This is a genomic window from Mesorhizobium sp. M0870, from assembly GCF_040319775.1.
GTDB lineage: Bacteria > Pseudomonadota > Alphaproteobacteria > Rhizobiales > Rhizobiaceae > Mesorhizobium.
In genome coordinates, this window is record NZ_JAMYOI010000015.1 from 57672 (window position 1) to 113726 (window position 56055).

At 64.9% G+C, this 56055-nt stretch carries 55 protein-coding genes (2 of these 55 running past the window's edge); 28 read left to right on the forward strand and 27 right to left on the reverse strand.

Annotation, left to right across the window (positions count from 1 at the left end; genetic code table 11):
* On the forward strand, window positions 1-643 hold the 3' portion of the coding sequence (locus tag NKH97_RS19140) for a sensor histidine kinase (protein ID WP_352674166.1). 440 nt of this gene lie to the left of the window's left edge; 643 of the gene's 1083 nt are visible here — the last part of the coding sequence; its start codon lies off the left edge, out of view; its stop codon occupies window positions 641-643.
* Window positions 644-856: 213 nt separating this feature from the next.
* The gene (locus NKH97_RS19145; RefSeq protein ID WP_031213978.1) at window positions 857-1738 is read left to right on the forward strand and encodes an EamA family transporter; all 882 of its coding nucleotides are present in this window, start codon (window positions 857-859) and stop codon (window positions 1736-1738) included.
* A 112-nt stretch (window positions 1739-1850) separates the two neighbouring features.
* On the opposite strand, the gene NKH97_RS19150 is transcribed toward NKH97_RS19145, so the two are convergent.
* Complete coding sequence (locus NKH97_RS19150; RefSeq protein WP_352798459.1) at window positions 1851-5417, reverse strand: autotransporter domain-containing protein; 3567 nt, start codon at window positions 5415-5417, stop codon at window positions 1851-1853.
* Window positions 5418-5816: 399 nt separating this feature from the next.
* Between NKH97_RS19150 and NKH97_RS19155 the strand changes: the two genes are divergently transcribed.
* Window positions 5817-6329 (forward strand): hypothetical protein, encoded by a 513-nt coding sequence (locus NKH97_RS19155; RefSeq protein WP_128305774.1) that lies wholly within the window; start codon window positions 5817-5819, stop codon window positions 6327-6329.
* 74 nt (window positions 6330-6403) lie between these two features.
* On the opposite strand, the gene NKH97_RS19160 is transcribed toward NKH97_RS19155, so the two are convergent.
* Window positions 6404-7351 (reverse strand): AraC family transcriptional regulator, encoded by a 948-nt coding sequence (locus tag NKH97_RS19160; protein WP_352798462.1) that lies wholly within the window; start codon window positions 7349-7351, stop codon window positions 6404-6406.
* A 251-nt stretch (window positions 7352-7602) separates the two neighbouring features.
* On the opposite strand from NKH97_RS19160, the gene NKH97_RS19165 reads away from it, so the two are divergent.
* Entirely contained in the window at window positions 7603-8640 is a 1038-nt protein-coding gene (locus NKH97_RS19165; RefSeq protein WP_352798464.1) for a PAS domain-containing protein, read from the forward strand.
* Window positions 8641-9043: 403 nt separating this feature from the next.
* Window positions 9044-9754: an outer membrane protein gene (locus tag NKH97_RS19170; RefSeq protein ID WP_128305772.1), complete on the forward strand. Its 711-nt coding sequence runs from the start codon at window positions 9044-9046 to the stop codon at window positions 9752-9754.
* Window positions 9755-9911: 157 nt separating this feature from the next.
* On the opposite strand, the gene NKH97_RS19175 is transcribed toward NKH97_RS19170, so the two are convergent.
* The 6 genes from NKH97_RS19175 to NKH97_RS19200 form a co-directional block, all read right to left on the reverse strand.
* Window positions 9912-12227, reverse strand: coding sequence for a xanthine dehydrogenase family protein molybdopterin-binding subunit (locus tag NKH97_RS19175; RefSeq protein WP_352798466.1), 2316 nt, complete (start codon window positions 12225-12227; stop codon window positions 9912-9914).
* Window positions 12224-13207 (reverse strand): FAD binding domain-containing protein, encoded by a 984-nt coding sequence (locus tag NKH97_RS19180; protein WP_023814335.1) that lies wholly within the window; start codon window positions 13205-13207, stop codon window positions 12224-12226. Before NKH97_RS19180 ends, NKH97_RS19175 begins: the two co-directional genes overlap by 4 nt.
* Window positions 13204-13683 (reverse strand): (2Fe-2S)-binding protein, encoded by a 480-nt coding sequence (locus tag NKH97_RS19185; protein ID WP_023814336.1) that lies wholly within the window; start codon window positions 13681-13683, stop codon window positions 13204-13206. The genes NKH97_RS19180 and NKH97_RS19185 overlap by 4 nt, the downstream gene beginning before the upstream one ends.
* Before the next feature lie 226 nt (window positions 13684-13909).
* Window positions 13910-16168: a xanthine dehydrogenase family protein molybdopterin-binding subunit gene (locus NKH97_RS19190; protein ID WP_352441800.1), complete on the reverse strand. Its 2259-nt coding sequence runs from the start codon at window positions 16166-16168 to the stop codon at window positions 13910-13912.
* Complete coding sequence (locus NKH97_RS19195) at window positions 16158-17216, reverse strand: FAD binding domain-containing protein (protein ID WP_352441799.1); 1059 nt, start codon at window positions 17214-17216, stop codon at window positions 16158-16160. The genes NKH97_RS19190 and NKH97_RS19195 overlap by 11 nt, the downstream gene beginning before the upstream one ends.
* Window positions 17213-17710 carry a (2Fe-2S)-binding protein gene (locus NKH97_RS19200; protein WP_352441798.1) on the reverse strand — a complete coding sequence of 166 codons (498 nt, stop codon included), beginning with the start codon at window positions 17708-17710 and terminating at the stop codon, window positions 17213-17215. Before NKH97_RS19200 ends, NKH97_RS19195 begins: the two co-directional genes overlap by 4 nt.
* Before the next feature lie 291 nt (window positions 17711-18001).
* On the opposite strand from NKH97_RS19200, the gene NKH97_RS19205 reads away from it, so the two are divergent.
* A complete protein-coding gene (locus NKH97_RS19205; RefSeq protein ID WP_127327753.1) occupies window positions 18002-18622 on the forward strand; it encodes a TetR/AcrR family transcriptional regulator in 621 nt (206 codons plus the stop codon).
* Between the two features lie 18 nt (window positions 18623-18640).
* A complete protein-coding gene (locus NKH97_RS19210; protein WP_352441797.1) occupies window positions 18641-18910 on the forward strand; it encodes a bestrophin family protein in 270 nt (89 codons plus the stop codon).
* Between the two features lie 63 nt (window positions 18911-18973).
* Here NKH97_RS19210 and NKH97_RS19215 read toward each other — a convergent pair whose 3' ends face one another.
* The 3 genes from NKH97_RS19215 to NKH97_RS19225 all read right to left on the reverse strand — a co-directional run bounded on the left by NKH97_RS19215 (window position 18974) and on the right by NKH97_RS19225 (window position 21124).
* Window positions 18974-19978, reverse strand: a complete 1005-nt coding sequence (locus NKH97_RS19215; RefSeq protein ID WP_352441796.1) for a zinc-dependent alcohol dehydrogenase family protein — start codon at window positions 19976-19978, stop codon at window positions 18974-18976.
* A 49-nt stretch (window positions 19979-20027) separates the two neighbouring features.
* On the reverse strand, window positions 20028-20288 hold the full coding sequence (locus NKH97_RS19220; RefSeq protein WP_128305764.1) for a hypothetical protein: 261 nt from the start codon (window positions 20286-20288) through the stop codon (window positions 20028-20030).
* An 83-nt stretch (window positions 20289-20371) separates the two neighbouring features.
* Complete coding sequence (locus NKH97_RS19225) at window positions 20372-21124, reverse strand: DUF899 domain-containing protein (RefSeq protein WP_352441795.1); 753 nt, start codon at window positions 21122-21124, stop codon at window positions 20372-20374.
* A 293-nt stretch (window positions 21125-21417) separates the two neighbouring features.
* Here NKH97_RS19225 and NKH97_RS19230 point away from each other — a divergent pair, with 293 nt between their 5' ends.
* From NKH97_RS19230 to NKH97_RS19240, 3 genes are all read left to right on the forward strand, one after another.
* On the forward strand, window positions 21418-22638 hold the full coding sequence (locus NKH97_RS19230) for a helix-turn-helix domain-containing protein (protein ID WP_352441794.1): 1221 nt from the start codon (window positions 21418-21420) through the stop codon (window positions 22636-22638).
* Between the two features lie 35 nt (window positions 22639-22673).
* Window positions 22674-23306, forward strand: a complete 633-nt coding sequence (locus tag NKH97_RS19235; protein ID WP_352441793.1) for a Vgb family protein — start codon at window positions 22674-22676, stop codon at window positions 23304-23306.
* Between the two features lie 144 nt (window positions 23307-23450).
* Window positions 23451-24281: an aldo/keto reductase gene (locus NKH97_RS19240; RefSeq protein WP_352798473.1), complete on the forward strand. Its 831-nt coding sequence runs from the start codon at window positions 23451-23453 to the stop codon at window positions 24279-24281.
* A gap of 58 nt (window positions 24282-24339) precedes the next feature.
* On the opposite strand, the gene NKH97_RS19245 is transcribed toward NKH97_RS19240, so the two are convergent.
* A complete protein-coding gene (locus NKH97_RS19245; protein WP_013530714.1) occupies window positions 24340-24645 on the reverse strand; it encodes a hypothetical protein in 306 nt (101 codons plus the stop codon).
* A 206-nt stretch (window positions 24646-24851) separates the two neighbouring features.
* On the opposite strand from NKH97_RS19245, the gene NKH97_RS19250 reads away from it, so the two are divergent.
* On the forward strand, window positions 24852-26354 hold the full coding sequence (locus NKH97_RS19250; protein ID WP_127297074.1) for a helicase HerA domain-containing protein: 1503 nt from the start codon (window positions 24852-24854) through the stop codon (window positions 26352-26354).
* A gap of 132 nt (window positions 26355-26486) precedes the next feature.
* Here the strand turns inward: NKH97_RS19250 and NKH97_RS19255 are convergent, their stop codons facing one another.
* Complete coding sequence (locus NKH97_RS19255; RefSeq protein ID WP_128305760.1) at window positions 26487-27269, reverse strand: SDR family oxidoreductase; 783 nt, start codon at window positions 27267-27269, stop codon at window positions 26487-26489.
* Between the two features lie 174 nt (window positions 27270-27443).
* Window positions 27444-27722 (reverse strand): usg protein, encoded by a 279-nt coding sequence (locus tag NKH97_RS19260; RefSeq protein WP_127809820.1) that lies wholly within the window; start codon window positions 27720-27722, stop codon window positions 27444-27446.
* Window positions 27723-28062: 340 nt separating this feature from the next.
* On the opposite strand from NKH97_RS19260, the gene groES reads away from it, so the two are divergent.
* From groES to NKH97_RS19315, 11 genes are all read left to right on the forward strand, one after another.
* Window positions 28063-28377 carry a co-chaperone GroES gene (gene groES, locus NKH97_RS19265; protein ID WP_352441792.1) on the forward strand — a complete coding sequence of 105 codons (315 nt, stop codon included), beginning with the start codon at window positions 28063-28065 and terminating at the stop codon, window positions 28375-28377.
* 57 nt (window positions 28378-28434) lie between these two features.
* Window positions 28435-30066 (forward strand): chaperonin GroEL, encoded by a 1632-nt coding sequence (gene groL / locus NKH97_RS19270; RefSeq protein ID WP_023814434.1) that lies wholly within the window; start codon window positions 28435-28437, stop codon window positions 30064-30066.
* 77 nt (window positions 30067-30143) lie between these two features.
* A complete protein-coding gene (locus NKH97_RS19275; protein ID WP_352798477.1) occupies window positions 30144-30362 on the forward strand; it encodes a hypothetical protein in 219 nt (72 codons plus the stop codon).
* A gap of 98 nt (window positions 30363-30460) precedes the next feature.
* On the forward strand, window positions 30461-30757 hold the full coding sequence (locus NKH97_RS19280; RefSeq protein ID WP_031214038.1) for a DUF982 domain-containing protein: 297 nt from the start codon (window positions 30461-30463) through the stop codon (window positions 30755-30757).
* Window positions 30758-31089: 332 nt separating this feature from the next.
* Window positions 31090-31974: an AraC family transcriptional regulator gene (locus NKH97_RS19285; protein ID WP_127320456.1), complete on the forward strand. Its 885-nt coding sequence runs from the start codon at window positions 31090-31092 to the stop codon at window positions 31972-31974.
* 247 nt (window positions 31975-32221) lie between these two features.
* A complete protein-coding gene (locus NKH97_RS19290) occupies window positions 32222-33310 on the forward strand; it encodes an ABC transporter substrate-binding protein (RefSeq protein WP_352441790.1) in 1089 nt (362 codons plus the stop codon).
* 185 nt (window positions 33311-33495) lie between these two features.
* The gene (locus tag NKH97_RS19295) at window positions 33496-34317 is read left to right on the forward strand and encodes an ATP-binding cassette domain-containing protein (RefSeq protein ID WP_352732303.1); all 822 of its coding nucleotides are present in this window, start codon (window positions 33496-33498) and stop codon (window positions 34315-34317) included.
* Entirely contained in the window at window positions 34314-35573 is a 1260-nt protein-coding gene (locus NKH97_RS19300; protein WP_352798481.1) for a sugar ABC transporter permease, read from the forward strand. Before NKH97_RS19295 ends, NKH97_RS19300 begins: the two co-directional genes overlap by 4 nt.
* Before the next feature lie 22 nt (window positions 35574-35595).
* Complete coding sequence (locus NKH97_RS19305; RefSeq protein WP_031214035.1) at window positions 35596-36324, forward strand: SDR family oxidoreductase; 729 nt, start codon at window positions 35596-35598, stop codon at window positions 36322-36324.
* 174 nt (window positions 36325-36498) lie between these two features.
* Window positions 36499-38100, forward strand: coding sequence for an FGGY-family carbohydrate kinase (locus NKH97_RS19310; protein WP_352798483.1), 1602 nt, complete (start codon window positions 36499-36501; stop codon window positions 38098-38100).
* 129 nt (window positions 38101-38229) lie between these two features.
* Window positions 38230-39258, forward strand: coding sequence for a cupin domain-containing protein (locus NKH97_RS19315; protein ID WP_352798485.1), 1029 nt, complete (start codon window positions 38230-38232; stop codon window positions 39256-39258).
* Window positions 39259-39276: 18 nt separating this feature from the next.
* On the opposite strand, the gene dinB is transcribed toward NKH97_RS19315, so the two are convergent.
* Window positions 39277-40524, reverse strand: coding sequence for a DNA polymerase IV (gene dinB / locus NKH97_RS19320; RefSeq protein ID WP_352798487.1), 1248 nt, complete (start codon window positions 40522-40524; stop codon window positions 39277-39279).
* 109 nt (window positions 40525-40633) lie between these two features.
* The gene (locus NKH97_RS19325) at window positions 40634-41050 is read right to left on the reverse strand and encodes a winged helix-turn-helix transcriptional regulator (RefSeq protein ID WP_352798489.1); all 417 of its coding nucleotides are present in this window, start codon (window positions 41048-41050) and stop codon (window positions 40634-40636) included.
* Window positions 41051-41196: 146 nt separating this feature from the next.
* Between NKH97_RS19325 and NKH97_RS19330 the strand changes: the two genes are divergently transcribed.
* The gene (locus NKH97_RS19330; RefSeq protein WP_352798491.1) at window positions 41197-41796 is read left to right on the forward strand and encodes a dihydrofolate reductase family protein; all 600 of its coding nucleotides are present in this window, start codon (window positions 41197-41199) and stop codon (window positions 41794-41796) included.
* Between the two features lie 24 nt (window positions 41797-41820).
* Here the strand turns inward: NKH97_RS19330 and NKH97_RS19335 are convergent, their stop codons facing one another.
* From NKH97_RS19335 to NKH97_RS19355, 5 genes are all read right to left on the reverse strand, one after another.
* Window positions 41821-42564, reverse strand: coding sequence for a 2OG-Fe(II) oxygenase (locus NKH97_RS19335; protein ID WP_352798493.1), 744 nt, complete (start codon window positions 42562-42564; stop codon window positions 41821-41823).
* Window positions 42561-43115: a methylated-DNA--[protein]-cysteine S-methyltransferase gene (locus NKH97_RS19340; protein ID WP_352798495.1), complete on the reverse strand. Its 555-nt coding sequence runs from the start codon at window positions 43113-43115 to the stop codon at window positions 42561-42563. Before NKH97_RS19340 ends, NKH97_RS19335 begins: the two co-directional genes overlap by 4 nt.
* A 283-nt stretch (window positions 43116-43398) precedes the next feature.
* Window positions 43399-43620 carry a hypothetical protein gene (locus NKH97_RS19345; RefSeq protein WP_352798497.1) on the reverse strand — a complete coding sequence of 74 codons (222 nt, stop codon included), beginning with the start codon at window positions 43618-43620 and terminating at the stop codon, window positions 43399-43401.
* A gap of 12 nt (window positions 43621-43632) precedes the next feature.
* Entirely contained in the window at window positions 43633-44763 is a 1131-nt protein-coding gene (ada, locus tag NKH97_RS19350) for a bifunctional DNA-binding transcriptional regulator/O6-methylguanine-DNA methyltransferase Ada (RefSeq protein ID WP_352798499.1), read from the reverse strand.
* A 65-nt stretch (window positions 44764-44828) separates the two neighbouring features.
* On the reverse strand, window positions 44829-45521 hold the full coding sequence (locus NKH97_RS19355) for a winged helix-turn-helix transcriptional regulator (protein WP_127297522.1): 693 nt from the start codon (window positions 45519-45521) through the stop codon (window positions 44829-44831).
* Window positions 45522-45695: 174 nt separating this feature from the next.
* On the opposite strand from NKH97_RS19355, the gene NKH97_RS19360 reads away from it, so the two are divergent.
* Both NKH97_RS19360 and NKH97_RS19365 read left to right on the forward strand, forming a co-directional pair.
* Window positions 45696-46022 (forward strand): DUF1330 domain-containing protein, encoded by a 327-nt coding sequence (locus NKH97_RS19360; RefSeq protein ID WP_352611171.1) that lies wholly within the window; start codon window positions 45696-45698, stop codon window positions 46020-46022.
* 121 nt (window positions 46023-46143) lie between these two features.
* Window positions 46144-46680 carry a hypothetical protein gene (locus tag NKH97_RS19365; protein ID WP_352798502.1) on the forward strand — a complete coding sequence of 179 codons (537 nt, stop codon included), beginning with the start codon at window positions 46144-46146 and terminating at the stop codon, window positions 46678-46680.
* A gap of 60 nt (window positions 46681-46740) precedes the next feature.
* On the opposite strand, the gene NKH97_RS19370 is transcribed toward NKH97_RS19365, so the two are convergent.
* Entirely contained in the window at window positions 46741-47190 is a 450-nt protein-coding gene (locus NKH97_RS19370; protein WP_352798504.1) for an ester cyclase, read from the reverse strand.
* A gap of 247 nt (window positions 47191-47437) precedes the next feature.
* Between NKH97_RS19370 and NKH97_RS19375 the strand changes: the two genes are divergently transcribed.
* Window positions 47438-49555, forward strand: coding sequence for an EAL domain-containing protein (locus NKH97_RS19375; RefSeq protein WP_023813861.1), 2118 nt, complete (start codon window positions 47438-47440; stop codon window positions 49553-49555).
* Window positions 49556-49609: 54 nt separating this feature from the next.
* Here the strand turns inward: NKH97_RS19375 and NKH97_RS19380 are convergent, their stop codons facing one another.
* Window positions 49610-49804, reverse strand: a complete 195-nt coding sequence (locus tag NKH97_RS19380) for a hypothetical protein (RefSeq protein WP_023813860.1) — start codon at window positions 49802-49804, stop codon at window positions 49610-49612.
* 197 nt (window positions 49805-50001) lie between these two features.
* Here NKH97_RS19380 and NKH97_RS19385 point away from each other — a divergent pair, with 197 nt between their 5' ends.
* Window positions 50002-50715 carry a 3-keto-5-aminohexanoate cleavage protein gene (locus NKH97_RS19385; RefSeq protein ID WP_352441261.1) on the forward strand — a complete coding sequence of 238 codons (714 nt, stop codon included), beginning with the start codon at window positions 50002-50004 and terminating at the stop codon, window positions 50713-50715.
* On the opposite strand, the gene NKH97_RS19390 is transcribed toward NKH97_RS19385, so the two are convergent.
* From NKH97_RS19390 to NKH97_RS19400, 3 genes are read right to left on the reverse strand one after another with little or no spacing between them, the layout of a single operon-like run.
* The gene (locus NKH97_RS19390; RefSeq protein ID WP_352441260.1) at window positions 50712-51896 is read right to left on the reverse strand and encodes a serine hydrolase domain-containing protein; all 1185 of its coding nucleotides are present in this window, start codon (window positions 51894-51896) and stop codon (window positions 50712-50714) included. The genes NKH97_RS19385 and NKH97_RS19390 overlap by 4 nt on opposite strands.
* A gap of 3 nt (window positions 51897-51899) precedes the next feature.
* Window positions 51900-53501 (reverse strand): ABC transporter substrate-binding protein, encoded by a 1602-nt coding sequence (locus NKH97_RS19395; RefSeq protein WP_352774082.1) that lies wholly within the window; start codon window positions 53499-53501, stop codon window positions 51900-51902.
* A 55-nt stretch (window positions 53502-53556) separates the two neighbouring features.
* Entirely contained in the window at window positions 53557-54690 is a 1134-nt protein-coding gene (locus NKH97_RS19400) for an NAD(P)/FAD-dependent oxidoreductase (RefSeq protein ID WP_128306019.1), read from the reverse strand.
* Between the two features lie 137 nt (window positions 54691-54827).
* On the opposite strand from NKH97_RS19400, the gene NKH97_RS19405 reads away from it, so the two are divergent.
* On the forward strand, window positions 54828-55445 hold the full coding sequence (locus NKH97_RS19405) for a helix-turn-helix domain-containing protein (RefSeq protein WP_128306018.1): 618 nt from the start codon (window positions 54828-54830) through the stop codon (window positions 55443-55445).
* Window positions 55446-55801: 356 nt separating this feature from the next.
* On the opposite strand, the gene NKH97_RS19410 is transcribed toward NKH97_RS19405, so the two are convergent.
* Window positions 55802-56055, reverse strand: the final stretch of a protein-coding gene (locus NKH97_RS19410) for an ornithine cyclodeaminase family protein (protein WP_023813854.1). The gene runs 742 nt beyond the window's last position; 254 of the gene's 996 nt are visible here — the last part of the coding sequence; the start codon falls outside the window, past its right edge — the gene reads right to left on this strand; it ends in the stop codon at window positions 55802-55804.

The window sequence follows — 56055 nt, forward strand, 5'->3', positions numbered from 1 at the left end:
AGATGCGCGATCGATCGATGAGCGCATCCGCGAGAAGGACACGCTGCTGCGCGAACTGCAGCACCGGGTGAAGAACAATCTGCAGATGATCACCGCACTGATCCGGATGGAGACGCGAAACGCGGCCGAGCCGGACCAGAAGCGTTTCGAGAGGCTGGCAGGGCGCGTCGACGCGCTGGCGATCCTCTACCAGACGCTGTCGGGGGACGATGGCAAGGATGAGGTCGATCTCGGCGTCTATCTCAGCCAGATCGCGTCGGCGGTGATGAACTCGCATGCGGTCGAGGGCATCCGCCTCGACATGAAGGTCGACACCTATCCGGTGTCGATCAATGTCGCCATGCCGACCGGACTGGTGGTGAACGAACTTTTGACCAATGCGCTCAAACATGCCTTCCAGGGGCGAGACGGCGGCACGATCACGCTGCACAGCATCGTCGACGGTGATGGCTGCCGCATCGTGATCGCCGATGACGGCATCGGCCTGCCGGACGGCGAGACCTGGCCCAAGAGCGGCAAGCTCGGCGCGCTGATCGCCCGCTCGCTAACCGAGAATGCCAGGGCGGAGTTCGACGTGAAGTCGAGCGCTGCCGAGGGTACGCGGGTCACCATCGTCTTCAAGCGCTCGGCTGCCACCGCCTAAAGCGTTGTCGTTGCGCTCTCACACCTACAGGATCATCTCCAGCTATTCCTTGTCCGCCGCGGCAATGAACGCTTCGCGGCCCAAGGCTCATAGCGTGCCTGCAGTCCTTGCCCCAGCAGCCAGTTGCGGCTGCCTCACGACAGGTCGGCCGGTTCGCCCTATCTCCATGCCGCCGGTCGGGTTTGGACCCGGCGGTATGGAGGATGGGATCACGTGACATCGACGCCGATTGCCAGTCGCGAAGCAGCGCCCTTGCCGGTCGCGGCACTGATGGGCGCCATGGTGTCGATCCAGATCGGCGCCACCTTCGCCAAGGGCCTGTTCCCGCAGATCGGCGCGCAAGGCACGACGACGCTCAGGCTGGTCATCGGTGCGCTGATGCTGATCGCGGTGCTGCGGCCCTGGCAGATGCGGCCCTCGCGTGCCACCATGCCGTGGCTGGTCGCCTATGGGGTGACGCTCGCCGCGCTCAATCTCCTGTTCTACGCAGCGCTGGCCAGGATTCCGCTCGGCATCGCGGTGGCGCTGGAGTTTACCGGCCCGCTTCTGGTGGCGACCTTGAGCTCGCGGCGCGCCAGCGACTTTGCCTGGATCGCGCTGGCGGTGGCCGGCATCCTGCTGTTGTCGCCCTTCGTTCATTCCCTCGCGCCGCTTGATCCGATCGGGGTGATGCTGGCGCTGGCGGCCGGCGGGTTTTGGGCGCTCTACATCGTGCTGGCCCAGAAGGCCGGCGCGGAGCTTGGCACTCGCACCACCGCCTACGGCATGGCGATCGCCGCCGTGCTGGTGCTGCCCTTCGGCGTGGCACAGGCGGGAACCGCGCTGCTGGCGCCGTCGATCCTGGTCAGCGCGCTGCTGGTCGGCCTGTTTTCCAGCGCGTTGCCATTCTTCCTTGAGATGGTGGCGCTGACCCGCATGCCGGCGCGCATCTACGGCACGCTGACCTGCCTGGAGCCGGGGCTGGGCGCACTGGCCGGCTTCCTGTTCCTGCATGAAAGCCTGACCGCAACGCAACTGGCCGGGATCGCAGCCGTCGTTGTCGCCGCCTTCGGCACGGCGCTGACATCACGGCCGCCGGTTCCATCGCCGGAGTAGGGTGGGGCGGAGTAGGGTGGGAGGGATATGCGGAATCGTGCCGTAAAGCCGGTCCCGTCGCCGACCGCCGTTCGGGCGTTGCCTTTGTCCGGCCGGCGCGCTTCGTTGCTGTTCAGAACTTGATGCCGAGATCGACCTTGGCGCCCTGATCGACCGTGCCGCCACCGAACTGGCCGGAATAGGACACACCGAGCGTCGCGTTGGCCGACATGTTGAAGTCGAGACCGGCCTCGATGACGGCCGCATCCCTGGCGATCGGCACGCCGGCGATGCTGAATTGATCGCCGCCGGCGAAGGCGAAGCTGGAGGTCGGCGTGACGTCGCCGAACGCGTGGCGCCAGCCGAGCATGCCGCGCGCCGTGGCGTTCATGCCGCCGAGCGCGAAATCGGTCGAACCGCGCAGGCCCAGCGTGGTGAAGGTCGCATCATCGTTCGAGCCGGCGCTGGTCAGTGCCGCATCGCCACCGTCTTCGGTGAAGCCGTCGGTATGGACGCTGACATAGGCCAGATTGGCGAAGGGCTCGAACTTGAATTGTCCGGCATCGGCCCGGTAGGCGAGTTCGCCGAACATTTGCGCGGTGCCGGCATCATAGTCGGCCGACAACCCATCCGTGAACCCGTTGAAAGCAACCGAGCGTTTGGTCGAAAGGCTGCTCCAGCTGTAGGCAGCACCGGTGCGGAAGGCGATGGCGCCCCAGTTGGTGCCACCATAGAGGCCGAGATGATAGCTGTCGCTCTTGCCCGAAGAGTTGCGATCGTCGGCGTCGAAGCTCGAATGGCTGTAGCCGCCGAGCAGGCCGACGCGCCAGCCGCCCACCAGCGTGTCGGCGCCGGCCAGCAGGCCGCCGGTCGAACGATCGAAGGCGGCGGCGTTGCCGTCGCTGTCGGTATTGCCCCACGACCCGAAAGCCTGGCCCCAGAGGGCAAAACGGTCGGTGTCGGCCGCGACCATTTCCGGGCCACCTTCGCCATAAGCCATGACCGGCAATGCGGCCGCGCCAACATCGCCGAAAGCGGCGCGGATGCGGCTGGTCGCTGCGTCGCGAACGAAGCGGCTGTCCTCGACCAGCATGCCCTTGGCCGAGGCGTGGATTTCGCCCGAAAGCTGGTCGAAGGCTGCGCGGGCAGCGGCTGCTGTCGGCAGCGCCAGAAGGGCGTCATGGATAGGATTGCCGGCCCCGAGGCTTTCAGCGCCGCCGCCGGTGGCGATTTGGTTGGGTGTCAGCCCGATATCGGTGAAGCCGTACACCAGCACATCGAGATAGGCATTGTTCAAGTCGTAGGCATCCGTCACCGACAGGAACGCGGTGCTGGTGATCCCCGTCACAGAGGCGAACTCGCCGGTGAGTCCCAGATCGGCGGTCAGCACGGTGTAGCGGCCGGCGGCGATGCCTTGCGCCGTCACCGCCAAGGTCGAGCCGGTGATGGTGGCAGTGCCGGTGGTGTGAAGGAGATCCGACTGAAGTGCGGCGTTGATGTCGACGGCGTAGGTCGAACCGGCCGCCAGCGCCACAGTGGCGGCAAGCTCCGTGCGGTCGCCGGCGCCGCCATCCTGCATGGTGAGACGTCCGGCATTGGACAGCAACTCGAGCCCGCTGAAGGTGGTGGTCTCCTGCGTTGCGCCATTGCTGGCGGTTCTGAGAGAGGCTGCGGCTGTATTCGTCACGGTGTCGATGCCGGCGCCGAACAGGCTGGTGCCGCCGGTTGTCCAGGTAGCGTGGTTGGTCAGGAGGTCGGCATAACCGCCAAGCTCCACCCGGCCGGTCAGTGCACCGCCATTGAGAATTATCGTGGCACCATCAGAGGTAGTGATGGCCAGCGCCGCGGCCGTCAGGGCGGTGTTGTGCGTCGCGCCGGAAAGGGTGATGCCGATCGCATTGCCGCTGTTCGATTGCGCCGAAATCGCGGCGATATCGCCTTCGACCGTGCCGTTGGTGATGATGCCGATCGCGCCCGTGCCGTTGTTGAGGGTGCGGATGCCGGTCGTCCCCGAGACATCGCCCACGGTCACGTTGACCGCACCCGAGCCTGCTGCCTTGGTCTGCCGGGCGATGATGGCCGTGTTGCCGGCGGAGGTCACGTCGCCCGCCGTTATGGTGACGGCGCCGCCGGCCGACTGCGCATAGATGCCGTTCCCGCTGGTCGCGGTGACCGGACCGACCGTGGTCACCGTGGTCGAGCCCGATCCGAAGTTCTCGGCGTCGATGCCGAACCGGGCGTCGATGGAGCCGTTGGCGGTCACGTCGATGTTGCCGGTCCCCGAAGCGTTGAGGATCGCGGCCACCATGCCGGCATTGCCCGCCTGGAGGTTGCCGTTGGCGACCTCCGTGATATCGGCGGTCGTCGACTGGGTCTGGACGTCGATGGCATCCTTGCCCGCGGTGAGTGCGGTGACAGCGCCCGTGGTGACGCTGATGTCGCCGCCGGCCGCCGTGTCGCGCACGACGGAGCCTTCGCCGCCGGTGGAGCTGCTCGCGCCGGAGATGTCGACCGTGACCGTGCCCGAGCCGTTGTTCTGGATGGTCGCAGCGTTGCCGGTCCCGCCGACGAACCCGCCGGCGCCGGTGACGCTGATGTCGCCCGCACCGCCGGTGCCGCCGGTCAGCGACAGGCCGATCGTGGCGCCGGTCACCGTGTCGACGACGCTCACGCTCACCGCGCCGTTGCCGGTCGCCTTGATGCCCTCGGCAAGTGTGCCGGTCACCGTGCCATTGGCGGTGATGCCGATCGCACCGGTGCCGTTGTTGGTCGCCTCGATCCCGGTCGTGCCCGAGACGTTGCCCGCGGTTACATTGACCGCACCCGCGGCACCTGCCTTGGTCTGCTGGGCGATGATGGCCGTGTTGCCGGTGGACGCCACGTCGCCCGCCGTTATGGTGACGGCGGCGCCGGCCGACTGGGCATAGATGCCGTTCCCGCTGGTCGCGGTGACCGGACCGACCGTGGTCACCGTGGTCGAGCCCGATCCGAAGTTCTCGGCGTCGATGCCGAACCGGGCGTCGATGGAGCCGTTGGCGGTCACGTCGATGTTGCCGGTCCCCGAAGCGTTGAGGATCGCGGCCACCATGCCGGCATTGCCCGCCTGGATGTCGCCGTTGGCGACCTCCGTGATATTGCCTGTCAACGACTGGGTCTGGACGTCGATGGCATCCTTGCCCGCGGTGAGTGCGGTCACCGCGTTTGTGGTCACCGAAATGCCGGTGCTGGTCGCGACGTCGCGGACAGTAATACCTTCGCCTGCCGCCGAAAAGATATTGCCGGAGACGTTAATGTCTATCGAGCCGACACCGCCGGTCTGCGTCACATCGAACGCGTTGCCGGCGCCATGGTTGATGATGTTTCCACCCGTGTAGGTGATGGCGCCGCCAGCCGCCGAGACCGACAGGGCCGCCGTGCCGCCCGCGGTCGGCGTGTTGCCGGCATCGACGCTGATCGTGCCATTGTTGGTAACGGTGACGCCGCCGGTGTCGGCGTTGGAAACCGCAAGGCCATAACCGCTCACCGTCGTTCCCGGATCGACGGTGACGATGACTGGTGTGGGCAACAAGTTCTGATAGTTGCGATCGTTGGGTGCGTCAGCGGGAAATGTCGTGTCGGTGGTGGAGGTCGTGTCGCATTGGACAGTGACGGCACCGACGAGACAATCCGCCCAGGCTTGGCCGGACGCCAGCAGACTCACGCCCGCGGCCGCAGCAATCCCGATGGCGGATCGCAGCGCAAGCTGGCTCGCCTGTGAACGCAGGTTGCTCTGTCGGGCTGAATTCGGGGGGGTCTGGCTTAGGTCCGAAGGCCTAAGACCGGCGGAATCTTGAACACGCCCCATGATTTGCCCCTCGCAGCCAATTCATGCGACCCCGGATCAGTCCGGGGCGGACTTGCCTGATAGAAATCTCTAATGTGATGCTTGGAGTTATGTCAACTGAGTACCTGAGAAAAATACCAAATACAAAACGTTCTATTCCAAACTCTTCTTCGAGGAATAACTAGCAACGCTATCGTGCAGACGTCACTGTGAGCTTCTCAAATTTCGATTTCGAATCGCTGAACGTCGTACGGGAGTGGTTCAGTTGCGAGGGCGGTGTTTTATTTCTGGAATCAACCGGCCAAATCTAAAAAACTTAAGTCAACCCTTGTCCAGGGTGGCACTGAAGTTGTCACCTGGCGCACAAGTATTTCCGGCCCTGGACAGATCGTGATCTGGTCCAATACGGTGCGTGTCGAAATGAAGACTGCGATTGTGGAAAAGGCCGGTCGTCCCTTGCAAAAGAACGTCTTCTCATCGGCGGATTTGCCGTCGCATCTGGATCATCGCGCGCGCTTCGCGCTTTGCAGGACATTCGCCGGCGATGGTGAAGAGATCGCCGCCGGCAAAAGCGAACGTCGAGGTCGGCGTGACATCACCGAAGGCATGGCGTCAGCCGAGCATGCCGCGCGCCGTCGCCTTGATTCGCCGAGGCCCAAATCGGTGGAAGCACGCAGGCTGAGCGTGATGAAGGTGGCGTCGGTGGTTGAATTCGCGCTGGTCAGCGCCGCAGATCCGCCCGTTTCGCTTAAGCCGTCGATCGGCCATTGCATTCGGAGGCGCCATTGATCGCCGCCGGATCTCGGCTTTTGACGGAGAGGTAATCGGAATCGAGTCGTGTGTAGGTTTCCGGGTATCCGGTTCTATCTGGCGCTCGTCGGCGTGTAGCCGAAGCGGCGGCGAAAGCAGCGATTGAAGTACGACACATCGCTGAAGCCACTGGTCATGGCAATTTCGCTGACGCGCATCTCGCCATTCTGTCTCTGCGAAAGCATTTTGTGGGCCGTCTGCAGGCGCAGTTCGAGAACGCGCTCGGAGAAGCTGATACCCGACTTCTGCAAAAGATTGTGAACATAGCGCGCCGACAGGCCGAGTTCCTGTGCGACGCCTTGCGCCGAGATGCCGGGCTTGGCGAAATTGTCCGCGATCTTCACCAGGACCGCTTGCAACCTGGCTGCCCGCAGACCGCGCAAGCCGGCCAGTTCGGCAACCTCACCCTTGGCGCCTGTCACCAGGCCGATCAGATCGACGATCGTTTCCGTTGCGTGCGCAATCAGATCGGGCGAGATGAGAGGGCGGCCGGTTTCAAGAAGTTGGCAATAACGCTTGAGAAGATCGAGAGCTTCGTTCTCGGCGCCGATCTTCAACGCCAGCCTGTCGTCGATCTGCGGGAAGGCCCGTGCGAGGACGCTGCGCGGGACCGCCACGTTTGTCCACACATTGCTGTCGGCGCCGGCCATTTTCAGCGCTTCCGATGCTGTGACCAGCACCGCTTCTCCCTGCCCGACATCATAGTCGCGGCCGGCCTGGACGCCGGTCAACAGTGTGTCGGATTTGTTGATCAGCAGGAGATAACCGCCGTTGCCGTCATCGGCGATATTGCTCGCGTTCCTCGTCGCATGCTTGATCGTTCCGGACATCTGGCCAAGAACCAGTGATCCGACAGCTGTGGCTTCGATCGCAGCTTCGAAAGGCAGGTTGTCCGACATGCCGTATTCGACCGAGCATATCTGCGCGACATGGATGTCTTGCCAGAGGGAAAATCGATCGCGATCATTGAGATGCGACGGCAGTTGAGCCGATGAAAACACCGTCTTTCGTGACAATGGAACACCCCGATACCCACAGCTTCAGAGAATATCGAAACGAAATGTTTCCTGATCCTGGAACATTGATCGTTTGGCGTTCAACTGATCGAATTAGATATATAATCCAGCATGATCCCGCATGGCGTCACCCGAAAGTATGACGCGGCAAATCCTCCGAGGTGAGATTGCCTCTTTTACAACGAACGGCGGCCCGCCATCCGGGGAGGTGGGCACGTCAGAAAACTGGGGGCGTGGTGGAGAGACTGAGCAGCGAAGTCCTTTCGTCGATCATCGGCGATATCTACGATTGCGTTTTGAATCCGGAAGGCTGGGCCGGGGTAATGATCCGGATCACGGAGGCTGTAGACGCAGCCTATACCACCGTCGCGCTTGCCAGCACTGCCGGCAATCATGGCCGCTTCGCGGCCCAATCGCCCTGGGATCCCGTGCAAATGCGCGTGCTCCAGGAGGACTATGACTTTGACGCAATTCCCGGACTGAAGGCCGCGGTTGTCGGCGACATCGACACACCCGTTGCGACGCTGTCGCATATGAGCGAAGCCGAACTCCAGCAGACGCCATTTTTCCAGAATTGGGCCAAACCGCAGGGATTGCGCGAAGCCTGCATCACCAAATTCGTCCATACGCCGGACCGGATCGGGCTCATGGGCTGCACTACGCGGGCCGACAGGGGAATCATATCAGCTGAAGAACAGCGCTTCCTGGCATTGCTCTCGCCGCACCTGCGCCGTGCGTCGCTGATTGGAGATCTGCTCGATCAGGCTCGCGTTACCGCCGACCTTTACCGCCAGGCGCTCGATCATCTCGCCGTGCCTGTCGTGCTTACCGGCGCCAACGGAGCAATCCTCCATGCGAATGGGGCTGCCGAACGGATGTTTTCGCTGCAAGGGCCCATTTTTTCCAGGAACGGTCTGCTCCAGGTGCAGAATTCGGCGGTGGCCCGCGCCCTGCTCGATGCAATCGCCAGTGCGGCGAGCGCGGCTACCTCGCTTGGCTCCCGCGGTATAGGCCTGCCCATTTCGGCCCCAGGTCAGCCGCCCGCCGTCGCCTATATATTGCCGTTGACCGAAGGAACCGCTCGCCCTGCTTTCCGGCCCGCATGTGCCGCCGTCTTCGTTTCGACCACGACGTCTTCTTCTCCACTCCCGGAAGCCGTTCTCGCCACTCTGTTCGACCTTACGCCCGCGGAGGCGCGGGTCCTGCTGCGCATCGGCAGCGGATTGTCCGCGTCGAAGAGCGCGCTGGCGCTCGGTGTCGGCGAAACACTTTGAAGACCCACCTCAACCGCATCTTCGCCAAAACCGGCACGAGACGCCAAGCCGATCTCGTCAAACTCGTTTCGGACATAGGCACGCCGCTGGCAGCTCAGTGAAGGGCGCCGATCGCCGGGGACCCAACATCCTCGTCGACGCGCACCTCGATGAACGCGCGCCAGCCGTAGCGGGAATGGTTGCCGTCAGGCTCCGCGCTGGGCAGTGCCAGCTGGTGTCATTCGACTGAGGCTGAATGGCCACACCGGCCGAAAAAGCGTGGCATTGCATTTCAGGACAATTCGCGTGCGGCCCAGCCCAAGACACGTCCGACGGACAATGCGACATCGGGGCGGCGACAACACCGGATCTCCGCGAGGCATTCGCGGCGGGGACCACAACATTCTTGGGGCGGTAGACAACAATGAAAACTCTTCTTCTCGCAACGGCCTTGATTCTCGCGCCGCTCGGTATGGCGTGTGCGGCTGATATCAATGAGGTTTCGCCTGTTGCCTCCACCTACGACTGGTCCGGACTCTATGCCGGCGTCGACATCGGCTACGCGGCCGGGAAATCCAATCTGTTCATCGCCGGCGGCGGACTGGGCGGGGCCACCGATCTCAATGTCTCCACCGATCCGAACGGATTTATCGGCGGTGTCCATATCGGCGCCAATTACCAGATGGAGAACAGCTTCGTGATCGGCGCCGAGGCCGACATTGTGTACAGCAATATAGATGGGCTGACGGCCCTCGACGCCGGCGGCGGCGGTGTCACCACCTTGCTCAAGAGCGAACTCAAATGGTCGGGGTCGGCGCGGCTGCGGGCCGGCTATGCTTTCGATCGGACCTTGCCCTACATCACTGCCGGCGTCGCCGCGGCCAAGTATGAGCTTATTGCGGTCAGCGCCGGTGGCCCTGCCGCCGAAGTAACGCTCCACAGCGACAGCCATGTCGGCTGGACCGTTGGCGCCGGCATCGAGCACGCCTTCACCGACAAGTGGATCGCTCGAGCCGAATATCGCTACTCGGATTTCGGCAGCCAGGACCTCTCGGTGGCCGCCGGCCTGCCCACGGAAACCCATGTCGACCTCCAGACGCAGGATATCCGGGTCGGGCTCAGCTACAAGTTCTGATTGCTGGTGCTACAAATCTCCCTCGGGAGATGGCCGGCAGGCCAGGGGGCGGCGGGGCTCGGCCTGCTGCCGCAGACGGGATCGGCGCTCTACACGCGGCGACCCCCTCTGTTGCCTCTGGCGACATCTCCCTCGAGTGGGAGATCAGCCACCGCCCTCAGATTAGCTTCTCCAGCGTGATCGGCAGATCCCTGATCCTCTTTCCCGTCGCATGGAACACCGCGTTGGCAATCGCCGGCGCCACGCCGACGATGGCCAGTTCACCGACGCCTTTGCCGCCGAGCACGGAGGAATGCGGGTCGGGGATACCGACCGAGATCACCTCGATGTCGGGAATGTCGGCGTTGGTTGGCACGAGATAGTCGGCGAGGTTGTTGTTGACGACGCGGCCGTGGCGGCGGTCGACGATGCCTTCTTCCAGCAGTGCCTGGCCGATGCCCATGATGATGCCACCCTTCCACTGGCTTTCGGCCAGCTTGGGATTGTAGAGCCGGCCCGAATCCAGCGCCGACACCACGCGTGACACGCGCACCGTGCCGAAGTCCTCGTCGACGCGCACCTCGATGAAATGCGCGCACCAGGAGTGGCGGGAATAGTCGCCCTCGGTGTGCGGCACCGACATGGCGATGGTGGTGTAGTTCTTGTAGCGATCCTCTGGCGTCGAATTGGCCGGCATGGTGTCGCCGGTGGCTTCGATGTGGTCGCGGCCGACGCTTTTGAGCAGTTCGGCGATCGAGACATCGGGACCGTCGCCGCGCGGCGAGGCGATGCGGCCGTTGGCGACGACCAAGGTGTTGGCCTGCAGCGCGTGGAAGGGCGAGCGCGGATCGCTGATGGCGAGGCCGATCAGCTGGTCGAGCGCCGAGGTCGCCGCCTTGTAGACCGCACCCGTCATGACGCCGGCAAGCCGCGAACCGCCGGTGACGCCGGCGCGGGGGAAACGGGAGTCGCCGAGCTTCACCACCACGTCGTCGGCTCGCACGCCGACCGTTTCGGCGGCGGTTTGCGCCAGGATTGTGTAGGTGCCCTGGCCCATGTCGATCGAGGAGCTCTCGACCTCGACCGAGCCGTCCGCCAGGATACGCACGATCGCCTCGCCATAGGCGCGCCGAACCGGATAGGTGCCGGCCGCTACTCCCCAGCCGATCAGCTGGTTGCCGTCGCGCATCGAGCGCGGTTCGGGCGAGCGCCTGGCCCAGCCGAAGCGCTCCGCGCCTGCGGCAAAAGCCTCGCGCAACTGTCTGGTCGACCAGGCTTTCTTGGCATGCGGATCCTGTTCGGCATAATTTCTCAGCCGGATCTCCAGGGGGTCGATGCCGACCTCGTAGGCGAGTTCGTCGATGGCGCTTTCGATGCCGAAGGCCGAAGGGTTTTCGCCCGGCGCGCGCATGGCGCCCGGCACCACCGAATTGACCCGCACGACATTCTGCCTGGAGGAGAAATTCGGCGTCGCGTACATGATCGAGATGACCGATCCGAGCGGCTCGACCCACATGCCGTCCATCGACGTCTCGTTGATGCCACGATGCACGATCGACTGGATTTTTCCTTGCGCGTCGGCGCCGATCGTCACCGTCTGGCGCGTCGCCGCGCGGCCACCATAGCCGGTAAAGGTCTGCGGCCGCGTCATCACCAGGCGCACCGGCCGGCCGAGCATTCTGGCGGCACATGCGGCCACCGCGCCATGGCTGAGCGCCAGCGCCTTGGAGCCGAAGCCACCGCCAATATAGGGCGAGACCAGCCGCACATTCTCGAACGGCACGCCGAACCATTCGGCATAGGTGCGCGCCATCCCGTCCAGCCACTGGCTCGGCTCCCATACGGTGAGCTTATCGCCTTCCCAGCGCGCGATCAGCCCATGCGGCTCTATCGGCGCCTGGTATTCGCGCGGCGTGTTGTAGGCGGCGCAGATGCGGACCGGTGCCGACGCGAACGCACCTTGCGCATCGCCCCATTCCTTGGTCATGGCGTCTATCGGGATGCCGTCGCCGGCCTTGGCATCGCTGAGGTCGACGATGGCAGGCGTCTCGTCATAGCTGACCTTGACCAGTGCTGCCGCCGCCACCGCCTGTTCGAAGGTCTCGGCGACGACAGCGGCGACATGCTGGCCCGAAAAAGTGATGTCGCGCGCAAGCGGGCAATAGGGCTTGTCGGGCGGCGGTGTGCCGAACCAGTCCGCCGCGGTCCTCAGGCTGATGATGGTGTCCGGCGTCAGCACCTGCAGCACGCCGGGCGCCGCCTCGGCGGCCTTGGTGTCGATCGCGCGCACCTTGCCGGATGCAATCGTGCTCTCGACCAGTACGGCGTAGGCGAGGCCTTCGAGCTGCTGCTCGACGGCGTATTTGGCCGCACCCGTGATCTTGGCCGGGCCGTCGACGCGCGACAGCCGGCCGCCGACGGCTTCGGCAAAAGCGCCGTCGGACGCATCGCCGTGTCTTCCGACGTGAACGGTGCTTGCGATGTGAACGGTCATGCCGTTTCTCCCAATTTGAGGATGGCGCGCGCGACGACGCGCGGCGCGAGCTCGATCTTGTAGTGGTTGGCGCCATGGTCGACGGCGCCTTCGACAGCGAGCAGGCTGGCGGACCGCACGGTTTCCGGCTCCAGCGCCTTGCCCTTCAGCGCGTCTTCCACGGTCCGCGCCCGCCATGGTTTCGTCGCGACACCGCCGAGTGCGACGCACAAATCGCGGATCGTTCGGCCGTCAGGTTCGAACTCGATACCGACCGCCGCGCTCGCGGCGGCAAACTCATAGGATTGCCGGTCGCGGATTTTCAGGTAGGTCGACCGCCGGGCAGCGGCCGAGCCGGGGATTTCAATGGCGGTGATCATCTCGCCCGGTTCAATCGCATGTTCCCTATCCGGCGTGGTGCCGGGCAGCAGGAAAAAGTCGTCGACCGGGATCTGGCGCTCGCCCAGATGCACGATCGCATCGAAGGCGACCAGCGCCACGGCCAGGTCACCCGGATACATGGCGATGCAGGCCTCGCTGGTGCCGAGTACGGCATGGCCACGGGTAACGCCGCCGATCGCCGAACAGCCAGAGCCGGGCTCACGCTTGTTGCAGGCAGGGAAATTCGCGGGATCGCGGAAATAGGGGCAGCGCGTGCGCTGCATCAGATTGCCGCCGATGGTCGCCATGTTGCGGATCTGCGCGGAAGCCGCCTGCCACAGGGCTTCCGACACCGCAGGAAAGCGGCTCTTGATGTCGGCATGGTCGGCGACATGGCTCATCCTGGCCAGCGCGCCGATGGTGGCGCCGCGTTCGTCCACCTCGATGCTGTCCAATCCCTTGAGATGAGCGATGTCGACCAGTGTCTCGGGCTCGGCGACGCCGCATTTGGCGAGATCGATCAGCGTGGTGCCGCCGGCCAAGAGCATGGCGCCGGGCAGGGCGGCCGCCTGGCGTGCCGCATCGACCGAGCTGGCGCGAAAATAGGAAAGGTCCCTCATGATGCGACCTCCAAGGCGGCTTGGCGAATGGCGGCGACGATGTGCGGATAGGCGCCGCAGCGGCAGAGATTGCCGGCCATGTATTCGCGGATCTCGTCGTCGGAGCCGGCATGGCCTTCCCGGATGCAAGCGACCGCCGACATGATCTGGCCCGGCGTGCAATAGCCGCACTGGAAAGCGTCGTGCTCAAGGAAGGCAGCCTGCACGGGATGCATTTCGCCCTCCCGTGCAAGCCCCTCTATGGTGGTGACGGTGCGGCCCTCGACCTGAGCGGCCAGCGTCAGGCAAGCCAGTACACGCTCGCCGTCGATATGCACCGTGCAGGCGCCGCACTGGCCGTGGTCGCAGCCCTTCTTGGTGCCGGTCAGGCCGAGCCGGTCGCGCAAGGCGTCGAGCAGCGTGACGCGCGGCTCGAGTTGCAGATCGTGATGATGACCGTTGATATCGAGATGAACTGGGATCGTTGTTTTGGTCATGGGCGTCTGGCTCCAGTGCTTGACGCGAAGTCGGTTGACTCATGTTGGCCGGCGGGACCTCGCGCCGGCTGTGCGGCCCTTCGCTGCCGCTCCCTGTCCTTCGGGCGTTCAGCCCCTTAAAAAGGTCCACTGGACCTTTTGATCCGCCCGAAGGCAGACCGGGCTTTCACCGTTCGTCGGACGGGAGCCAAGCAATTGGCTTCCCGTCCGCTACGCGGACCACTCCTCACCCCAGCAGGTCCTCGATGCGGATCGGAAAGCGCCGCGGCCGCACGCCGGTCGCATGCCAGACTGCATTGGCGACGGCGCCGGCCGTGCCGGTGATGCCGATTTCGCCAACGCCCTTGATGCCGAGCGCGTTGACATGAGGGTCGTCCTCGTGGACCAGCAGCGCCTCGACCGACGGAACGTCGGCATTCACCGGGACATGATATTCGGCGAGGTTGGCATTCTGGATCCGGCCCGAGCGCCGGTCGGTGATGGCTTCCTCATTCAGCGCGAACGAGACGCCCCAGATCATGCCGCCATAATACTGGCTGCGCACCAGCCTGGGATTGATGATCCGCCCGGCGGCGAACGCGCCGACCAGCCTTGTGACGCGGATCTGGCCGAAATCCGGATCGACCTTCACCTCGGCAAACACGGCGCCGTGCGCGTGCTTGGCATAGGTCTCCTGGGATGCCGGGTCGGGAGCGCCTTTGCCATGGCCCTCGATCTCGGTGAGGCCCGCGCGCTTGAGGATCTCGGCATAGCTTTCACCGCGGCTTTCATCGTCGCGCCGATAGAGGTGGCCGCCGCGCGCCAGCACGCCTTCATTGCCGGCGCCGAACAGCGGCGAGGCCTCGTTGCCGGTGGCGAGATCGGCAAGCCTGGCGATGACGGCGGCACCCGCATTGTGGATCGCCATGCCGGCCGTCGCCGTGTGGCCGGAGCCGCCGGCAATGCCTGCATTGGGCAGGTCGGAACTGCCGGCCCTGAAATCGACCTGGTCGATATCCAGTCCCAGTCCGTCGGCCGCGATCTGGGCGAAGGCGGTCCAGGCGCCTTGCCCCATGTCCTGCGCGCCGGTCTCCATCAGGCCGCTGCCATCGGCCCTCAGCACCGCACGCGCTTCGGCCTGGAACATGAGCGCTGGAAAGGTCGCCGTGCCCATGCCCCAGCCGGTGAGGAAACCGTCGGCGTCGCGCATCAGCCGAGGCTGAAGCGGGCGGCTCGCCCAGCCGAACGTCTCGGCCGCTTGCCTGTAGCACTCGCGCAGCGCCTTGGAGGAAAACGGCTTGCCGGTCATCGGCTCGACCTCGGCATAGTTCCGCAGCCGGAACTCCAGCGGGTCCATGCCGCAAGCGTGTGCCGCCTCATCGATGGCGCTTTCGAGTGCGATCGAGCCGGTGGCTTCGCCGGGCGCCCGCATGAACAGCGGCGTACCGGTGTCCAACCGCACCGCATCGTGCGAGGTGGCGATGGCCGGGCTGGCATAGAGCGTGTGCGAGGCATCCGCCGCCGGTTCGAAGAAATCGTCGAACGTGCTCGACGCAGTCTTGGCGTGATGGTCGAGTGCCGTCAGCCGCCCTTCGCCATCCATGCCCATGCGCAGCGTCTGGCGCGTCGGCGCACGGTGGCCGACCGGGCCGTACATCTGCTCACGCCGCAGCACCAGCTTGACCGGACGGCCGACGAGGCGCGCCGCCAGAATGCCGAGCACCTGCGGCCCGGAGATCATGCCTTTCGAGCCAAAGCCGCCACCCAGGAACGGGCTCCGGATGTGGACGTTTTCCGGCGCGATGCCGAACAGGCCGGCGATGCGGCCCTGCGCCATGGCAAGGCCCTGACTCGGCGTGTCGATCGACAGTGTGTCGCCATCCCAGGCGACGACGATCGCATGCGGCTCCATGGCGTTGTGGTACTGGGCCGGCGTCTCGTAGGTGGCCTCTATCCGCGTCTTTGCGGATTTGAGGCCGGCCTCGACATCGCCCTTGTGCTGCACCGCCGGACCGCCGACACCGACACCGCGCGGCACGAAGCTTTCAGCGCCGTCGAGGCCAACGCGCGCCGGCAGCACTTCATAGCGCGGCGACAGCAGCGCCGCCCCCTCGGTCGCCGCCTCCAGCGTCTCGGCGATCACCACGGCGATGCTCTGGTTGGGGTAGCGGACCTGATCGTTTTGCAGCAGGTCGAGCCGGAACATGAAGGGATGGTCCTTGGCATCCGGATCGGCGGCTAGCGCCGGCCGGTTCTTGGGCGTCATCACCTCGACCACGCCCTGGTGCGCCTTGGCCGCCTCGATATCCAGCGCGGCAACGCGGCCGCGCGCGATGCTAGAGACAGCGAGCACGGCGTAAAGCATGCCGGGCGGATGGTTGTCGGCGGCATAGCGCGCGGCTCCGGTGACTTTCAGAAAGCCGTCGCGACGGGTCAGCGGCTGGCCGATGCTGGAGCCCTGCCGGGCATGGGCGGGTTGCTGGTTGAGGCTGAGTTCAAGCGTCATGGCGCGCTCCGGGAATGTTTGAGAACGGGGAGGCAGGAAGGGCTGGCAGCCGCTCGGGCGTTCCCGCCTGGGCAGACATCAGCGCCCTGACCACGATGCGTCGGGCAAGCTCGATCTTGAACGCATTGTCGCCGGATGGGCTGGCATCGGCCAGGGCGGCCTCCGCGGCGCTGGCGAAGGTCACCTCGTTGGCGTCCGCGCCAAGCAGGACGGCTTCCGCCGTTCGTGCCCGCCACGGCTTGGCCGCGACGCCGCCCAGCGCCAGCCTTGCGGCGCGGATCTTGCCGCCATCCACGACGAGCGCTGCCGCGGCCGATACGACGGCAAAAGCATAAGAGGTGCGTTCGCGAACTTTCAGGTAACGGGCATTGGCGGAGAAGGAGGCCGCCTCCGCCGGTAGGCGCACCGCCACGATCAGGTCGCCGGGCTCCAGCGCATTCTCCCGCTGCGGCGTTTCGCCGGGAAGCCGGTGGAATTCCTCCAGCGTCACATGGCGCCGGCCCTTCTTGCCTTCGATCTCGACCACGGCGTCGAGCGCCACCAGCGGCACGCAGAAGTCCGACGGGTGGGTGGCGATGCAGGCATCGCTCCAGCCCAGCACGGCGTGCAGGCGGTTCTCGCCGCCCAGCGCATCGCAGCCGGCGCCTGGCTCGCGCCTGTTGCAAGCGCTGGCGGTGTCGTAGAAATAGCTGCAGCGCGTGCGCTGCAGCAGATTGCCGCCGACGGTCGCGGCGTTGCGAAGCTGAGCCGAAGCGCCCGACAGCAGCGCCTCGGCCACCGCCGGATAGGATTTGGCGAACGCCGGATCGTAGGCAAGGTCGGCATTACGGACCAGCGCACCGATGCGCAGGCCACCATCGTCCAGCCGTTCGATGCGGTTGAGCTCCGGCAACCGGGAAATGTCGACGATACGCTCGGGACTGGTGATGCCGCCTTTCATCAGGTCGAGCAGATTGGTGCCGCCGGCGAGATAGGCCGAACCCGGCTCGGCTGCCGCGGCGATGGCGTCGGGGATGGTGGCGGGCCTGATGTAATCGAAATCTCTCATGCCGCGGTCCTCCGGTCGGCTTTGGCAAGCTGTTGCTGGGCTTCCAGGACGGCCTCGACGATGCCGCCATAGGCCGCGCAGCGGCATATGTTGCCGCTCAGCCCCTCACGGATGCGTTCGGGATCGTCGCCGGCCTGTGCCTCGGCGATCAGGCCGAGCGTGCTCATGATCTGGCCGGGTGTGCAGAACCCGCACTGGAAGCCGTCATGGGCGATGAAGGCGGCCTGCACCGGATGCAGCTCCTCGCCGTGGGCGACGCCTTCGATGGTCAAGACTTGGGCGCCGTCATGGCTGACCGCCAGCGCCAGGCACGAGTTGATGCGCTTGCCGTCGACCAGCACCGTGCAGGCGCCGCACTGGCCGCGATCGCAGCCCTTCTTGGTGCCCGTGAGATCGAGCCGCTCGCGAAGCAGGTCGAGCAGGGTTACGCGTGGATCGACCTCCAGTTCGTGTTTGTGTCCGTTGATCGTGAGGGTGATGGGAAGGCTGGTCATGGGCGTCTGGCTCCAGTTGCTTGACGCGGATGGGATTGAACTGGTGCCTTGCCGCAGAAGGGCAAGGTAACCGTTCGGTCAGGTCTTGACGGCGAAAGCGGAGATGGCAGCGGGTCTCCCGCGAGGCAGGCGGGCAGGGGAGATGTCGGCTTGCGTGTTCGAAAGACGTGACATACCGGTTCCCCTGATTATATGATAAAGGTGCTCCACTAAAACGGAGGCGCCTCCGTTTATTACGTGGTGGCTGACCCGGCCGGGTTCAAGCCCCCCTGACACGATGTGGAGAAAAAATTGGCCAGCGAGCCGTCCGCCATTGCTGAACAGAAGGCCGAGGCCGTAGACGCAAAGCCGCTGCGCGCCGATGCGCGGCGCAACCGCGACCGGCTGGTCGAGGTGGCGGTGTCAGTCTTTGCCGAGCGCGGCATCGATGGCTCGCTGGAGGAGATCGCGCGCCGCGCCGGCGTCGGCATCGGCACGCTCTACCGGCATTTCCCGACGCGCGAGCATCTGGTCGAGGTGGTCTATCGCCGCGAGGTGGAGGCGCTGTGCGCGGCCGCCGGCGAGCTTGCCCAAAAACATCCGTCCGATGTCGCGCTGGAACAGTGGATGCAGCGCTTCGTCGACTACATCGCCACCAAGCGCGGCCTGGCGACCAGCCTGCGCATTGTGCTCACCACCAATTCGACGCTGTTTTCCGACACGTTCGGCCGGGTGTCGCAAGCCTTGCGACAGCTGGTCGAGGCGGCGGTGGCCGACGGCACCATCCGCGGCGACGTCGACGCTTCCGACGTGCTGCACGCGCTGGGCGGCATCTATTCAGCGCCCGACACCCCCGAATGGCGTGACCGCTCGCGCCGGCTGGTCAAGCTGTTGATGGACGGGTTGCGGTTCGGGGCTGCAAAGGCACAATGAGGACACCAGATTCCGGCCGTGCAAAACCAGACCTGTCGATTTGAGGGGACCGATGTACTCGGGTCGATCGCAATCTGGCTGACGATCTCGTTTAGCACGCTGCTGGGCTGGGCTTACATGTCCCTCGACCAGGTCGGCGAAAGCAGCGCCAACCCGTTCGAGGGCAACGCCAACGACGTCCCGATCTCGCAGATCTGCCGCGACATCGAGATCGAGTTGCGCAGCGGGCTCGGCGAGGCCGATCTTCCCAAGCCCCTGCTGCCGGTCAACGACGACATCGCGACCTAGGCAGGATCACGACGAAGGCGCGGACCCGACGGTCCCCTTCATCGTGCTGCTGGCTGAAGCCGCTCAAACGTCGAGGCAGACCTTGCCGAAATGCTTTTGGGTTTCGTAGTGCGCGAAGGCGGTGGCGATGTCCTGCAGCGGAAAGTGGCGGTCTATGACGGGTTTCAGCCTGTTGGACTCTATCGCGCGGATCATATCCTCCTGGTCGACCCGGCTGCCGATGGAAATGCCGCTGATGCGGATCTGGTTGGAAAACAGGGCGGGGATAGACACTTCCGCCGCAAAGCCGGTCAGGACGCCAACCAGCGCGATATGCCCGCCCGTTCTGGAGGCCGCAATGGACTGCGCCAGCGTGGCGGGTCCGCCGACCTCGATCACGTGATCGACGCCGCGTCCGTCGGTCAAATCCCTGGCCTTGCGGCCCCAGTCGGGGACGGATTTGTAGTTGATGACGGCGTCGGCTCCGAGGCGCTTGAGCCGCTCCAGCTTCTGCTCGTCGGATGAGGTGGCGATGACCCGGGCGCCGGCGGCTTTGGCGAATTGCAGCGCGAACAGCGATACACTGCCCGAACCGAGGACCAGCACCGCGTCGCCCGGCTTCACCTTGCCGCACACAACCAGGCTGCGCCAGGCAGTAACGCCCGTGCAGGTGAGCGAGGCTGCCTCGACATGCGTATAGCCTGCCGGTGCCCTGGTGAAAGCGTGCGCCGGCATGCAGACATACTCGCTGGCGAAGCCGTCGAAACTGTCTCCCGGAATGTCGCGCCTTGTGCAGGGCGTCATGTCACCGCCCAGCCACCAGGGATAGAAGACGCTGACGACGCTGTCTCCGGGCTTGAGTGCATCGACACCGTCGCCGAGGGCAATCACCTCGCCGGCGCCGTCGGAGAGCGGAACACGGCCGTCAACGAACGGTGTCTTGCCCTGCACCGCGAAGTCGTCGCGCATGTTCAACGCGCAGGCCCGGATCCTGACCAGCACCTCGCCCGGCCCTGGCTGGGGCGGATCTTCCTCGACCAGGTCGAGATTGCCCAAGCCGCCCGGCGCTCTCAGCCTGACCAGTCTCATTGTCTTCTCCGATGTGTGGGGTGTTTGGAATTGGAACGGCGCGCTGCGCCTAGCGGACCTGCCTGCCGGAAATCACCCGCAGCCAGGGCGCCAGATGGAAGGCGCTCATCAGCAGATACATCGCGGCCATGCCCGTGAGGGGCGAGGCGTTGGTGCCCATGCACTGCATGGCCGCATCGCCGCTGAAGATGCAGGTGAGCAGCGCCATCACGGCGAAGGTCGGTGCCGCGGCAAGGCAAAGCCAGTCGGCCAGCCCGAGGGTGGTGGCTTCCGGGATCGCGCTGCCGGCACCTGTGTGGATATCGCTCATGGTCTTGATCCCTGATGATTATGCCAGCCACGACAGGTTCCTCTCCTCACGGAGCGGGGAGAGGAACCCAGGCTGGACAACCGTTAGTACTCGCCCTTGTCGCGGAACGCCGCCTCGCCGGCAGCAGACACTTCTTCCCATTTCTTGTCGGCACCGGCGTTGTAATTGTCGTGCCAGTTCCACCAGGAGTAGAGCGGGGTCTGCGGATAGCCTTCGGGCGAATCCTCCCAAATTTCCTGGCGGCCGAGCGGCGTCGCGTCGAGATAGCTCCAGACGGTGCCCATCGCCTCGTCGCCGCGGCTGTTGATCAAGTAGGTGCGGAAGATGCGGTCGCCGTCACGGATGAAGACGTTGTGGCCGTGCCATTCGTCGACGCCGAAGTCCTTGTCGAAACTGTCGGTGATTGTGTACCACGGCATCTCCCAGCCCATCCGCTGCTTCAGCCGCGCAATGTCGGCCTGCGGGGCACGTGAAGCGTAGGCAAGCGTGGTGTCGCGGGCATTGAGATGGGCGAGGTGGCCGACCTGGTCGGCGCCAAGGGAACAGCCGCGGCACGCGTGATCGGGCCAGCCATGCACGCCGGGCTCGAAGAAGGCGCGATAGACGATCAACTGGCGGCGGCCTTCGAACAGATCGAGCAGGCTCGCTTTGCCGTTCGGCCCCTCGAACACATAGGCCTTGTCCACTTCCATCCAGGGCATGCGCCGGCGCTCGGCGGCCAATGCGTCCTTGGCGCGCAGCGTTGCCTTTTCCTTCACCAGCATCTGTTCGCGGGCGGCTTCCCAGTCCTGCTGCGAAACGATCGGCGGGGTCTTCATTGCGATGTGCTTGGTCATTGGTCGTCTCCTTTGCCAGTCTGTTGTCGCGCTGTTGCGACGTGTGGTTGCTTGCCGTGAGCTAGAATAGGGCGGTCAATCGCGGGGGTGGGAGTTACAAGTGTGACGGGATTTGAAAGAGCCGGCCCGCCGCAGCAGGGGTGGCGCATCCGCTCGGTGCCCCCGACAGTGTCGTTCATCGCGTGGTTCTCCCTTGTTGTGCCGCTGCCGATACGGCTTGCTGGTTGGCGGCCATGACTTAAGTTAGGGCGCTGAGCACTGGGGGTGGGAGTTACAAGTGTGACGGGATTTGAATGGACTCGCTGATCACCGCGGCTGGACTGGCGTTGGCGGCAGGTGATCCGCTTGGCGCGCTGGACCGCGTTGCCTTGCGTGAGGATGCGCCGGCGCTGGCGCTGCGCGGCATTGCGATGGCGCAGCTCGGCGATCTTGACCGCGCCAAGGCGCTGCTGCGGCGTGCCGCGCGTGGCTTCGGCCCCAAAGAGGCGGTGGCGCGCGCCAGATGCGTCGTCGCCGAGGCCGAGATCGCGCTGGTTTCGCGTGACCTCGGCTGGCCGGCCAAGGCTTTGGATGCGGCGTGGACGACGCTGGAAAAGCATGGCGACCGGCTGAACGCAGCGCATGCCGGCCACCTCAAGGTGCGCCGCCTGCTATTGATCGGCCGTCTCGACGAGGCCGAAGACGTGCTGGCCGGGCTCGATCCGATGCCGCTTCCACCGGCCTCGCGCGCCGCCCACGAGCTTGCCGTCGCCGGCATCGCGATGCGGCGCCTCAAGACGAAGCCGGCGCGCAGGGCGTTGGAGTGGGCACGCCACGCCGCCCGCCAGGCCGGCATTGCGGGGCTCATCGCTGAAGTCGATCGCGCATTCCTGGCGCTGGACACGCCGGCGGCGCGGCTGATCGCGGCTGGCAATCAGCGCCCGTTGCTGCTTGAGGACGTCGAGGCGTTGCAGGCGTCGCCGGCGCTGCTGGTCGATAGCTTTCGCTACGTCGTGCGCCAACAGGAGAAAACGGTCTCGCTGGCAACGCGCCCGGTGCTGTTTGCGCTGGCCCGTACGCTCGCCGAAGCGTGGCCAGGCGATGTGTCGAGGGCGAGGCTGATCGCTGAAGCCTTCGGCGGCAGGCACGCCGATGAATCGCACCGGGCGCGGCTGCGGGTCGAGATCGGCCGGCTGCGCGCCGAATTGCGCGGGCTGGCCGACATCGGCGCGACCAGGCAGGGCTTCGCGCTGGCGCCGCGCCACGCACGCGAGGTGCTGGTGCTGGCCCGGCCGATCGAGGAGCGGCACGCGGCAGTGCTGGCCTTCCTTGCCGATGGTGAATCCTGGGCGAGTTCGGCGCTGGCACTGGCGCTCGGTACCGGCCAGCGCAGCGTGCAGCGGGCGCTGGAGCAGCTCGGCGAGGCCGGCAAGGTGCAGTTTTTCGGTCACGGCCGGGCGCGCCGCTGGATGACGCCGCCGGTGGCGGGATTCACGGCCACCTTGTTACTCCCGGCCCCGCTGCCGAGTGGTTAGTAAGGCACATCAGATCATCTCGTGAGGATAAAGACATGAAACATTCAGAAGCCGAAATCCTGCGCGAATACGGACCCTTTGCCGATGTGGAGAGGGTGCATGGGGTGAGCTTTGACGGTAACAACGTCTGGTTTGCCTCGGGCGAGAGGCTGAACGCCTTCGATCCGGAAAGCGGGCAGGCGCTGCGCTCGATCGATGTCGCGGCACATGCCGGGACCGCTTATGACGGCCAGCATTTCTTCCAGCTTGCCAACGACCTGATACAGAAGATCGACCCCGATACCGGCCAGGTGCTGGCCACCATCCCGGCGCCCGGCGGTGGCGCCGACTCCGGGCTGACCTGGGCCGAAGGGACGCTGTGGGTGGGGCAATACCGCGAGCGCAAGATCCATCAGATCGACCCGGAGACGGGGGCGATCCTGCGCACCATCGAATCCAACCGTTTCGTCACCGGGGTGACATGGGTCGAGGGCGAGCTATGGCACGCCACCTGGGAAGGCGAGCAGAGCGACCTGCGCCGCGTCGACCCGCGATCAGGCAAGGTTCTCGAGAAGCTCGACATGCCGGCGGGCATGGGCGTGTCGGGGCTGGAATCCGATGGCGGCGACCGCCTCTATTGCGGCAGCACTTCGGCCGGTGTGGTGCGGGCGGTGCGCCGGCCGCGATGAGATTGCGGCTGACGCCGAGATAACGGCTGCAGGCGCACTTCACACGGCAATTTGTCCGCTGTCGGGTGGTCGTCGCACCCTGTCGGACCTAGATAGCCTGTGGACCGGGCAGAACGCCCGGACCCGCTTTGCAAAGGATCCCCCATGCCCGAACAGATCGCATTGAACGACGGCTCCGCCATTCCCCAACTCGGCCTTGGCGTGTGGCAGGTCGACCAGGATATTACCGCCGAGGTGGTGGGTTGGGGCATCGAGGCCGGCTATCGCCTGATCGACACCGCCGAAGGCTACCAGAACGAGGAAGGGGTCGGAAAGGCGATCCGCAGCGCCGGCGTGTCGCGGGCTGAGCTGTTCATCACCTCGAAACTGCGCAACGGCGCACACCAGCGCGATGCGGCGCTACGCGCCTTCGATGACACCATGGCCAAGCTCGGCATTGAGCAGATCGACCTGTTCCTGATCCACTGGCCTGTGCCCAGCCAAGACAAGTATGTCGAGGCCTGGAAGACGCTGGTCGAACTCCGGCAGGCCGGCCGCATCAAGTCGATCGGCGTTTCGAATTTCAACCCGGACCATCTGGAGCGGATCATCGCGGAAACCGGCGTGACGCCCGTCGTCAACCAGATCGAGCTGCATCCCCAGTTCCAGCAACGCGGTGTCAGGGACTTTCACACCAAGCACGACATCCGTATCGAAAGCTGGAGCCCGTTGGGCAGCGGCCGGCTGCTCGGCGATCCGACCATTGCAGACATCGCCAAAAAACATGGCAAGCCCGTCGCCCAGACGATCATCCGCTGGCATCTCCAGGAGGGGCTGATCGTCATTCCAAAGTCGATCCGCAGGGATCGCATCGCCGCCAATTTCGATGTCTTCGATTTCGAACTGGATGCGCAGGACCTGCAGACGATCCGCGGCATGGATTCGCCCGAAGGCCGCAACGGGCCCAACCCCGCCACGGCCGCGTTCCTGTTCTGAGAGGAGCAGGTTAGAGACGCCGACCGTGGAGTTGCCAATCTCCGGCCTCTCCGCGCTCTTAAATCCCGGACCCATCCAGCTGCTGGGCGTCTTCGCCTTCCCACGGCGCCGGCATCGACGCGCGGCTGAGGTTGGCCGTCGGCAGCGGCATCCAGCACTTCAGTTCCGGGTCAGCGTATTCGATAACGCGCCCCGGCGAGGAGTCCGACGCGCGCCAGCCTTCCGAGGCGAACTGGTCGGCACGCGACCAATAGGCAAGGTCGACTTCCGCCGGCCCCTGTTCGGACGGACGCACAGTGACCAGGATGCGGCTGCCATCCTTCGGCGCCGTCGACATGTGGCGCCACCGTTCGGGCTCGTCCATCGCTTTTCTCCTCGTACTCCTAGCGTTGGGTGGAGTGTCGCCTCGTGGTCCGAAGGGGTCAACCCAAAGTTTGCGCCAGGCATCGGCTGATGACCCTCCAGGCGGTGCCTGCACAGTTGTGCGCAACACGCCGCAGGCGGTCATGCACGCTCGACGGGCTGTGACCCAGTTGATAAGCCCGTCTGCGAAGGAGCGCCTGAGTCGAGATGACCGTTGCGATCGAGATGGGACAGACGACCGCAGGCGCCCCGGCGAAGCTGGATCTTGAGGAGTTGCTCGCGACGCGCCTTTTGGTGCAGGGCAATTCAGGCTCCGGCAAGTCGCATCTGTTGCGGCGCCTGCTGGAGCAGAGCGCGCCCTGGGTGCAGCAGACCATCATCGATCCCGAGGGCGACTTCGTTTCGCTGGGCGACCGTTACGGCCATCTGGTGATCGATGCCGAGCAGCATACCGAGCGCGGCCTGCAGGCGGCCGGCGAGCGGGCGCGCATGCATCGCGTCTCCACCGTGCTCAATCTCGAAGGGCTCGACGCCGAGAACCAGATGCGGCGTGCCGCCGCCTTCCTCGGCGGGCTGTTCGAGGTCGCCCGTGACCACTGGTACCCGATGCTGGTGGTGGTGGATGAGGCGCAGCTGTTCGCGCCAGCGGTGGCCGGAGAGGTGTCGGACGAAGCGCGAAAGCTCTCGCTCGGCGCCATGACCAATTTGATGTGTCGTGGCCGCAAGCGCGGGCTGGCCGGCATCATTGCCACCCAGCGCCTGGCCAAGCTCGCCAAGAACGTCGCAGCCGAGGCGTCCAATTTTCTCATGGGCCGCACCTTCCTCGATATCGACATGGCGCGTGCCGCCGATCTTTTGGGCATGGAGAGACGCCAGGCGGAAGCGTTCCGTGATCTGGAACGCGGGCAGTTCATGGCGCTCGGTCCGGCGCTGTCGCGCCGTCCGCTGGGGCTGCGCATCGGCCCGACCGACACCAGCCCGCGCAACGGCACGCCGCGGCTCATGGCAATGCCGGAATCCGCGCTGGAAGATGCACGCGCGATCATCCTGGCGGCGCCGCCCCCCGAGACGGTGCGCACGCCGCGCCGCCCGGCGTCGCCGGACCTGCTCGACCAGCTGATGGCGGCCAAATCGGCGGCACTGGAAATGCGCCCCGAGCCGGCGGAGCCACAAATCAGCGCCGAGGATCTGGCCGAGCGTCGTGAGCGCGTCGACCGTGTGCTGCGCGCCATCCTGGCGCAGCCCGATGCGGGTTTTCGCGTGATCGGGGTGCTCTATCAGGAATTCGTGGTCCGCTGCCGCATAGAAGGCCTCGCGTCGGTTGTGCCGGACCTGCCGGAGTTCCGCCGCATGCTGACGCGCGCCCGTGCCGGCCTTGGTTCCGAGACGACGCAGGATGACGCGTGGCGGGACGTTTCTGTCCGCGCGTCGCTGCTGCCCGACGACATGCAGGGCGTGTTCATGATGATCGCCCGTGCGGCGAAAGAGGGCTGGCCGTGCCCGAGCGACGCCGCGATCGCCCGCGCCTACGGCTCGCACTCGCTGCGCCGCGCCCGGCGCCTCTTGACCTATATCGAGGAGCAGGGGCTCATCGTCTGCCAACTCGACGGGACAGGCCGGCGCACCGTGACGCTGGTCGAATTGGCCTGGGCCACCGCACCGGGAGATCCGAATGCCGAGGAGGTGGAGCAGGGGAGCCTGGCGCTGTGAGGCGGCGCGGGTGCTTTGAGCGAATGGGGCGATAGGCGTTTTCAGTCACCGTCATCGACCAACTTCTGAGGGCAACGGTGAAAGCGCCGACGCCGAAATGCGTCATGCAGGGCGCATGCGTTTCGATGGCGCTCACCGGTTCGCCCCGATCACCCACTGTTCCTGGTCGACGAGCGTGCCGGTCATCGGCCCGGCAGCATCCGAGAGCAGGAAGACGGCGAGGTTGGCGATATCGCTCGTCGAGAACAGGCGGCCGAAGGGTTGCGAGGCGTTCGCGGCATCGAGCCAGCCCGGCCCGTTGCCCAGCGTGTCGGCCTGCATGGCACGTTCGGCCGGCGTGTCGGTCCAGCCGACATTGATGCCGTTGACGCGGATGCGATCGAAGCGATGGGCGTTGGCGGCGTTCTTGGTCAGCGTGGCCAGCGCGCCCTTGCTGGCGGAATAGACGGCGAGCTCCGGCGAGCCGCAATGGGCGTTGATCGACAGGATGTTGACGATGGCGCCGCCCTGACCGCGCTTCTTCATGTCGGCGATGGCCGCCTGCATGAGGAAGAACGGCGCCCGCGCGTTAACGGCGAACAGCGAGGCCCAGCCGTCGAGATCGGCATCGAGGAACGAGGCCCGGTCGGTCAGCCCTGCGGCGTTGACCAGCGCATCGATGCGGCCGAAGCGCTCGATGCACGCTTGCGCCAAAAGGGCAGGGGCGGCCGGGTCGGCGAGGTCGGTGGCGACGAAGAGCGTTGGTGTGCCAAGCTGCGAAAGCTCCGCCGCCACCGCATCGCCGCGGGCCTTATCACGCCCGGTGACGAGCAGGCCGCCGGCGCCGGAACGCGCCAAGGTCTCGGCGATGGCGCGGCCAATGCCTTGCGTCGAGCCGGTGACCAGCGCCACCTTGCCATTGAGTTGAAGCTCCATTCCTCTTCCCCGCATCGCATCTGGTTTCAGGCTAGCGCGGCACGATCGTTTTACAACATGGAAATTGGAAATTTTGGAGGGGAGGCTGTTGGCTGTCGCTGCGTGAGGCCGGCGAGAGCCTGCCCTAACGCCGCCGCTCCAGGCGAAGCAGGAGCGGAGGCCGTCGCAAAGACCCTAGTGGACCGTGATGATGCCCTCGACGGCCCGCCATTCCGAAGGCTGGATGAGCCGGTGATGAGCAACGCGGACCGAGTGCAGCGGACCGTCGAGTTCGCGCTCCCAATATTGGAGAAAGCCCTTGAGTTCGGGGAAGGCCGGAGCGAGATCATAGTCCTGCCAGACATAGAGCTGAAGCAGGCTCGGATGATCGGGCAGGTGATAGTGGATTTCGGCCGTCGTCAGGCCATAACCTTCCATTTGCAGGCGGAATTCGCTGCTGACCGTATCGGCCATATCTTTCTCCTTCTCTCTCCGTTCAGGCATCCAGCCTGCGACATTTGTATTGAACCCGCCCGATGCCGGGCCGGGACGATCGGTCTGTCGGTCCGTCTTCGAACAACGCCACGAGAAGCTCGGGGGTTCCGAAAATAGCCGCGCCATAACAGTGCGTTGGCGCCCTTTCTGGTCGAATGTAAAAATTTTTTCGCCGGTCTCTTGAAATCGGAAAACGGCAAAACTAGCTCGATATGCGCCGCGATGCCTGACGAAGGGTCCCGGCGTTCCGCACCGGTCCGATATTGCCGGTTCGGTGCGGAGGAACCTCAAAAACCTGTTTGTCCACGAGGAGAACGACATGGCGTTCCGTCCATTGCATGACCGTATTCTGGTCCGCCGCCTTGAAGCCGAGGAGAAGACCTCCGGCGGCATCATCATCCCCGATACCGCAAAAGAAAAACCGCAGGAAGGCGAAGTGCTCGCCGTCGGTCCCGGCGCGCGCGACGACAGCGGCAAGCTTGTCGAACTCGATGTCAAGGTCGGCGACCGCATCCTGTTCGGCAAATGGTCCGGCACCGAAATCAAACTCGACGGCGAGGACCTGCTCATCATGAAGGAAAGCGACGTGATGGGTGTCATCGATAAGATCGCCGAAGTGAAGAAGGCCGCCTGACGGCTTCTTTCGTATCCAACCAGTCAACGAATGCTGCCTAGATAGAGGAGTGATCCAATGGCTGCCAAAGAAGTGAAATTCCATACCGAAGCGCGCGAGAAGATGCTGCGCGGCGTCGACATCCTTGCCAATGCGGTGAAGGTGACGCTCGGTCCCAAGGGGCGCAATGTCGTCATCGACAAGTCGTTCGGCGCGCCGCGCATCACCAAGGATGGCGTTACCGTCGCCAAGGAGATCGAACTGGAGGACAAGTTCGAGAATATGGGCGCCCAGATGGTGCGCGAGGTGGCCTCCAAGACAAACGACCTTGCCGGCGACGGCACGACGACCGCAACCGTGCTTGCACAGGCGATCGTCAGGGAAGGGGCCAAGGCGGTTGCCTCGGGCATGAACCCGATGGATCTGAAGCGCGGCATCGACAAGGCGGTCGACGCGGTGGTCGCCGAGCTGAAGACCAATGCCCGCAAGGTCACCCGAAACGACGAGATCGCGCAGGTCGGCACAATCTCCGCCAATGGCGATGCCGAGATCGGCCGTTTCCTCGCCGAGGCGATGGAGAAGGTCGGCAATGAAGGCGTCATTACGGTGGAAGAGGCCAAGACCGCCGAGACCGAACTGGAAGTCGTGGAAGGTATGCAGTTCGACCGCGGCTATCTCTCGCCCTATTTCGTCACCAACCAGGACAAGATGCGCGTCGAACTCGACGAGCCTTTTGTGCTGATCCACGAGAAGAAGCTCTCCAATCTGCAAGCGATGCTGCCCGTGCTCGAAGCCGTGGTGCAGTCGGGCAAGCCGCTCCTAATTATCGCCGAGGATGTGGAAGGCGAGGCGCTTGCCACGCTGGTCGTCAACAAGCTGCGGGGCGGCCTCAAGGTCGCGGCTGTCAAGGCGCCAGGCTTCGGCGACCGCCGCAAGGCCATGCTGGAAGACATCGCCATTCTCACCGGCGGCACCGCGATCTCGGAAGATCTCGGCATCAAGCTGGATAATGTGACGCTGCAGATGCTGGGCCGCGCCAAGAAGGTGGTGATCGAGAAGGAAAACACCACCATCGTCGACGGTGTCGGCCGCAAGGAAGAGATCCAGGGCCGTGTCGCACAGATCAAGGCGCAGATCGAGGAGACCACCTCCGACTACGACCGCGAGAAGCTGCAGGAGCGGCTGGCCAAGCTCGCTGGCGGCGTTGCGGTGATCCGGGTCGGCGGCTCGACCGAGGTCGAGGTCAAGGAGCGTAAGGACCGCGTCGACGATGCGCTGCATGCGACCCGCGCGGCCGTCGAGGAGGGCGTGCTGCCCGGCGGCGGCGTCGCGTTGCTGCGGGCAGCAAAGGCGCTCGATGCCGTGCAGACCGACAATGCGGACCAGAAGACTGGCGTCGACATCGTGCGCCGTGCCATCGAAACGCCGGTCCGGCAGATCGCCGAGAATGCCGGCGCCGAAGGCTCGATCATCGTCGGCAAACTGCGCGAGAAAACCGAATTCGGCTGGGGCTGGAACGCCCAGACCAACGAATTCGGCGATCTCTACGGCCAGGGCGTCATCGACCCGGCCAAGGTGGTGCGCACCGCTCTCCAGGACGCGGCATCGGTCGCAGGCCTGCTGGTGACCACGGAGGCGATGGTGGCCGAGAAGCCGAAGAAGGAAGCCGCCGCCCCGGCAATGCCCGCCGGCGCCGGCATGGACTTTTGAGGTCGCGGCCAATCCGCCCGCTTCCCTGGCGGGGAGCGGGCGTCAGTCGAGAGAGAGTGGAGGTAAAGATGGACGCAATGGCTGGCATCGAATCCGTACCGGTTCCTACGCACCAAGCGAAGGAATTCCTGGCCTATGAAACAGAATGCAGGAACGTGCTGAAGCCGCTGCTGGCAGGGCTGCTCGACATGGCTGAAGCCGCCGGCTGGAATCGGCGAACCGCGGCGTCGGCACTGATGTTCCTCGCAGCACAGCAAGTGTCGGCAACATCCGAGGTATCCGCCGGCAGCGGCTGAACGGAAATCGGCCAGTCCATTCACCTATCCGCGGCGGGCCGTGCTGCCCGGTGTTCGGTCCGCTGCAGGCCCTGAACAATCGAGAGGAGGCACAAGCCATGAATCGCGGGCAATTTGAGGAACCGGTCACACTTCTGGTCGGAATGGGCTTTCCGAGGAAGATCGACAGCGTGATGGAAGCCTATGCACTGCTGCAGGACTGGCCGAGCGCCGGCCGCAACGGCGCCCATGCCGTCGCGCTCAACGCTTGCAAGGCGGGCATCGTCGGCGAGATCGATCCGGAGACGGTGCGGGCCACGCTGATCAGCTTCGCGCGCCGCCACGACATACTGGTGCCTGATATGGTTACGCCGCTCGCGACGGCGGCCGGTGGTGCTGTGCACGAGGTGAACTGACGGATGCGGCGCTTCAACAGCGCTTGCAGACCATGTTCTTGAGATAAGCCAGGCGAACACGGAGACGCCGGAATTCCTTCCCGGGCGGGCGGCATCGTCGTCGGTCAATTGAGCGAACGTGTCAGCAAGACTGACCTGTTCTGCCCGAATAACGCCTCTGAGCGCCGCCTCCCGGTTAAAAAAGTATCATCCGTTGTCTTGAATCGTGGTGGCGCCTGTTGTCATGAGCCGGTACCTTGGCTCTTGAAATGCAGAGCCGAAACCAATTCGGCCGGTTTAGGGAATTGGGCCGAACGCGGCAAATATCCGTGCTGGCCTGGGAGGAAACGGACATGGAACCGGACCTGGAAGTAGTCCAGATACGACGCGGTGAGTCCTTCAAGGCGTGGTCGCATGGCTACCCCTTCCACACGGTGCGTTGGCACTTCCATCCCGAATATGAACTGCATCAGGTGATCTTCACCAACGGACGCTATTTCGTCGGCGATTTCATCGGCGAGTTCGAGCCGGGCAATCTGGTGCTGACCGGGCCGAACCTGCCGCACAACTGGGTCAGCGACATCCCCAGGGACAGCTCCATCCCGCTGCGCGGCCGCATCATCCAGTTTTCGGAAAGCTTCATCGGCGATGCCATGCATGTGTTGCCGGAGTTGGCGGGGCTTGCGGCTCTGCTCGAGGCCTCACGTCGCGGCGTGCTGTTTTCCAGCCGCACCAGCAAGGCGCTGGCGCCGCTGATGGAAGAGATGATGCAGGCGCAGGGCGTGCGCCGCATCGAGTTGTTCATGATGATCGCCGGCCTGCTCAGCCGCGCCCAGGAATTCCAGCTTTTGGCCAGCGCCAGCTACCGGCCCGATCCCTCCGGCTACATGACCGCCGGCATGAACAAGGCGCTCGCCTATATCAGGGAAAACCTGACGCAGCTGTTCGACGAGGCGGACCTCGCCGCCATCGCCGGCCAGTCGACCGGCGCCTTCTCGCGCTCGTTTCGCCGTCACACCGGCATGTCGCTGGTGCAGTATGTCAAACGGCTGCGCATCAACCTCGCCTGCCAGATCCTGATGAGCGACGAGCAGGCCTCGATCACCGACATCTGCTACGAGGTCGGCTTCAACAATCTATCCAATTTCAACCGGCAGTTCCTGGCGGAGAAGGGCATGCCGCCCTCGCGCTTCAGGCGCCTGCTGGCCGACAACATCAACGCGGGAAAAGCCGCTTAACGGAGGAGCCAGGGAGGAACCAAGGGAGGATTTTTCTTTTGCATGACGTGATGTGAGCCGCGTGGAGCGGTTCGCGATGGAGAACGCTTGTCTCGAATTCCTCCGTCGGCGGAGGTTGTCGGCGCGGCTCGAAAGGCCGGCGCCGGGTTCCGGTTCCCAATGCAGTTGGGGCGAGGGCGGATGGGTGTCTTCAGACCAAAGCAGTCAACGACCTTCTTACAACCATATCAGAAACGGAGAAGACCGAATGACCAAACTTTCAATTTCATTGAAGTCCGCTGGCAAGTCCGCCGCCATGGCAGCCCTTGCGCTGTCGCTGCTGGCCGGCACCGCCGCGATCGCCCGGGCCGCCGAAGTCACCGACGCCACCGTCGCCTTCCTGATGCCCGACCAGGCCTCGACCCGTTACGAGCAGCATGATTATCCCGGTTTCGCCGCCGAGATGAAGAAGCTGTGCCCGGGCTGCAAGGTGCTCTACCAGAACGCCGATGCCGACGCTTCGCGCCAGCAGCAGCAGTTCAACTCGGTGATCTCGCAGGGCGCCAAGGCGATCGTGCTCGATCCGGTCGACTCGACCGCCGCCGCCTCGCTGGTCAAGCTGGCGCAGAGCCAAGGCATCAAGGTCATCGCCTATGACCGGCCGATCCCGACCGCACCGGCCGACTTCTATGTCTCGTTCAACAATGAAGGCATCGGCAAGGCCATCGCCGATTCGCTGGTCGAGCACCTGAAGGCGCTCAAGGTCGATCCGGCCAGCGGCGGCGTGCTGCAGATCAACGGCTCGCCGACCGACGCGGCGGCAGGCCTGATCAAGAAGGGCATCCATGCCGGCCTCGACAACAGCGGCTACCAGATCTTGGCCGAATACGACACGCCGGAATGGGCGCCGCCGAAGGCGCAGCAATGGGCCGGCGGTCAGATCACCCGCTTCGGACCAAAAATCCTCGGCGTGGTTGCGGCCAATGACGGCACCGGTGGCGGCGCCATCGCGGCCTTCAAGGCGGCCGGCGTCGATCCGGTGCCGCCAGTGACCGGCAATGACGCGACGATCGCGGCACTTCAGCTGATCATCGCCGGCGACCAGTACAACACCATCTCCAAGCCGAGCGAGATCGTGGCGGCGGCCGCCGCCAACATTGCCATCAAGCTGCTTTCGGGCGAGACGCCGAAGGCCGAGATGACGCTGTACGACACGCCCTCGCAGCTGTTCACGCCGGCGGTGGTGACGCAGGAAAACCTGAAGGCCGAGATCATCGACAAGAAGATCAACACCGCGGCCGAACTCTGCGTCGATCGTTACGCGGAAGGCTGCAAGAAGCTGGGCATCGGGAACTGACCGCGACCGTTGTCCGCTCCGCTGTCTGGCTGCCAGACCATGATCCCGAAAAGTGGGACCCGGTTATCGGGTAAGATCATGGTCCAACAAGAAGCCGGAACCACCCCGAATGTATTGGGGTGGTTCCGGCGGCGGCCAGACAGCGCTCACTGCTTTTGAACCGGTCTTTGAAAGGTGCTCCAGGCATGATCGATATCCCGGACGAACCGGTTCCGGCAGGCGAGCTGGTGCTCAGCCTGCGCGGTGTTTCCAAGAATTTCGGCGCCGTCTCGGCGCTGACCGACATCGATCTCGATGTCCATGCCGGCGAGGTGGTGGCGCTGGTCGGCGACAATGGCGCCGGCAAGTCGACACTGGTCAAGATCCTGGCCGGCGTGCATCAGCCGAGTTCGGGCACCATTAATTATCGCGGCCAACAGGTGACGCTTGCCGACCCGAGTGCGGCGCTGACGCTCGGTATCGCCACCGTGTTCCAGGACCTAGCGCTGTGCGAGAACCTCGACATCGTCGCCAACATCTTCCTCGGCCGTGAACTCAGCCCGCTGCGCCTGGACGAGGTGGCGATGGAAGTGCGCGCCTGGACGCTGCTCAACGAGCTATCGGCACGTATCCCCAGTGTGCGCGAAGTGGTCGCGTCGTTGTCGGGCGGCCAGCGCCAGACAGTGGCGATCGCCCGCTCGCTGCTGCTTGAACCCAAGCTCATCCTGCTCGACGAGCCGACGGCGGCGCTCGGCGTGGCACAGACGGCGGAAGTGCTCAACCTGATCGAGCGCGTGCGCGACCGTGGCCTCGGCGTCGTCATCATCAGCCACAATATGGAAGATGTGCGCGCCGTCGCCGACCGCATCGTCGTGCTGCGGCTTGGCCGCAACAACGGCATCTTCTCGCCCGACGCCTCGAACCAGGAACTGGTCAGCGCCATCACCGGCGCCTCGAACAATTCGGTGTCGCGGCGCGCCGAGCGCCGCCAGGCCAGGCAAGACCAAACCCAGGAGCCACGCCCATGAGCCGCGACGTGCAACAGGCCGCCCCCGTGCCGCCGCAGCTCGACCGCGCCGATGTGCGCGTCAAGCATGAGGCGGGGATCGGCGGCGCCATCCGCAGGTTCTTCGACCGGGTCCGCTCCGGCGATCTCGGCTCGCTGCCGGTGATCGTCGGGCTGGTCATCATCTGGACGGTGTTCGCCAGCATCAACCCGATCTTCCTGTCGAGCAGCAATTTGGTCAATCTGCTGTTCGATTGCTCCACCGTCGGCGTCATCGCGCTCGGCATCGTCTGCGTTTTGATGGTCGGCGAGATCGACCTGTCGGTAGGCTCGATCAGCGGCTTTGCCTCGGCGATGGTCGGCACGCTGTGGGTCAACCAGGGCTGGCCGGTGGCGCTCGCCATTATTGCCGCTGTCGCCGTTGGCGGCTTCATCGGCGCACTCTATGCGCTGCTGTTCAACCGGCTCGGCATGCCGAGCTTCGTCTCGACGCTGGCTGGCCTGCTGGCAGTGCTTGGCCTGCAGCTCTACATCCTCGGCTCGACCGGCTCGATCAATCTTCCCTACGGCTCGAACCTGGTGAATTTCGGCCAGTTGCTGATGATGCCGAAGTTCGTCTCGTTCGCTCTGGCGGCCGTGCCCGGCATCGTCATGCTGGTCACCGGCCTGCGCACCGTTGCGCGCCGCCATGCCGCCAATTTGTCGGCGCCGTCGACGGGCGGGCTTGTCACGCGCGCGGTGGTGATCACGGTCATTCTCGAACTCATCGTCTTCTATCTCAACCAGGCGCGCGGCATTCCGTGGATGTTCGGTCTGTTCGTCGGCCTGGTCATATCAATGCACTACGCGCTGACGCGGACGAAATGGGGCCGCTCGATGTCGGCGGTTGGCGGCAACCGCGAGGCGGCGCGGCGCGCCGGCATCAATGTGCGGCTGATCTATTCCAGTGCCTTCGTGCTGTGCTCGATGCTGGCGGCTTTCGGCGGTGTGCTGTCGGCGGCCCGCCTTGCATCGGCCAGTCAGCAGGCCGGCACCGGCGACGTCAATCTCAACGCCATCGCGGCGGCCGTCATCGGCGGCACCAGCCTGTTCGGCGGCCGCGGCAGCGCCTATTCGGCACTGCTCGGCATCATCGTCATCCAGTCGATCGCCAGCGGCCTGACGCTGCTCGATCTGTCCTCGTCGCTTCGGTACATGATCACCGGCGCCGTGCTTGCCATCGCGGTCATCGTCGACTCGCTGGCACGCCGCTCGCGTGTCTCGCATGGCCGGGCCTGAACCCATCAACAGGAAGCAAGACATGAGCGAAGAACTGTCCGGAAAAGTTGCCGCCGTCACCGGCGCGGCATCAGGCATCGGCCTCGAATGCGCCAGGCACATGCTGGCGGCCGGCGCCACAGTGGTGCTGGTCGACCGTGCCGAGGCGACGCTGAACAAACTGTGCGCCGAGCTCGGTTCGAAGGCGATCCCGTTGGTGATCGACCTGATGCAGCCGGCAAGCGTCGCCACCATGATGCCGCAGATTCTGGAGAAAGCCGGCCAGCTCGACATCTTCCATGCCAATGCCGGCGCCTATGTCGGCGGCGAGGTAGCGACCGGCGATCCCGACGCCTGGGACCGGATGCTCAACCTCAACATCAATGCCTGCTTCCGCTCGATCCAGGCGGTGCTGCCGCACATGATCGAACGCAAGACCGGCGACATCATCGTCACCAGTTCGATCGCCGGTCTGGTCCCGGTGGTCTGGGAGCCGATCTACACGGCTTCCAAGCACGCGGTGCAGGCCTTCGTCCACACGGTGCGCCGCCAGGTCGCCAAGCACGGCCTGCGCGTCGGTGCGGTGGCGCCGGGTCCGGTGGTGACGGCGCTGGTCGACGACTGGCCGAAGGCCAAGCTCGAAGAGGAACTCGCCGCCGGCGGCCTGATGCAGCCGCGCGAAGTGGCCGAAGCGGTGATGTTCATGCTGACCCGCCCGCGCAACGTGACGATCCGGGATTTGGTGATTTTGCCGCAGAGCAATGATTTGTGAGGCAGTAGGGAATGGGGAATGGGGAATAGGCAATAGGCAATAGGCAATAGGAAGATGTAGACACAGTCTTACAGGCCCCGCTCAAAAGTGCTTCGCGCGTCCTATCCTACTAACTAATCGCTTACTGCCTACTGCCTACTGCCTATCCCCTATTCCCTGAACCGGAGGTTCCTCATGCCCCATTATCTCGGCATCGATGTCGGCACCGGCAGCGCGCGGGCCGGGGTGTTCGACCACACCGGCACCTTGCTCGCCTCGGCCAAGCGGGACATCGAGGTCTGGCGCGAGGCCGGCGACATTGTCGAGCAGTCGAGCAACGACATCTGGCGGGCGGTGTGCGCGGCCACGCGGGAAGCGGTCGCTCAATCGGGCGTGGCAGCTGAGGCCATCGCCGGCATCGGGTTCGACGCCACTTGTTCGCTGGTGGTGCTGGGCGAGGGCGGCGTGCCGCTGCCGGTAAGCAAGTCCGGCAATTCGGAACGCAACATCATCGTCTGGATGGATCACCGCGCGGTCGAGCAGACGCGCCGCATCAACCGCAGTGGCGAGGCGGTGCTGAACTATGTCGGCGGCGTCATCTCGCCGGAAATGGAAACGCCGAAACTCTTTTGGCTAGCGGAAAACCTGCCCGACACGTTCAACGCCGCCTGGCAGTTCATGGACCTCGCCGATTTCCTCACCTGGCGCGCGACCGGCAGCCTTGCCCGCTCGGTCTGCACGGTGACTTGCAAATGGACATACCTCGCGCATGAAAGCCGCTGGGACGAGGCCTATTTCCGCACCATCGGACTAGGGAGCCTGGCCGACGAGGGGTTCGCGCGCATCGGCACGCAGATCGTGCCGGCGGGTGCCGCACTTGGCGGCGGGCTGACCGCGCAGGCGGCTGCGGACCTTGGCCTGCGCCCCGGCACGGCCGTGGCGGCGGGGCTGATCGACGCGCATGCCGGCGGTGTCGGCACGGTCGGCGCGCGCGGCGCGTTCGGCAGCGTTCTGTCGCGCATGGCCTATGTCTTCGGCACCTCGGCCTGCACCATGTCGTCGACCGCCGAGCCGGCCTTCGTCGACGGCGTCTGGGGTCCATATTTCTCGGCCATGGTGCCGGGCCTGTGGCTGAACGAGGGCGGCCAATCTGCGGCGGGTGCGGCCATCGACCATCTGGTGCGCATGCATCCGGCGGCCGGCGAAGCGACCGCCAAGGCGCAGGCCGAGGGGCTCAGCCTCAGCGCCTGGCTGTCGCTGCAGGCGCAGAGCCGCAACGGGGCAGCGGCGACGCCGGCCTTGGTCGGCGGCATCCATGTCGTGCCGGAATTCCTTGGCAACCGCGCGCCTTTCGCCGACCCGGACGCACGCGCGCTGATTGCCGGGCTCGATCTTGACACCAGCCTCGACAGCCTGGTCGGGCTCTATGTCGCCGGGGTCTGCGGGCTGGGCTACGGCGCGCGCCAGATCGTGCGGGCCGAGCATGACAAAGGCATTGCCGTCGACACCATCGTCGTCAGTGGCGGCGCCGGGCAAAGTCCGTTGGTGCGCCAGCTGCTTGCCGACACGACCGGCATGGTGGTGGTGGCGTCGACCTCGCCGGAGCCGGTGCTGCTCGGCTCGGCGATGCTGGGCGCCGTCGCCGCCGGTGCTTACAAGGATCTGACGGCGGCGATGGCCGGCATGTCGGAACTCGGCGAAGTCTATCATCCCGACGCTACCTTGGCCGGCTGGCACGCCAAGCGCTTTGCTGCGTTCGAGCTGCTGCAGCAGGCGGGCAAGGCCATCCGAGGCTGAAGCGAGCGGCTCCTGTCAGGAGCGTGGCGAACACCGCTTGGCGATGATGCCGGAAGCTGGCAGCTTTGTTCTGTCGTGGACCCTCCTGCGGCTTGCGAAGAGGGCAGGGCGACAGGAGCAGGAGGCCCGATGGCAGACGACAAATCGCCAGCGCCATTCGCATCGGACAGTGTGCCGTGGACGGAATGGTCCGATGTGCCGCGCTTCGGCGTGCGCTACCGGCATTTGTCGCTGGCCGCGCTTGGCGAAACCTATCATGTCGGCGTGGCGATCGAGGAGTTGCCGGCGGGCAAGCAGACCTCGCCGGCGCACTACCACATTTTCGAGGAGGAGCATGTCTTCATCCTCGAGGGGACGCTCACCGCGCATGTCGGCAATGCCGCCTATGTCATGAAGGCCGGCGACTACATCTGCTTTCCGGCCGGGGCGGCGGCAGGGCATTGCCTCATCAACACCAGCGACGCACCCTGCCGCTACGTCATCGTCGGCGAGCGCAACCCGAACGACGTTGTCGTCTACACCGCCTCCAACAAGGTGCTGGTGCGCGCCTTGGGCAGCCGTGCGATCTTCGATCTCGCTGCAACTCGAACCTACTGGGACGGTGAGAGCACCGGCCTCGCCGCCGGCGATCCGTTGCCGTCGGATGTGACGGCCGGTGTCACCAAGGCCCCGGCCACTCCGATCCCGCCGGTCGCCAGCGATGCTGTCGAGTGGAAACAGGAAGGCGAGGGGGCGCGGTTCGGTGGTCGGTCCAAACACCTCACCTATGCCGCCTTGGGACGGCCCGACTACCATGTCGGCGTGCTGATCGAGGCACCGGCCCCCGGCATGCGCCTGACGCCCAGGCACTACCATATGCTGGAAGAAGAGCATGCGCTGATCCTCGAAGGGCAAGTGACGCTGCTGCTTGGCGAGAAGCGCTATGAGATGAAAGCCGGCGACTATGTCTGCTTTCCGGCCGGCCTGGCGGTCGGGCATTCCTTCCTCAACAGCGGTAGCGGACCGTGCCGCTATTTGATGATCGGCGAAAAAAATCCCAATGAGGTCTGCGTCTATCCTGATTCCAACAAGATGGCGGTGGACGCCTTGCGCCGGCGCGACGGCATTTTCGACCTGGCCGGGGTTAGGCGGTACTGGGATGGCGAAGAGACATCATGATGCTTCCACGTTCCCCGATCACAGCTCCTTCTCCGCCAGTTCCCTGAACTCGTCGGGCACCGAGCGCGCCGCTTCCAGTGCCACCGTGCCGTAGCCGACCGCCTGTTTGCCGAAGCGTTCGCGGATCTTGTCGATGGCGCGGTCGGCGTCAAAGCGTGCCAGACCTTTCCTGGTGCCGGGCCTCTGCTTCTCGTCGGCGAGATCGAGCGGCAGTTCGAGCTGTAATTCGAAGCTTTCCTCGAGATGCGAGACCGAGATCGCCAGCAGCGAGATCGTTCTCTCGTGGGGGTTGTCGGCAAGCACGCCGCGCACCAGATCGCCGGCGATCTCGGCCAGCATCGCGGTCGCCGAGATCGGCTGGTCAAGCGTGATCGAGCGGGTGACCGCGCTGAGATCGGCAAAGCGCACGCGCACCGTCACCGTGCGGCCGGGCCGCGCCTTGGCGCGCAGTCGGCTGGCGACGCGGTCGGCCAGATGCAGCAGTGTCGGCACGATGACCCGTGCTATCGCGGGCTTTTGGCCAAGCGCCGATTGTGCGCCGGCCGAATGCGCGCGGCGCTTGGTCCCCAGTTTGCGCGGGTCGCGGTTCCATGACAGCGCGGCGAGCTTTTCGCCGGCGGCGGGACCGAGCAGCCGCGTCAGCGCGCCGCTATGCGTCCTGGCCAGCTGACCGATGGTCTCGACGCCGATCTCGGCCAGCCGCGCCCTGGTGGCCGGGCCAACGCCCCACATCAACCCGACCGGCAGGTCGTGCAGGAAGGCGAGCTCGCTGCCGGGTTCGACCACCACCAGTCCGTCGGGCTTGGCGACCTGCGAGGCGATCTTGGCCAGGTGCTTGGTGCGCGCCACGCCGATCGAGATCGGCAGGCCGAGTTCGGCCCACACGCGGCGGCGAATGGTTGTTGCGATCTCTTGCGGGGAGCCGAACAGATGCGTGCAACCGGCAACGTCGGCAAAGGCCTCGTCGATGGAGATGCGCTCGACCACCGGGGTAAAATCGTCGAGCACCTTGATCGCCGCGTCGCCCAGCCGCTGGTAATGGCTGAAATTGCCGCCGACGAAGATCAAATGCGGGCAGAGTTCGCGCGCCTTGCGCCCTGGCATGCCGCCACGCACGCCGAAGGCGCGCGCCTCATAGGAAGCGGCGAGCACGACGCCGCCGCCCACCGCGATCGGCTTGCCGCGCAGCGACGGATCGAGCAACTGCTCGACCGAGGCGTAGAAAGCGTCGAGATCGGCATGCAGGATGGTGGCTGTCGTTTCCATCGACCGCACATCCGCAGTTGCTGATAGATGGAACAAATAAAGAACAAAGGTGGATCGTTGTCAAGCGAAGGGCGCAACAGCCATGCCGGTTCGGCCTGAACGCAACCGCCTAGACAATATGCTCCGCTCGCAGCGCCGCTTTCATCCTTTCCAGCGCCGATTCGCCGCCTGCCGCCAACTCGTCGGCAATCCTGGCCAGCTTGTCGTCGGCCTTGCGGTGCTTGCTGCCCCAGGCGCCGAGCGTCGCCAGCACCGGCAAGAGGTCGATGCCTGCTTCGGTCAGCCGGTAGACGGTTCTCAAGCCATGCGTCGGGTCGTCGCTTCTGGTGAGGATGCCTTCCTCCTGAAGCGTTTGCAGCCGCTCGGCCAACGTGCGCGAGGAGATGCCTTCGTCGGATTGCAGGAATTCGCGAAAGTGCTTTTTCCCGGCGAAGACCATGTCGCGGATGATGAGCAGCGTCCAGCGGTCGCCGATCAGTTCGAGCGACAGGTTGATCGGGCAGCCGGATTTTTCGCGCGTCGACATCTATGGTTCCATTTTTAAATCACTTTACTATTGATACTGTTCTCGTCCTATGTCAATGGTTCCAAATGTAAACCATTTAACACTGACCATGCTGCCCCGCAATTTCGCCTGCACGCTTTGAGCCGGACAAGACGAGGAGAACGACGATGAAAAAACTGATCCTTCAGATGCAGATGTCGGTCGACGGCTTTGTCGGCGCCAATGAGGACCATGCCTGGCAGCTCTGGGAATGGGGTGACGAGGGCGCCTGGGACGGTGCGCTGAAGCAGGACTTCAACGCCGTCTTCGCCGGCATCGACACCATCCTGCTCAGCCGCAAGATGGCGCAGGAGGGCTATCTTGCCCATTGGGGTAATGCGGCGAAGAAATTTCCGCGCGATCCCTTCTATGCGTTCGCACAACGCGTCGTCGACGCCCGCAAGGTGGTGCTGAGCGACAAGCTCAAGCAATCGGCCTCGGAGCCGGCTTGGGAGCGCACGAGGGTGGCCAGCGGCGACCTGCCGCGCGAAGTCAATGCGCTGAAGGCGGGCGAGGGCGGCGACATGGCCGTGTTCGGCGGCGCCGGTTTCGCGTCGGCGCTGATCGCGGCCGGGCTGGTCGACGAGTTCCAGCTTTTCATCAACCCGGCGGTGCTGGCTGCGGGCCGCCGGATTTTCGATCAGGGTGGTTTCAGGAGCCTGCGGCTGCTCGGCTCGACGGCCTATGCCTGTGGCATGGTGGTCAGCCGCTATGCGCCGGCGGGGTGAGGGGGACCTCCATCTTCTCCCTGCTCACTTCGCATCGTGAAAAATAATCCCGACCGTGTGGCGCATGCCTGAGCGCAGCCGGCTGACGCCATGGCGCAGGTTGACCCGGTAGTTGCCTTTGGTGCCCTGCACCGGCCGGTTGTGGACGGCGAAGACAACGGCGTCGCCCTGGCGCAGCGGCACCACTTCGACCCGGCTCTGCATGCGCGGGCGCTGCTCGGTCAGCGCGAACTCGCCGCCGGTGAAATCCCGGCCCGGTTCGGAGAGCAGGATCGCCACCTGCAGCGGGAAGGCGAGGTCGCCATAAAGGTCTTGGTGCAGGCAGTTGAAGTCGCCGGGCACATATTGCAACAGCAGCGGCGTCGGCCGCGTCTGGCCCGCGGCATGGCACTGTTCGAGAAACGCCGCATGCGTCGCGGGATAGCGCATGGATTGCCTCATGCGCTCGTTCCATCGGTTGGCGACCTCGGCCAGCCTGGGATAGAGCGCGCTGCGCAGGCCGCCCAAGAGGTCGGGCAAGGGGTAGCGGAAGTAGCGGTACTCGCCCTTGCCGAAGCCATGCCTGGCCATATGGATATGGCTGCGGAAATGCTGCTCCTCGGGATAGAGGCCGGCGATCCGGCGGCACTCCTCAGGCGACAGCAATTTCTCGATCACCGCACAGCCGAAGCCGTCGAGTTCGGCGGCAAGCGCCGGCCAGTCGTAACCGGCGACGCGTGTCTCGGCGGCTTCGACCACGGATGTGGCAACCTTGGCGTGGGCGTTCATATCGCGGCCTCCTTGTCGAGCAGAGTGCGCTTGCGTTCGACGCCCCAGCGATAGCCGGACAGCATGCCGTCGGCGCGGACAACGCGGTGGCAGGGAATGCCGAGCGCGATGGTGTTAGCCGCACAGGCCGTTGCCACGGCACGGGCACCGCTCGGCTGGCCGAGGCGGCGTGCCAGCGCTGTGTAGGTGATGGTGGCGCCGCACGGGATAACGCGCAACGCGGCCCAGACCCGTTGCTGGAATGGCGTGCCGTGGCGCATGTCGAGCGGCATGTCGAGACCGGCGGCCGGCGTTTCGACGAAGCGCGCGATTGCCGCGAGATCATCGCACAAGGTGGGCTCGTCTTCGACCAGCATATTGCCGGGGAAGCGATGGCCAAGGTCCTGCTCCAGCGCCTCGGCGTCCGAGCCGATCAGGATGGCGCAGATGCCGATATCGGTGCGTGCGGCGAGGATGTTGCCGATCGCGGATTGCCCGATGGCGTATGTTATGGTGTCGAGGGCGTTGTGGACGGTCGCCGGTACGGCCATTTGAGTTTGCATGAGGTTCATTGCCTTTACTCCTTTGTCTGAGTCTGAACCCTACAGAGACGGCTTCTCGCACTCACTCCGGTGCTTGCTTTCAAATTCGAATCGCCAGGGTAAGTGCTCTACGGCGCCCCCTCTGTCCTGCCGGACATCTCCCCCACAAGGAGGGAGATTGGCAGTTCCGGCGCCGGCTCTCGTCCTGAAACGTTGGAGGTTGGCGAAGGCCGCGATGACAGCCGATCTCCCCACAAGTGGGGGAGATGTCCGGCAGGACAGAGGGGGGCGCGCCGTAGAGCGCTGATGGTGCTCATTCGACACGTGTGACGAATATCTCGCCAAGCACGAACACCTCTCCGGTCAACAGCCGCAGCTCGATCTCGCCGGTCGCGGTGTGGCTCCACTCGGCTTTGCCGCCATCGACAAGTTCGCCGATGGCGGCCATCACCCGTGATTTCGCGTCTTGGATGCGGCGGCTGGCGGCAGCTTGGGTCTGGCTGTTCGCATCGGGAGAGCTTGCCATCGCGCGCATCGCGAGTCCTCGTCAGGCCCGCGAAGACCGGTATGTGGGTGTCCTCACCACGCGCGATCCGACGGCCGCCTCACGGTCGAGCAGTGCGCGTTTGCGCTCAGCGCCCCAGGCGTAGCCGGACAGGGCGCCATCCCTGCGGATCACGCGGTGGCAGGGAATGGCGACGGCAAGATTGTTGGCGGCGCAGGCGGCGGCGATGGCACGGGTCGCCTTCTGTGTGCCGATGCGCTGCGCGATCTCGGCATAGGAAACCGTGCGGCCGGCGGGGATGTCGCGCAAGGCCTGCCAGACGCGCTGCTGGAAGGCGGTGCCGCGCACGTCGAGCGGCAAATCGAGGCCCAGCGCCGGAGCCTCGACGAAACCGACGACGCGGGCGACCAGCGCCTCGTAGTCGCGGTCGCCGCCGATCAGCCGCGCCCTGGGGAAACGGTCCTGCAGGTCGCGCACAAGCGTGTCGGGATCGTCGCCGAGCAGGATTGAGGCGACGCCCTTTTGACTGGACGCGACCAGGATGGCGCCGAGCGAGGTCTCGCCGACGGCGAAGCGGATCTCTTCATCGGCGCCGCCGGCGCGATAGCGCGTCGGCGTCATGCCGAGCATCCCGGTGGATTTCTCGTAAAAACGTCCGCTCGAATTGAAACCGGCATCGTAGATCGCCGTCGTCACGCTTGCGCCGTCTTCCAGGCCTTGGCGGACCCGGGCGGCGCGGTGCGCGGCGGCATAGTCCTTCGGCGTCAGCCCGGTGACAGCCTTGAAGATACGATGGAAGTAACCAGCGCTGCGGCCGGCGGCATCAGCCAGTTCAGCCAGCGACGGTTCTTCTTCGCCCTGCTCGATCCTGCGGCAGGCAGCGGCGACCATCGCGGCGTTGCCCGCCTCGAGCGACGGGCCGTCCGGGTTGCAGCGCCGGCACGGGCGAAAACCAGTCGCTCGTGCCTGGTCCAGGGTGTCGTGCAACTGCACATTTTTCGGGTTGGCGCGCCGCGATGGGCAGGAAGGGCGGCAATAGACGCCCGTCGTCGCCACCGAATACCAGAATTCGCCGTCGGCCGATTTGTCGCGCGCAACAATGCGCGCCCAGCGCGGATCGTCGGCGAATTGCAGCGGCGTGGATTTCAGATTTTTCGCCAGGGTAATGAACATGGCCGCATTGAAGCCGCAGGAAGCTGGCCCCGCCACCCGTTTCCTGCAAAGAACACCCGGCTCTCCTAGGCCGCGCGCTTAGGCTCCACGGCGAACGGGCTGAGCCCGAGCCAGGTCTGCATCTTCCTGCCGATGGCCTGGTCGCCGGTCAGGGCAACCTTCGCACCGGCCTTCTCGACGGTCAGCAATCCCATCCAGATCGCCGTCATCGTGTGCAGGTCGGTCGAGACGTAGAGGTCGACGTCGAAACCCGGATCGTACCAGCACAGATCGACCTCGCCGTGCTTCTCGACGATCAGCCACCATGACCGTTTGGACGCCGGCAGGTCCTGATACAGAAATTGTATCACCGTGCGCCCCTCGGGCAGCGGCGAGGGGTTCAAATTGCGCCGCATGTCCCACATCAGCAACGACGGATCGAGGTTCTTGAGCGACAGCCGGGACTCGACCCATTTCTGCCCCCAGAAGCCCATCGCCTCGACGACCGGGCGCAAATCGCGGCCGGCCTCCGTCAGCCGATAATCGAAGATCCCCTTCTCGCCCCGGACCTCCCCGCGCTCGACGATCCCGGCGATCTCAAGCTCCTTCAGCCGTTGCGACAGAAGGGTTGGCGACATTTTGGGGACACCGCGGCGCAGGTCGTTGAAGCGGGTCGAACCCGCCACCAATTCACGCATCAGCACCATCGTCCAGCGGGTGCACAGCACCTCCGCGGCCATCGATAGCGGGCAGAACTGTTTGTATCCGTGCTGGTTCATGATTGCGCCTCTCCCTCCAACCTGGCCGAACATTAGGCCCTCATGAATGAAGCGGCCAGTACGGAAACTGTACTGCCCCAGTACAGATCGCGGACTGGTTGGCGAGCGCCTTGCCATGCGAGCCCTTTGGCCGGTTGCACGGGATACCCTGTGCGCCGCAACCAGGAGACTACCATGACCGCTTACGTTATCGCAGACATCAAGATAAACGACCCGCAGTGGGTGCCGGCCTACGCCGCATCGGTGCACGACCTCGTCCACAAGCATGGCGGCAGATATCTGTCGCGCAGCGGTAATGTGAAGACGCTTGAAGGCAAGCCGCTCGACACCACGCTGATCGCCCTGATGGCGTTCCCGTCGGAAGCGGCGGCCCGCGCCTTCGCCAACGATCCGGCCTATGCGCCCTTCGTTTCGGCCCGTCGGGGCGGTAGCGACAGCCGTTTCCAGATGATCGACAACACCGATCTGGCTGGAACGATCCCGTATCTGCCGAAGGGATGATCCTTCCCGGTAGTCGTCACATCGATTTCGGGATCTCCAAGCAACAACAGTCACAGCGCTTGCCCGCCGGGCCTCCGTATTTTCGGCGGCCGGCCAGCTGGGCTTTTTCAAGAAGAATGGAATGAAGATGATATCGAACTTTCACAATAAGCTTATCATGGCCGGGGCCATGCTGGCTGTCTGCACCACCTTCGCACAGGCGCATCAGGAAGCCGCCGCGCCGGTGGCCGGCCTCAATCCGCTGGCCGACAAGGTGCGGGCCGCCAACAGCCGGTTTCTCGACGTCAAGGCCGCTACATCAGAGGGCTATGCGCCCATTCCCTGCGCCAGCGGCATCACCGGCGGCGCCATGGGCATTCACTATGTCAACGGCCACTATCTGAAGGACGAGAAGATCGACATCGCCCGTCCCGAAGCTGTGATGTACGAGCCGATGGCCGATGGCACGCTGCAATTGGTGGCAGTTGAATACATCACCTCGAAGGGGCCGGCGGCGCTGGATGGACAGCTGTTCAACTTCAACAGCGCGCCTAACCGCTATGGCCTGGGTGAATTCTACGAACTGCATGTCTGGGCCTGGAAAGGCAATCCGACTGGCACGTTCGCCGACATGAACCCGAAAGTGTCATGCGAGCACGCAATGGCGCCGAGCCAGTAAGCAAGGAGGCCAGGCGGCATTGACGCCGCCTGGCCCGAACGATCGTTTTGCCTGATCGCCTCAGGCGGCCTTGATCAGACCGAGCTGGGTGAGGGCGGCGACGCCGTCATCGAGGCCGATCTCCTCGACGATCCTGCCGTCGACCACCTTCAGCACCGTGGTGCCGGTGAAGCGCATGGTGCGGCCGGTGGCGGCCGGCAACGAGCCGCCGAGGAAATCGCTGAAAGCCGGGCCGGTATGCGTGCCGCCGCCCTCCCACTGGCCGACGACATAGTCGCCCTCGGCGATCAGGTCGGCCGTGGCCCAGAAGTTGAGGTCCGGGAAGGCGGCGCGGAAGTCGGTCATGAAGGCCTTGATGTCGTCGCGGCCGCGGCGCGGCTCGTGCAGCGAGTATTTCAGCAGCATGTCGGGTGCCGCGATGTCGTCGACGACGGACAGGTCGCAGCTTTCACCCCAGAAGTCGGTGAACCATCTGACGACGACGGCCTTGTTGTCTTCTTGCTTGGTCATTGGAATATCCTCTTGTCTCTGCATGGGCTCATCGGCGCCGCCGATGATCCGGGATCATCGGATTGGCCGATGACCTGGAGCCATGACTAGGAACATCCGGCCGATGCGAAACTCCGGTTCTTGCCGGACAATCGAAGAGCGGAGGCGGCGGGCAGGAGCCAACAAAGCAGCCCGCCATTGCCGCGGTAACTGTTTCTTCTCTGGTTTCGCCGCAGATTGCCCCGCGGTGGAGCAGGCGAAGCAGACGATGGCGCGTCAGGGCAAGAAAAGTCGCAATGGAACGTTCTGGGCCAAGGCCCTGGAGCGCGCCCATCTTGGCGTCTGGGACTGGGATCTTGTGACCGGCGACTGCTTCTATTCCGCGACCTGGGCGCGGATGCTGGGCTACGATGAGAGCGAACTTGCCGACACCAGCGACCTGTGGCTGCAACTGACCCATCCTGACGACCGCGAGCGGGCGCTGGCCAGCGGCGACCGCCACATTGCCGGCCTGACCGACACCATCGAGACCGAATTGCGGCTGAAGCACAAGCAGGGACACTGGGTGTGGGTGCTCGATCGCGGCGGCGTCGTCGAGCGCGACGCGATGGGAAAGCCGCTCAGGCTGATGGGTGTGCAGACCGACATCTCCAAGCAGAAAGCCGCAGAAGCCGAACTCGAGCAGGTCAATGTGCGCTTCCGCCTGGCGCTCGCCGCCAGCGGTACCGGCATCTGGCACCACGACCTCGCCACCGGCAAAAGCTATTGGGACGAACGCACCAGGGAGATTTTCGGACTTGTCTCCGACACCGCCGAAGTCGAGCGCGACCACTGGTTCGGCTATCTGCATCCGGACGACAAGGAGGCCGCGTCGCGCGCACATCTGGTGCCGCTCGAAACGGACAAGGTCACCGCGGTGCAATACCGCATCGTCCGACGCGACGGAGAGGTCCGGCACATAGAATCCCTGCTGCGTTTCATCGCCGACCCGCAAATCCCGGACCGCCGGCTGGCGGGGCAGATCCTGGGCACGGTGCGCGACATCACCGAAGACAAGCAGCGTGAGCAGGAACTTGCCTATGCGGCCCGCCACGATGCGCTCACCGGTCTCTGGAACCGTGCCGCGTTCGACCGGCTGCTGGCCGATCATATCGCGGCCGCGCAGCGGCTGCCGCTCTCCGTGTTCTATGTCGATCTCGACTACTTCAAGGCGCTCAATGATTTTGCCGGCCATGCGGCCGGCGACCTGGCACTGAAAAGCGTTGCCCAAGGCATTCTGGGCTGCCTTCCCTCGACGGCGCATGCCGCGCGCCTGGGCGGTGACGAGTTCGCGCTGCTGATGCCCAATTGCGATACGGCGCAGGCCGGGCGGCTGGCCGACGCGGTACTTGCAGCCGTTCGCGATGCCGAACTAGGATCGACGGCCAAGTCGCGCAAGCTGGCGGCCTCGATCGGCATCGCTTTCGTCGATGACGCCAACACGACGGTGGCCGACGCGCTGGCCTGCGCCGACGACGCCTGCTACGCGGCCAAGGCCGCCGGGCGAAACCGATTTGCCGTCTTCTCCACCGATACGGCATCGGGTTCGGGTGGCCTAAACGCGGCGCGCGTCGTCGCCGATACGGTCGATGCCATGGAAGACGGGAGGCTGAAGCTGTTTGGCCAGGAAATCCATCGGCTGGGCCGTCCCTGGCTGGAAAGCCGCCATGTCGAAGTGTTGGCCAGGCTCGCCGCCCGCAACGGCCGGCTGGTGCCACCCGGCGAGTTCATTCCGGTGGCCGAGCGGTTCGGCATCGCGTCGCGGCTCGACCGCTGGATCATCCGCACCGCGCTGTCGCGGCATGGTGCCGCCTTGCGTTCGGGGGCGTTGACGCTTGGCTTCAATCTGTCGGCGCAGACGCTGAGCGACCCGCAGCTTTGGGACTTCGTGGACAACGTCATAGAAGAAACCGGGGCGCCGCATTCGGGCATCGGCTTCGAGATCACCGAAACCGCCGCCGTCACCAATTTCGACGCCGCCGAACAGTTTGTGCGCAAGGCGCGCGAGCGGCGCTGCCGGGTCAGCCTCGATGATTTCGGCGCTGGTATGAGCTCGTTCGAATATCTCCGGCGGTTCCCCGTCGACGCGATCAAGATCGACGGTTCCTTCATCGAGCACATCACGCAAAGCCGTTTCGACCGCGAGATCGTGCTGGCCATCACCAGCATCGCCCGCAGCCTCGGCTGTGACGTGGTCGGCGAGAAGATCGAACGGCAGGACACGCTGGCCATGTTGAGCGACATGGGCGTCGCCTTCGGCCAGGGATTTTTGCTGCACCGGCCGGAGCCGCTGGAGCGGATTGTCGTGCGTGCGACCAAGGGAGCGGCGGCCCGCAAGGCATCGTGATCCGGGTGCGGCGAGTTTCAGGCCAGGCCGGACTGACCTGAAACTCGCCACAGTCTATCCGGTTCGCCGCGCCGTTGATTGCGGAAACTCCAGCACTCCAGCCTCGGGTCGCCTGTGCTGCGCCTCCGTCACCGCTTCGATCAACAGATCGAGCGCTTCACAGGCCGTGCGACTCGTCTCGTCGTTGCCTTGCAGATAATGATAGGCGCGTTCGAGGTGGATGCGGGCGGCTGAAAAATCGCTGGTCAATGGTCCCTCCATGATCCCGCCCTAGAAGACCTTGCCGGAGACGAGGGAACGCCGGGTAAATATCCACAAGCGGCTTTTATTCAAATGCCGCAGAAACAGGGCGCGGCAGATGCGCTGTCAGGAGTGACGCCACCCAACTCTTTGCGGTGCCTTGCCGCGCGACTAGACTGTCGGCTCCCTTGTCCGAGGTGAGACCGATGATCGTCCAGGCCTGCATCAACGGCGCGCGTCCGCGCGATTTCCATCCCGCGCTACCGCTGACTGCCGAGGCGATGGCCGGCGATGCCGCCGCCTGCGTCGCCGCGGGTGCCTCCGAACTGCACATCCACCCGCGCGGCCTTGACGGGCGCGAAAGCCTCGCGGCCGTCGATGCCACCGTGCTGGCGGTGCGTCAGGCCTGTCCGGGCACGCTTATAGGCGTGTCGACGGGCGCCTGGATCGAGAACGATGTCGAGCGGACCCGTGCGGCGATCTCCGGCTGGCGGGAACTGCCCGACTATGCATCGGTCAATCTGTCGGAGGTGGATGCGCCTCGCGTGATGGAGCTGTTGCGCCAGCGTGGCGTCGGCATCGAGGCCGGGCTTGCCACCGTCGCCGACGCTGAGCGCTTCGTGGCGCTTCCCGACCACGACCGGGTGCTGCGCATCTTGATCGAGATCGACATCCCGGATCTGTCCGTGGCACTCGACGAGGCACACGGCATCGCCACGGTGCTCGATCGCGCAGGGGTGCGGCGGTCGATCCTGCTGCATGGCGTCGACACAACTGTCTGGCCCCTCGTCGAGCTTGCGTATCGCAAGCGCTGGTCGACACGGGTCGGCCTGGAAGACGGCAAGACGCTCGCCGATGGAACTGTGGCGAAGGATAACGCGGCGATCATCGCTGCCGCCGTGGCGATCTTTCGCGGCTAGTTTTCCAGAATGATCTGGATCGCCTTATCCACCACCGGATGCAAGCCGCTGGCCTGGAAGGACAGGCGGTTGCCGGAGCCGACATTGCTGGTCATGGCGATGGTCAGCTCTGAGATCGGGTCATGCAGCATGACGGCGACGTAGCCGGGGATACTGCCCTGGTGGCCGTAAAAGGCGCGGTTGGCGTAGTCGCTCTGGAACATGCCGGCGCCGGTCTCGCGCATGCGGGTGCCCGGAAAACTCGCTGGCACGCGGTGTTCGAACATCTCGGCGAAGAACGGCGGCGACAGCACTCTGCCGGAAAAGAGACCGCGCATGAAGCTCACCATGTCGGACGGCGTCGACACCATGTCGCCGCAGCCATAAGCGGCGCCGAACGGGAAGGAATCGGAAGAATCCTGCAATTCGTCGGAGTAGCGCAGCACGCCGTCCACGCGCCACATCTCGCCGCCGGAGGCGATGTCGGTGGGCGCATTCGCCGGCGGCGGGGGGCGGTGGTAGTAGCCACGCACCATCGACTTTTCCGGAAAGGCTTCGGTGGCCGGCGACCAGGTATTCTCCAAGCCGAGCGGCTGCAGCACCGCGCTTCTGACATAGCCGCCCAGCGACTGGCCTGTCACCGCCTCGATCACCATGCCGGCCAGCACATAGCCGGTGTTGTTGTAGACGGCGGGTCCGCCCGGCGCCTTCTGCTTGTCGGAAGCGAAGGCGATGTCGACCAGTTGCCGCGGCGTCCATTGCCGGCTCGGATCCATCGGAATGTAATATTCGAACTCCGGCAGGCCGCTGCGGTGGTTGATCAACTGGCGCACCGAAATGTCTTTTGCTTCCGGCAGGTAAGGAAACCAGCCGGAGATCGGCGCTCCGAGATCGAGCTTGCCGTCCTGGGCGAGCTTGGCCAGGGCCGCGGCAACGAAGGTCTTGGTGCAGCTGCCGATCTTGAACAGGCGTTCAGGCGAGACGGCAATGCCATGCTCCCGGTCGGCGAGGCCGGCGGTCAGGGTGGTTGGTGCGGCGCCAGTGGAGTATGCGAGTGATGCGCCTACCGCGCCATCGGTGAGATAGGTCTTGAGGAGGGCGTTCAGGTCTTCACGCATGGATTCTGCTTTCGCCGCTAAATTGCTGGTTTCATAGATGATGTCGGTGCGTCCTCGGGCCGAGCCCGAGGGCAGGGTCGCCAAGCTTCACTCCGCTATATCGACATCGGCAAAGTTCTGCCGGCCGAAGGGGTCGAGCACGTAGTTGAGCACGCTCTTGCGGATCGGGATCGCCACCACCGAATGGGCGATCGGCGCCACCGGCACCTCAACCTTCAGGATCGCTTGCGCCCTGGCATAGATCTCGGCGCGCTGTTTCGGATCGGCGGCGACGCGGCCGTCCTGCAGCAGCTTCTCGAAGGCCGGATCGCACCAGCGCGAGCGGTTGGAGCCGCCCTTCACGCCGTCGCAGGACAGCAGGTAGCTCAGCATGTTGTCGGGGTCGCCATTGTCGCTGCTGCCGCCGAGCAGGTAGGCGTCCTGTTCGCCCGCCGCGGTGCGCTTGAGATATTCGCCCCATTCAAAGCTGACGATCTCGGCCTTGACGCCGACTTTCGCCCAGTCGGCCTGGATCATCTCGGCCATGCGCTTGGCGTTGGGATTGTACGGCCGCGATACCGGCATCGCCCACAGGCTGATTTTCAGGTCGCTCTCGTGGCCGGCTTCCTTCAGCAGCGCCTTCGCGCCATCCGGGTCATAGTCGATGCCGGCATCGGTGACGGCGCCGATCTGCGCCGGCGGCACGACGCTGCCGGCGACCGTGCCGGCGCCGGCATAGACGGCGTCGACGATCGCCTTGCGGTCGACGGCCTTGGCCAGCGCCATGCGCACGCGGACATCGCCGAGCGGCTGATGTTCGACATTGAAGCCGAGAATGCCAATGTTCTGGCCCTTGAGGTCGAGCACGGTGATGTCGGGATCGGTGCGCAAATCGGCGACGGCGCTTGGCGGGGGCGGGGCGGCGACCTGGCACTCATTGGCCTTGAGACGCTCGACGCGCGTGGTCGGTTCGGGCGTAACGGCGAAGACCAGAGTGTCGATCTTCGGCGCGCCGCGCCAATAATCCTTGTTGGCGGCGTAGCGGATCTGGCTGTCGGGGACATAGGCCTGCAGCACGAACGGGCCGGTGCCCACGGGCTCGCTATCGATCAGTTCCGGCGTGCCGGCGGCGACCATCTTTTCGGTCTGCTCCAGGGACAGGATGGAGAGATAGTCGAGCGCAATGCCGGGCAGGAAGGTGACATTGGCAGCCGTCAGCGTGAAGCGCACGGTGTGGTCGTCGACCTTGTCGATCTTGTCGATCAGCGTGCCCATGCCCAGTGCGTTGAAATACTCGTAAGCGCCGCCGCCGAGCTTGTGGTAGGGATTGCTGGCGTCGCGCTGGCGGTTGAAGGTGTACAGCACGTCGTCGGCATTGAACTCGCGCGACGGTGTAAAGTGGTCGTTCGACTGGAATTTCACGCCGTGGCGTAGGTGGAAGGTGTAGATCTTGCCTTCGGCTGAGACCTCCCAGCTTTCGGCCAGCGCCGGCCCGACTTCGGTCGTGCCAGGCTTGAACTCGACCAGCCGGTTGAAGATCGTCTTGGCGGCGGCATCCATGGTGGAGTCCGCCGTGCCGATCGCCGGGTTGAAGGTCTCGGGATTGGCTTCCGAGCAATAGACCAAGGTTTTGGCGTAGGCCTGTCCGCCAAGAAGGACGGACGAGGCCAGCAAGGACGAGGTAAGGACTGCGCGCAGAACGGATTTCATCGCAAACGCTCCTGATGACACTTTACGGGTTGGGGGAAGGGCAGGCCGGTGAAGTTCATGGCGTCGCCGCCGGGGTGATGAAACGGTTGGGCGCAAGCGCGGCGGACGTGATACCGCGTGCCGTGAGATCGTCCGGCAGCGGCTGGCCGCGCAGCAGCACTGAGCCCAGCCGCGCCAGCGTCAGCGACACCTGGAAACCGTAGCCGCCCTGGCCGCCAAGCCAGAAGAAGCCGGGCAGGCGAGGGTCGAAACCGATGACCGGCGTGCGGTCAGGCGAAAAGGTGCGCAGGCCCGCCCAGGGCGTCGACGGACGGCCGATGCGCAGCGACGTCGCCTGTTCGATGCGGTCGACGGCGATGGCGACGTCGATGTCTTCCGGATAGGTGTCGCAGGGTTCGGAATCGGTCTCGTCGGCCAGCGAGCCGATCAGCCTGCCGGCATCGGGCTTGAAGTAGAATTGTTCATGCAAATCGACCACCAGCGGCCAGGCGCTGATGTCCATGCCGGCGGGCGGATCGAACAGGAAGGCGGTGCGGCGCTTCGGCCGGAAGCCGAGACCGGAGAGACCGGCCAGCCCGGCGACGACATCGACCCAGGCGCCAGCGGCGTCGACGACGATGTCGGCCTGGTAGGCGCCGGCACTGGTGGTGACGCTGAAGCCGTTTGCGACGCGGGAAATCTCCAGCACTTCCTCGCCGGTGCGGATCACGCCGCCGCCGGCCTTGAGCGCGGAGGCTGAAGCCGCAAGCATCTTTCCCGTGTCGACATCGAGCGCGCCGGGTTCATGCACGCCGCCGCAAGTGGTTGCCGTGGCGATGACCGGCACCAGAGCGGTGACTTCTGCTGCTGACAGGCGCCGTACGCTCGGCACCAGTGCCTGCATCTCGGCCGCCATGCGGTCGACGGCTGCACTGTCTTCGACACCGCCGACGTGCAGCGCGCCGCGCCGGTGGGCGGCGAAGCCGCCATCGATGATCGCCTGTCGGCTGGCTAGCGACAGCGCCCGCACCAGTGCATTGCCATAGGTTTCTGAAAACAGCGCGGCCGAGCGGCCGCTGGCGTGATAGCCGAGATGCGGCTCGCGCTCGAGCACTGTGACCTCGGCCCAGGGCTGCACGGCAGCCGCCAGCGAAAGGCCGGCAATGCCGCCGCCGATGACGACGATTTTTTGGATAGACTTGGATTGCATGCCCTAGGGGTAGAAATAATTTCGTATCCAGTCAATATTTAGCGTATAAGAAAATTGTTGGTGTTGTTGATGGCGGCAGAGAGTTGGACTACCTAGGGTGGACTGGCGGCTCGATGGGCCGCGCAACGGAGCTGACGATGTCGGAGCAACCGAACCTCGGTGATTGTCTGCGCGGCTTGAGGAAAACGCATGGCTGGACCTTGCAGGAGGTCAGCACGCTGACCGGCGTCGCGGTGTCGACGCTGTCCAAAGTCGAGAACGACCAGATGTCGCTGAGCTACGACAAGCTGCTGCAGATCTGCGAGGGGCTGAACATCCATGTCACCGAGCTGCTCAGCGGCGACCGCAAGCAGCCGGCCGCGCGCACCCGTCGTTCGGTGACTTCGCAGTCCAACACGCTGCGCCAGCTGACCCGCAACTACGACTACCGCTATCTGGCCACCGATCTGGTGCGCAAGCGCATGGTGCCGATCCACGCCTATGCACGCGCCCGCACGCCGCAGGAATTCGGCCCGCTGACCAGGCATGCCGGCGAGGAATTTTTGATCGTGCTCAAGGGCGAGATCGAACTGCACACCGACCAGTACGCGCCGGTGCGGCTGAAACAGGGCGACAGCGTCTACATCGATTCCACCATGGGTCATGCCTACCTCTCGGTCGGCGAGGGCGACGCCGAGATGCTGTGCGTCTGCTCCGGCGACGAGCCTGATATGGAAGGCACGCTGCTGAGCGTGCTGGAGACGGTGGAGGGGTAGGGACTAACATTCTCGATGGCTGCGCCGCCCCTCATCTGGCTGCCGCCATCTTCTCCCCGCAAGGGCAGGGCTATCGCATATGGAATTCCTGAGATGTCTGCCCGGCACGGACCCCCACCCCTAACCCCTCCCCACAAGGGGGAGGGAGACTTCCGTTGGCGCTGACCCAAGAGAATCGCCTGTCTTTTCGGCGCCAACAAGAATTAAAGGCACGCGGCAGCATTCCCTCCCCCTTGTGGGGAGGGTTAGGGTGGGGGTTCTTCCTCGCAAGAATCCATATGCGATAGCCCTGCTGTAAACGGGGAGAAGGACGATCCTATTGACGGGCGGCGCTGGCTTCGACAATTGAGCCCCCACTACATCGCAACCACACGCCCCATTCCCCGCCGAACCGCCTCGCGATAGGCGAGATCGGCCGCCACCATGTCCTCCATAGCAACGCCCATGGCCTTGTAGACGGTGACCTGATCGGCGCTAACCCGTCCCGGCCGCCGCCCGAGCAGCATGTCGCCGAGCTCGGTTCCGGTTTGCGGATCGAGGTCAGCGAGTTCGCAGGAGCCGACCGGCGTCGGGGCAAAGGCCTCCCTGGTCTCGACGAACAGGCTGGCCC

Excerpts from the sequence above, each read along its gene's own strand:
- NKH97_RS19170 (WP_128305772.1), top strand. The coding sequence starts at position 9,044 with ATGAAAACTCTTCTTCTCGCAACGGCCTTGATTCTCGCGCCGCTCGGT.
- NKH97_RS19175 (WP_352798466.1), bottom strand. The coding sequence starts at position 12,227 with ATGACCGTTCACATCGCAAGCACCGTTCACGTCGGAAGACACGGCGAT.
- NKH97_RS19180 (WP_023814335.1), bottom strand. The coding sequence starts at position 13,207 with ATGAGGGACCTTTCCTATTTTCGCGCCAGCTCGGTCGATGCGGCACGC.
- NKH97_RS19185 (WP_023814336.1), bottom strand. The coding sequence starts at position 13,683 with ATGACCAAAACAACGATCCCAGTTCATCTCGATATCAACGGTCATCAT.
- NKH97_RS19190 (WP_352441800.1), bottom strand. The coding sequence starts at position 16,168 with ATGACGCTTGAACTCAGCCTCAACCAGCAACCCGCCCATGCCCGGCAG.
- NKH97_RS19195 (WP_352441799.1), bottom strand. The coding sequence starts at position 17,216 with ATGAGAGATTTCGATTACATCAGGCCCGCCACCATCCCCGACGCCATC.
- NKH97_RS19200 (WP_352441798.1), bottom strand. The coding sequence starts at position 17,710 with ATGACCAGCCTTCCCATCACCCTCACGATCAACGGACACAAACACGAA.
- NKH97_RS19215 (WP_352441796.1), bottom strand. The coding sequence starts at position 19,978 with ATGAGACTGGTCAGGCTGAGAGCGCCGGGCGGCTTGGGCAATCTCGAC.
- NKH97_RS19220 (WP_128305764.1), bottom strand. The coding sequence starts at position 20,288 with ATGAGCGATATCCACACAGGTGCCGGCAGCGCGATCCCGGAAGCCACC.
- NKH97_RS19225 (WP_352441795.1), bottom strand. The coding sequence starts at position 21,124 with ATGACCAAGCACATCGCAATGAAGACCCCGCCGATCGTTTCGCAGCAG.
- NKH97_RS19230 (WP_352441794.1), top strand. The coding sequence starts at position 21,418 with ATGGACTCGCTGATCACCGCGGCTGGACTGGCGTTGGCGGCAGGTGAT.
- NKH97_RS19235 (WP_352441793.1), top strand. The coding sequence starts at position 22,674 with ATGAAACATTCAGAAGCCGAAATCCTGCGCGAATACGGACCCTTTGCC.
- NKH97_RS19240 (WP_352798473.1), top strand. The coding sequence starts at position 23,451 with ATGCCCGAACAGATCGCATTGAACGACGGCTCCGCCATTCCCCAACTC.
- NKH97_RS19245 (WP_013530714.1), bottom strand. The coding sequence starts at position 24,645 with ATGGACGAGCCCGAACGGTGGCGCCACATGTCGACGGCGCCGAAGGAT.
- NKH97_RS19250 (WP_127297074.1), top strand. The coding sequence starts at position 24,852 with ATGACCGTTGCGATCGAGATGGGACAGACGACCGCAGGCGCCCCGGCG.
- NKH97_RS19255 (WP_128305760.1), bottom strand. The coding sequence starts at position 27,269 with ATGGAGCTTCAACTCAATGGCAAGGTGGCGCTGGTCACCGGCTCGACG.
- NKH97_RS19260 (WP_127809820.1), bottom strand. The coding sequence starts at position 27,722 with ATGGCCGATACGGTCAGCAGCGAATTCCGCCTGCAAATGGAAGGTTAT.
- groES (WP_352441792.1), top strand. The coding sequence starts at position 28,063 with ATGGCGTTCCGTCCATTGCATGACCGTATTCTGGTCCGCCGCCTTGAA.
- groL (WP_023814434.1), top strand. The coding sequence starts at position 28,435 with ATGGCTGCCAAAGAAGTGAAATTCCATACCGAAGCGCGCGAGAAGATG.
- NKH97_RS19275 (WP_352798477.1), top strand. The coding sequence starts at position 30,144 with ATGGCTGGCATCGAATCCGTACCGGTTCCTACGCACCAAGCGAAGGAA.
- NKH97_RS19280 (WP_031214038.1), top strand. The coding sequence starts at position 30,461 with ATGAATCGCGGGCAATTTGAGGAACCGGTCACACTTCTGGTCGGAATG.
- NKH97_RS19285 (WP_127320456.1), top strand. The coding sequence starts at position 31,090 with ATGGAACCGGACCTGGAAGTAGTCCAGATACGACGCGGTGAGTCCTTC.
- NKH97_RS19290 (WP_352441790.1), top strand. The coding sequence starts at position 32,222 with ATGACCAAACTTTCAATTTCATTGAAGTCCGCTGGCAAGTCCGCCGCC.
- NKH97_RS19295 (WP_352732303.1), top strand. The coding sequence starts at position 33,496 with ATGATCGATATCCCGGACGAACCGGTTCCGGCAGGCGAGCTGGTGCTC.
- NKH97_RS19300 (WP_352798481.1), top strand. The coding sequence starts at position 34,314 with ATGAGCCGCGACGTGCAACAGGCCGCCCCCGTGCCGCCGCAGCTCGAC.
- NKH97_RS19305 (WP_031214035.1), top strand. The coding sequence starts at position 35,596 with ATGAGCGAAGAACTGTCCGGAAAAGTTGCCGCCGTCACCGGCGCGGCA.
- NKH97_RS19310 (WP_352798483.1), top strand. The coding sequence starts at position 36,499 with ATGCCCCATTATCTCGGCATCGATGTCGGCACCGGCAGCGCGCGGGCC.
- NKH97_RS19315 (WP_352798485.1), top strand. The coding sequence starts at position 38,230 with ATGGCAGACGACAAATCGCCAGCGCCATTCGCATCGGACAGTGTGCCG.
- dinB (WP_352798487.1), bottom strand. The coding sequence starts at position 40,524 with ATGGAAACGACAGCCACCATCCTGCATGCCGATCTCGACGCTTTCTAC.
- NKH97_RS19325 (WP_352798489.1), bottom strand. The coding sequence starts at position 41,050 with ATGTCGACGCGCGAAAAATCCGGCTGCCCGATCAACCTGTCGCTCGAA.
- NKH97_RS19330 (WP_352798491.1), top strand. The coding sequence starts at position 41,197 with ATGAAAAAACTGATCCTTCAGATGCAGATGTCGGTCGACGGCTTTGTC.
- NKH97_RS19335 (WP_352798493.1), bottom strand. The coding sequence starts at position 42,564 with ATGAACGCCCACGCCAAGGTTGCCACATCCGTGGTCGAAGCCGCCGAG.
- NKH97_RS19340 (WP_352798495.1), bottom strand. The coding sequence starts at position 43,115 with ATGAACCTCATGCAAACTCAAATGGCCGTACCGGCGACCGTCCACAAC.
- NKH97_RS19345 (WP_352798497.1), bottom strand. The coding sequence starts at position 43,620 with ATGCGCGCGATGGCAAGCTCTCCCGATGCGAACAGCCAGACCCAAGCT.
- ada (WP_352798499.1), bottom strand. The coding sequence starts at position 44,763 with ATGTTCATTACCCTGGCGAAAAATCTGAAATCCACGCCGCTGCAATTC.
- NKH97_RS19355 (WP_127297522.1), bottom strand. The coding sequence starts at position 45,521 with ATGAACCAGCACGGATACAAACAGTTCTGCCCGCTATCGATGGCCGCG.
- NKH97_RS19360 (WP_352611171.1), top strand. The coding sequence starts at position 45,696 with ATGACCGCTTACGTTATCGCAGACATCAAGATAAACGACCCGCAGTGG.
- NKH97_RS19365 (WP_352798502.1), top strand. The coding sequence starts at position 46,144 with ATGAAGATGATATCGAACTTTCACAATAAGCTTATCATGGCCGGGGCC.
- NKH97_RS19370 (WP_352798504.1), bottom strand. The coding sequence starts at position 47,190 with ATGACCAAGCAAGAAGACAACAAGGCCGTCGTCGTCAGATGGTTCACC.
- NKH97_RS19375 (WP_023813861.1), top strand. The coding sequence starts at position 47,438 with ATGGCGCGTCAGGGCAAGAAAAGTCGCAATGGAACGTTCTGGGCCAAG.
- NKH97_RS19385 (WP_352441261.1), top strand. The coding sequence starts at position 50,002 with ATGATCGTCCAGGCCTGCATCAACGGCGCGCGTCCGCGCGATTTCCAT.
- NKH97_RS19395 (WP_352774082.1), bottom strand. The coding sequence starts at position 53,501 with ATGAAATCCGTTCTGCGCGCAGTCCTTACCTCGTCCTTGCTGGCCTCG.
- NKH97_RS19400 (WP_128306019.1), bottom strand. The coding sequence starts at position 54,690 with ATGCAATCCAAGTCTATCCAAAAAATCGTCGTCATCGGCGGCGGCATT.
- NKH97_RS19405 (WP_128306018.1), top strand. The coding sequence starts at position 54,828 with ATGTCGGAGCAACCGAACCTCGGTGATTGTCTGCGCGGCTTGAGGAAA.